This is a genomic window from Pantoea sp. MT58 (assembly GCF_014495885.1).
GTDB classification, from domain to species: Bacteria; Pseudomonadota; Gammaproteobacteria; order Enterobacterales; family Enterobacteriaceae; genus Pantoea; species Pantoea eucalypti.
Window position 1 is genome coordinate 57,672 of sequence record NZ_CP061085.1, and the last position, 57,671, is coordinate 115,342.

The following is a 57,671-nucleotide window of genomic DNA, read 5'->3' on the forward strand; positions in this document are numbered from 1 at the left end:
GGGTAATTGCGGCCACCAACCGGGATCTGGCTGTGGCGATTCGTGAACGGTGGTTCCGGGAAGACCTCTACTACCGTCTCAATGTCGCCAGCGTCACATTGCCGCCGCTGCGCCAGCGCTGCGAAGATATTCCGGTGCTGGCCAGTCATTTTCTGCAACTCTATGCGCGACGTCTGGGACGTCCTCAGTTACGGCTGAGTGAAGATGCTGTCGCCACGCTAATGGACTACAGCTGGCCGGGTAACATCCGTGAGCTGGAGAACACGCTGCACAATGCGGTGCTACTCAGCAGGACCTCGCTGGTCACGCCGCAACAGCTGCGGCTGAACGCCATTGCTGGCAGCGATTTACCCTCCGGAGAGGAGGCGCTCGACCAGTTTTTACGTCAGCAGATGCAGCAGAGTGAGACGCCACTCTATCCACGAGTGATCGCCGCGCTGGTAAAAAATGCGCTGGAACTCACGCAGGGTAATCAGTTACAGGCGGCCGCGCTGCTGGGCATCAGCCGTCATACACTGCGTACCCAGCTGGGGCATCTGGGTGTGATTAAACCCCGCCGTACCTCATTGCGTCAGCGCGAGGCCTCTCCTCATCATCAGCCTCAGCAGGAGCGTGAACTGCGTATCGGTTATCAGAAGTTTGGCAACCTTGGCATTCTGAAAGCGCGTCAGTCGCTGGAGCAGCAGCTGAGCGATCAGGGCGTCAGCGTGCTGTGGAGCGAGTTTCCAGCGGGTCCACAGCTCCTCCATGCGCTGAACAATAAGGAGGTCGATTTCGGGACCACCGGCGAAGTTCCTCCCTTGTTTGCGCAAGCCAGCAACAGCCCGATGGTCTACGTCGCCTGGGAACCTGCCGCTCCGCAGAGCGTGGCGCTGCTGGTACCCACTAATAGCCCGGTTCAGCAGATTGGCGATCTCAGAGGCAAACGCATCGCCGTGAATCGTGGTTCTAATGTCCACTATCTGCTGCTGCAAATCCTGGATGAGGCGGGATTAGCGCTGGATGAGGTGCGCATTGTCTATGCACCCCCCAAATATCCACTGACGCCCAGCGACCTCAACGCGGTAGATGCCTGGATGATGTGGGATCCGCTCCTCAGTGATGCTGAGAACAGCGGACAGTTCAGGGTAATTGCGGATGGCACTGGCCGGGTCAATAATCATCAGTTTTACCTTGCCGAACGCGGATTTGCGGCGCAGTCGGGCGATCTGTTGCAGATCCTGCTCACCGCCCTGGAACAGACGGGCCGCTACATTGATGCACACCATACTGAAGCCGCCGCGTTGCTCTCCAGCGAACTCGGCATTTCTGCGACCTCACTAATGCACGCCTTAGCCCGGCGCAGCCATCAGACTCAGCGAATGAACCTGGCCATCATCCGGGAACAGCAAACCATCGCTGACCGCTTTTATGCGCTGGGGTTATTCAGTCGGGCCATTCGCGTACGCGAGTCAGTCTGGCATCCATAGCGTTTTTTTAGCTAAGCATCGAACATTTCCTCGCTAAGCGCTTCAATCCGCGTTTGTTATGTTGCGCTGACAACAAACAAACTCAGGAATGAGAAATGAAAAAAGTTTTATTCAGCGCAATGATTATTGCCGCCCAGGCGGGTTTTGCATTTAACGCCCGGGCAGCTGCAGAGAAACCCGATACAGTGAATATCGGTTTTCAAAAAGCCAATATCTTCGCGCTGCTGAAGTATCGCGGCACGCTGGATCAGGAATTTAAGAAGCAGGGGATTGCGGTGCACTGGATTGAATTCCCAGCCGGGCCGCAGATGCTGGAGGGCTTAAACATCGGCAGTATCGATCTGGCTGCCACCGGCGATGCGCCACCGACATTTGCCCAGGCCGCACAGGCCGATCTGGTTTATCTGGGACACTCGCCAGCTAACCCTAAAACCGAAGCGATTGTGGTGCCTGCAGACTCCCCGATTAAAAGCGTGGCGGATCTTAAAGGCAAGCGGGTGGCGCTGAATAAAGGCTCTGACGTTAACTATTTGTTGGTCACGGCGCTGGAGAAGGCAGGGCTGAGCTACAAGGACATTACACCCGTCTATCTGCCGCCTGCCGATGCGCGCGCGGCCTTCCAGCGTGGCGCGGTGGATGCCTGGGTCATCTGGGATCCTTACTACGCCGAAGTGGAAACCACCGCTAAAGCCCGGCTGATTAAAAATGCCGAGGGACTGGTGCCGCACTACACCTTCTATCTTGCCAGTCGCAAGTTCGCAGATACTTATCCTCAAATCGCCGCTCAGGTGGTGGATGAGCTGGACACGCTGAGCTCGTGGGCCAATCAGCATCATGAAGAGGCGGCTAAAATCATGTCCTCCTCAACCGGTCTGCCCCAGCCGATCTGGCAGCAGGCGCTGGCAAGGATGCCGTTTGGTGCAGAGCGGATGACGCCTGAAGTCTTTACGCAGCAGCAGGCACTGGCGGATACCTTTACCCGGATTGGTCTGTTGCCGGTGAAGGTGGATATCCGCAGCGCGACCTGGTCGCAGGATAAGAAGTAAGTAAGGGCCGGGCGTAGTTTGGGTTGAGCGAATTGAAGTCGGTGATTATGTCTGCTTGCCCTTTATATGCCGGCGGCGGATTCTGCGGAAATTACGAGAAAGGATTAACCGGTTAGGGTCTGACGGCAAATCCGGGTTCGGCTGGTGCCGCCTATGGCTTTGCGGCGATGAGCGAATGAGTGGGGGACTGGCGGAGTGACATCGCGTTCCCTTTGCTGATTTTACCTGTCTGGTATTGCCGCCGGATGCATCAGAAAAGGAGGAAGACGACGTTATGCTTACAGACAAACATAGCCACGAGGATAACGCCATCACGTTGAATAGCCTTGTCGCATCAACTAAAACCACGGGCGGTATTGGTACGGCAGGCGTTTGTTGTTCCTCAGAAACCCGGAAGAGCAATCGATCCGGCTAAAGAAGGTAAAGTGCATTTCGATTAAGAATCGCCCAGCCGGGCATCCTGTTTAACATAATTAGTATTATGCGCATAACTAATTTCCTGAATCGCATCAGGTTTTCTAGTTTGATTTCTAACTATCGCAGCACCCGATATTGAGCAATCCTCATCAGTATTCTACCTTCAGAGAGCGTCTTTAACGCCTCACCTGTCACATCCATTAAACCAACCGGAGGCACGATGACCGACAGTCACAACCCCGCACCCTACAGCGGCACCCTGTTTTTTGATGTCAATGAGACCCTGCTGGATACCACTGAGCTGAACCGGGTTGTCGCGCAGCGACTCGGTGACCGACCGGAGCGTGCTGAAGCCTGGTTTACCTCGCTATTACATCATTCACTCGTGGAGTCGGTGACCGGCAGCTGGCATAACTTTGGTGATATCGCCGAAGCAGTGCTGCAGATGACCGCCACACGCTATGGTATTACTCTGCCTGCAGACGCAACACCGCTGGCTGACATTATCGCAGCCATGCCAGCCCATCCTGATGTCGCCGCAGGACTGAGTGCTCTGCAGCAACAGGGATTTACACTGGTCGCGCTGACCAACTCTTCTGCGGCACTGGCCGAAAAGCAGCTCAGTTCTGCCGGACTGGCTCGGCTGTTCACGCGCATTCTCAGCGTGGAACAGGTTCAGGTTTATAAGCCCGATCTGAAAGTGTATCAGTGGGCAATGCAGGAAATGGATCAGCCTGCATCACAGTGCATGATGGTGGCCGCTCATGGCTGGGATGTGGGTGGAGCAAAACGCGCAGGAATGAAAACCGCATTTGTTACCCGCAAAGGACAGGCACTTTACCCGCTGGCACCTGCACCGGATTTGATTGTCAGCGATATAGGTGCGCTGGCCACAAAACTTAAACCGCTCTGCTAAATGCAGTGCTCAGCGACCTCACATGACACCTGAATACTTAGTCTGTGTGGGTCTCAAACGCTGACCTGACCGCTTCCACAATCCGTTGTGCAGTAGTTGTATCGTCCAGCAGCGGGAACGTTTTTTTGAGCTTGCCAGAAATCTGCCAGCCATTTTCTTTCAGCGAACGGATAATACGACTGGCGTCCTGATCAGGCATCTCAACGACCTCCTTCAGCTGCTGTTGAGCGCGCTGAAATATCACCAATACGCGCGCTTCATCAGCCATTTCAGTCCGGACCGTGTGCTCGATGACTCTGCAGGTATAGAGCACATGCTCGGTTAAGTCGGGATAACGCCAGGCGAAACGGGCATCCTCATACTCGGTGAAAGTGAAATTACTCCGCGTGCCATCTTCATAGGTTTTCAACTCGCCAAACCGATAGCAGCCTGCATAGCGCCGCATTAGCCGTTTAGAAAATACGTCCAGCGTGCGATCGTAACCGACCCGAAAATCCATCGAACTGGTAATGGTGGCTGAAACAGGCAGGATCACGCCATCCGGTATCGCTCCATCACGAATCAGTGTGTCATTGATTAAAAAACGGTGGATGCGGCCATTGCCGTCGCGCATCGGATGGATATAGACAAAGCCAAACGCGATAACCCCCGCACGAGCCAGTGGTGCGGCACCCCGCGTAGCCTGCTCAAAGGCTTTAAGCCCATTCATAAAGCGCGGAACGTCATCATAGTGTGGTGCAATATAGTGGACGATATCTTCACGCATGGTCGACTGTCCGACAAACACGGGCGAACGTCGCAGCCCCAATCCCAGCGCATCCTGCCCGAGAATGCCCTGCTGTATGGTATGCAGGCTGGCATCGCTGAGTGGATCCTCAAGCTGGCCGCAATACTGCGCGATAACGTGGGCAAATCGTTGAATACGATCGCCCTGGTCCGCCTCTTTCTCAATCAGGAAACTGGCACGTGACTCTTTAAATGTCAGCCAGCTGGCGGTGCGCATCAGAATATCCGCGCCAAAGGTGTTATCCAGATCATGCAAAGCATCGTTGAGATCGAACGTGAGCGCCTGCTCAATGGCTGCGGTTCTGCGTACCAGTGGGCAGAAATCAGCGGATCCTGGCAGATTATTATTGATGCGCCAGCGCCTGTTACGGTTCACGGTCGTTCGGGTCAGATACGCTTTGGATGAAATCGCCTCAACATAGCCTCCGTTGGTGACGTCCGGTACCTGTAAGGTATTACCAGTCAGCCATTCATAGAGAAAGCCGGCCCGTCGCGCATACTGTCCGAACGGTTCCTGCCGACACCACGCTTCCAAAGGTTGTGGTCCGATGGTCGTAAACAGGCGTGCGAAAAACTCCAGATGGATCTCTTCGTACTTGAGACCAAAGGCAAAGTGACCCGCAAAATCATCTTCCGGCTGATAGCCTGGTGGATAATGATTTTCTACCTGTCCCTGGCCCTCATGATGTGAGCGTACGGTTCCGATAGCTGACTTTACGCGTAAGGGCTGCGCCAGTTTGATAGCATAACGTTCGCACAGTGCGCTAAAGCCAACCAGCATGTCGAATCCTTTATCCGTCGCCCGAAAACGATAACAAAATGGATCTTTATCATGAAAACGCTAAACAATCCATCATGACGGCATTAACTACCGCCCGGAAACGTTAATAAAAACAGTGTTCATTGCGGAAATGGTAAAAGACGGAATGTTCAGGGCTTAACAACAATGCACAGTAGCCCGATTACAATAATCACCACACCGGCTAAGCTGCGCCAGCTAAATGCTTCGTGAAATACCGGTAAGCAAACCGCCACCAGCCAGACCAGCACGTAACTCAGGCTGAGCAGTGGATAGACCCGATTAAGCGGAAAATAGTGCAGCGCCCGAATCCAGCAGAGCATGGAAACAGCATAAGCTCCCAACCCGGCCAGCAGCAGCAAGGCAGGCAGTATGGCAACTGTTGGCAGCGACGTCAGGCTACTGACATCGGGCAGGCGCGGCATCGCCCAGCGCATCATCAGCTGTGCCGCTGAGACCAGCAGCACGCTGCACGTAACCCATCCATATCCTTTCATAGCTGGCTCGCCATTAGCGCGACGCCCGTCACCACCAGCAGCGTGCCTGCAATCTGACGAAGCGTTAGCCGTTCGCGCCACAAAATGCGTCCGGCCAGCGCAACGAAGATGAAATTAAGGCTCAGCATGGGATACGCCTGGCTGACGGGCACCCGCTGCAGCACCAGCAGCCAGAGGAGCATCGCGATACCCAACAGCAGCACGCTTACGCCAATCCAGCTTAAGCGGATGCGGCCTGATACCGCGTGGGTCGCCTGTTTCTGACACAGCTGCGCGCTGCAGCTGAGCAGACTCACCAGCACAATCAGCAGCAGCATTTACTTCATCTGACCGTAATAAAGGCAGACAAGCCTGCCCTGGCGATAGACCGCATCCGGAACCGGCACATCCTCGCCGATATCACTGTGTGGGGAATCAACCAGTAACAGCAGGGACACGCTTCCCATACGGCGATGATCGGCAAGCCAGCCGCCAAAATCCGCCTGAGAGACAAAGCGGGATTGCGCATCCGGGTAGCTCAGCCCATATTGCAGCTCACCTTTATTATCATAGAAGCCGATATCACTGCGTTGCAGGTGCCAGGCTGCGGCAGATGCCACGCCCGGATTGTCCGCCAGAATAAAATGACTGGATGCCAGACGCTCGCTGATCACAGAGACAAAGTGTTGCGGCTGTTTGGCATCACGGATTTTATCCGGGATAGCTGAGCCAATAAACAGAGCGACCCCCAGCGGGCAAAGCGCGGCCACCAGCCAGCGGCGTTGTGAAAATCGGCAGCTGTATGCGCCCGCCAGTCCCCAGATGAGAAACGCCAGCGCTCCCAGTCCCAGCTTCAGCATCTCATGAGTGGCAAACAGGGGGTGATGCGTTACGCTCCAGGGCGCGAGTACCAATAGCACGGTTGCCAGCGTGAGGATGCCGAAAATCAGGTTGATCCAGCCATTAACGGTTAATGCGCGCCCTGCCCGCTGCGCCGCGTTCAGCCCATAATGGGCCATCAACAGCGACAGCGGCACAAAACAGGGCAGGATATAGGTTGGCAGTTTGCCTTTTGCCAGACTGAAAAACAGCAGCGGCATCACCGTCCAGCTCAGCAGATACAGTGCGCCGGGATTCTGCTGACGCTCGCGCCAGCCGGTCATCAGTGCACCCGGTAACAGCGCCAGCCACGGTAGTGTTCCCAGCAGCAGAACCGGCAGGTAGTACCAGAAAGGGGCTTTGTGCTGTGCATTCTCTTCTGCAAAGCGCTGAATATGCTCAACCCAGAAGAAGTAGTGCCAGAAATCAGGGGCCTGATGATAGATCGCCAGCGCCCAGGGTGCGCTGATTGCTGCGGCAGAGAGAATCGCCAGCGGCCCGAAGCAAAGCAGCTCAGGTATTCTCTTTCGCCAGATCACCCATGGCAGAATCGCCAGCACCGGTAGCGCCAGCGCCAGAAATCCTTTGGTCATGAATCCCATGCCGCAGGCGAGACCCAGCAGCAGATAGCCGCCCGCGCGCCCGGCGCGTCCGCTGGCCTCCGTCGCCAGCCAGAAGCTGCACATTGCGGCCGCCAGCCAGAGCATCAGCATCGGATCGAGCACGGCATAAGTGCCAACACCATAAACCAGCAGTGAACTCAGGAAAATCAGAGAACCCACAGCAGCGGTGCGGACCGAACCAAACATCCGCCTGCCGAGCCAGAAGATCAACGCGGCGGTTATCGCTGTTGAGAATATTGATCCTGCCCGTACACCAAAATTGTTATGGCCGAACAGCCATTGGCCCAGTGAGTTTATCCAGTAACCCGCAATCGGTTTTTCAAAATAGCGAAGACCGAAGAAGTGTGGCGTCACCCAGTTACCGGTTGCCAGCATCTCCCGGCTGATCTCTGCGTAACGTGTCTCATCCGGTTGCCAGAGGTCGCGGAACATCGGCGGCAGAAGGTAATAGAGAATGAAAAAGCTAAAAAAAATGAGCCACTTCGTGTTCTTATGTATCCGCACTAGTTCGCCTCTTTAGTCAGTTTCTGGCAGCCCAGCCACCCTTCCCGTCCGGGAATTTCACCTCTGACGATCCTTCCCACGGGTAAGGTGGTCAGGTCGTCGGGCAATAGCTCGCTTAACGGACAGAACTGAATGCCATTACGGGTTGCTGCATTCAGCAATTTGTCGAAGTCTGGTAAGCCAATAATCCCCTCCACTTCGGCATGCACGGTATAGACAGCGCCATCATCAGAAGCGAGCATTTTCGCCAGAATGTAATCGTTATAGCCTTCTGCGCTGACCTCACGGCCAACCACTTCATCCCATGTGGGTAACGTCACCGGAATCTGTACAGTGCCGATCTGACCATCTGGCAGTATGGGCCTGAATGGCCCGCTGCCGCGGCAGTCACTGTTGTAGTGAAAGCCAAAATCCTGTTTGGCGGCAACGACCCGACCATCAGCACGCCAGCCTGCAACGGCCGAACAGCTGACAGGATGACCAAGGATCTCACTGAGCGTTTCGGTGCCGCGTGCTATCTGCTCAACCAGTTTATCCTGCGGCCAGACACCCGCCCAGGTCTGCCAGGCAAAGTGGTCCCAGGCATGCAGACCGACTTCATGCTGGCGTGTGGCATCCTGCATAATGTTCCGCAGGCCACGTCCCATCTGCTTTCCCGGCCAGGCCGTTCCGGCGAGCAGAATGTCCCAGCCATATAGTGATGCGGCGCGGGAGCGCAGCATCTTCATGAGAAACGCCGGTTTCACCAGCCGCCAGAGATGGCGGCCCATGTTGTCCGGTCCCACGCTGAAGAAAAAGCTGGCCCGCACTGCGTGACGCTGGAAGAGCTCAAGCAGCGCCGGCACACCCTGCTTCGTGCCGCGCCAGGTATCTACGTCAATCCGCAGACCGATCTTCTTCATCACTTATCAGCCTGTTGCTCAACGGTACGCAGGAAGAAATCGAGCGTGTTGTCGATAGTGACATCCATCGTGACGGTTGGCGTCCAGCCAAGTAGGCGACGCGCATTGCGGATAGCCGGTTTGCGGTGCTCCACATCCTGATAGCCTTTACCGTAGTAACTGCTGCTTTCCACTTCGCGGAAACCGGCAAACGGCGGGAACTGGCTGCGCAGCGGGTGACGCTCGAAGCTGGCCAGCAACTGCTCCGCGAGTTCTTTGATACTGGCTTCATTGTCCGGATTACCGATGTTGATGATCTGACCATCACAATTCTGCTGCTTGTTTTCGATAATGCGGAACAATGCTTCCACACCATCCTGAATATCGGTAAAACAGCGCTTTTGTTTGCCGCCGTCGATCAACTTAATCGGTGAACCTTCAACCAGATTGAGGATAAGTTGCGTGATCGCGCGAGAACTGCCGATGCGTGCTGCGTTGAGGTTATCCAGACGCGGTCCCATCCAGTTGAACGGACGGAACAGGGTAAAACGCAGCCCCTCTTTTTCGCCATAAGCCCAGATCACACGGTCCAGCAGCTGTTTCGATACCGAATAAATCCAGCGCTGTTTGTTGATCGGCCCGACCACCAGATTCGAGCTATCCTCATCGAAGCTGGCATCAGTACACATGCCGTAGACTTCAGAGGTGGATGGGAAAATAATGCGCTTCTGATACTTCACGCAGTCACGGATGATTTTCAGGTTCTCTTCGAAATCGAGCTCAAAGACGCGCAGCGGATTACGGGTGTATTCAATCGGCGTAGCGATCGCCACCAGCGGCAGGATGACATCACATTTTTTGATGTGATACTCAATCCATTCGGAGTGAATAGCGATATCCCCTTCAACAAAATGGAAGCGCGGATGTTCCAGGAAGCGGCTGATGGCGTCTGAACTTATATCCAGGCCATAGACTTCAAAATGCTCATCCTGCAATAAACGCTCGGTGAGATGATTACCAATAAAGCCGTTAACCCCGAGGATGAGCACGCGTGTACGACGTTGCAGCGCCGACTGCGGTTTTGAATAGAGCAGTGCGCCAGGCACCATGCCCAGGCTCTGCGCCAGCTGGCTGCCATTCATGTAAACGCCATGCTCGGACTGTCCGGTGAGAATTTCCAGTGCACCCTCACCACAGGCGATCAGGAATGGCTGCTTAGAAATCACCGTACCTGGCTTCGCCTGATGCGGGTGCGTATGAACCCGGCTCTTCCAGACGATAAATTTAACCGAACCGGCGAAGGCGAAGGCGCCTGGCCACGGATCGGTAACCGCTCTGACCAGATTGTGAATCTTCTCTGCGGGTTGATTCCAGTCGATGCGGCCATCTTCGGCCGTGCGACGGCCAACACAGGTCGCCTGACTCTCATCCTGTGGCGTCTCACTGACCTCACCCGTGCGCAGGCGAGGTAAGACGTCGTTAAGTAACTGCTCTGCAGCCTGGGTCAGTTTACGATGCAGCGTCAGCGCGTTGTCTGCATCCTCAATGGCCACCTTCTGCTGCGCCAGAATATTACCGGCATCCGCACGCTTCACCATGCGATGTAACGTAACGCCGGTTTCCGTCTCACCGTTGACCAGCGCCCAGTTGAGTGGCGCCCGACCGCGGTATTTTGGCAGCAGTGAACCGTGCAGGTTAAAAGCCCCCTTTTCAGCGCATTGCAGGATCTCATCGCTCAGCAGATGGCGATAGTAGAAGGAGAAGATCATTTCTGGCGCCATGGTGCGGATGCGGTCAAGCCAGATTGGGTGATTCGCCTCGTCCGGTGCATAGACCGGAATGCCGTGCTCTGCCGCCAGACGCGCGACTGAGCCGAAAAAGTGATTTTCGGTAGCCACATCGTTGTGCGTAAAAATGGCGGTGATCTCATAGCCTGCGCTAAGCAGTGCATTGATGCCGACACAGCCCAGATCGTGATAGGCGAAAACAACGGTCTTCATGATTGAGTATCCTGTACTGAAGGCTCTTCAGGAGCCTGAACAATGCGTTGAACGAAATAGCGCGGACGCGCCCGAACGTCGTTATAAATTCGCCCGATATACTCCCCGAGCAGTCCCATACCCACAAACTGGGCACCGATAAACATGAACAGCACGGCGAACAGGACGAAAACACCATCTCCCGCCCATGCCGCACCGAAAAAGAGTCGCAATACGATAAGCACCAGCGAGAAAGCGAAGCCGGAGAGTGCAATCAGGCTGCCTACTACGCTGAGCAATCGCAGCGGCGTGGTGGTCAGGCAGGTCACCAGGTCGTACATCAGGTTGATCAGGCGCATAAAGCTGTATTTCGAATCGCCAAAGGCCCGCTCAGCGTGGAGCACCGGCAGTTCAATGGTGTTTCGGGCAAAGGTGTTGGCCAGAATCGGAATGAACGTACTGCGTTCGTGACAATTGAGCATCGCCTCGACGATATGGCGCCGATAGGCACGCAACATACAGCCGTAATCGCCCATCGCTTTGCCGGTGACCCGCTGAATCAGGTGGTTGAGCGTGCGCGAGGCCTTGCGACGGAACCAGGTATCCTGACGCTGCTGGCGGACTGTACCCACCACGTCATAACCCTGACGCGCAGCTTCAACCAGTCGCGGGATCTCTTCCGGAGGGTTCTGCAGATCGGCATCCAGTGTCACAATCAGATCGCCACGGACCTGGCTGAATCCGGCCATAATGGCGGAGTGCTGACCGTAGTTGCGATTGAGCAGTACGCCCGTTATGCGGCTGCCGGGAATGATGGCAGCCTGTTCAATCAGTTCGGCTGAACGGTCACTGCTGCCGTCATCAACCAGCAGAATTTCATACTCAATTTCAATGGCGTCACATGCCGCGCTGGTCCGCTGCAGCAACTCCGGCAGGCTTTCCTGTTCGTTATAGACCGGGATGACCACGGAGAGCATATTGATCGGTTTGATATCGCGCATTTCAGGCTCCGGCAATGTCATGTAAAGCCTGAATCACACGCTCGATATCCTGATCCGTCATTGACGGAAACAGCGGAATCGAACACATCTGCTGGCTATTCAGTTCACTGGCAGGTAAACGTAAATCGGGATAGTGTTCGCGATAATATTTGTGGGTATGCGCCGCACGGAAATGCAATCCGCTGCCTATATCCCGCGACTTCAGTGCCTGCATAAAGGCATCACGCGTCAGACCGCAGCGCTGCTCATCAATGCGAATAATGAACAGGTGCCACGCGTGCTGATGTGGCCAGGCAGGCAGTGACAATGGCGTAAACGGCAGCGTGTGCAGCGCTTCCAGATAGCGCTCAGCTATCTCACGGCGGCGAGCAATAAAACCGGGTAGCTTCTGTAACTGCACCAGCGCAATGGCTGCGCTGATATCAGGCAGATTATATTTAAAGCCCGGCATCATCACTTCTGCCTGTGGCAGACGCCCCTTGGTCTGGCGATCAAAAGCATCAACCGCCAGGCCATGAAACTTGAGGCTGCGAATACGATCGGCGAGAGCAGCGTCATCGGTCACCACCAGGCCGCCTTCCGCACAGGTGATATTCTTGATGGCGTGGAAAGAGAAAATAGCCGTGCCGCGATGCCCGATTGGCTTCTCGTGATAAGTCGTGCCCACCGCGTGAGCCGCATCTTCAATAATGGCGATGCCATGCTGCTCAGCAAGCTGATAGATTGGCGTGAGATCGGCGGGAGCACCAGCGTAATGCACCGGAATAATCGCGCGGGTACGTGAGGTAATCGCCTGAGCTATGAGTTCCGGCGTCACCATCAGGTTGTCAGGATCGACATCAATCATCACCGGCGTGGCGCCCAGCAGCGTGATCAGGTTCAGAGTGGAGACCCAGGTCATGGACGGCGTAATGACCTCATCGCCAGGCCCGATTCCCATCGCCATCAGCGTTACATGCATCCCCGCTGTGGCAGAACTCACCGCAATGGCGTGCTGGTTGCCAGTCAGTTGTACAAAAGCCTGCTCCAGTTCCGCGCATTTAGCGCCTGTTGTTATCCACCCAGAGTCAAATACCGCTTTAACAGCAGCCAGCTCTTCATCACCAAATGAAGGGCGGGAAAATGGCAAAAAATCCATGCTAAAACTCCTGCAGATCAAACTCATTAGCTGTCGCGCGTTGTTAATCAGACACAACGCCGGCAAAAGAATTGAAATAGCGAATTATCAACATCCGGTTATGGCGTTATCGACACCTTATTTTCCCATTCTGGAATTGAGGTTACCGGACTGCTAATACAAACTAACGTATGAAACTTAACTGAACATTAAATGAATAGTGTTCATTGCAATAAAATGAATGAAGAGTGAGTAAAGGTTTTACGAAAAAGTTCACATTTAAGTTAATAATAATGACTCAGCTCTCAATTTTTGATTTATTGATGTTTTGTTTAAGATCGCAAGGGCTGCCACTTCTCAGATTATAAACCCACCCACCAGAGAAGCAATATCTGAGATTCAATACAACTAACTGATTTTACTGAAAATAAATCCAGACACACCAGACAACTCCTGATCAAATCAGTATCCTGTTAATTTCACCGAAAACATCCGCCGATAAAAGCGTCTTAATGTATTCTTAATATTGTACGTTATTAATGTTCAGCCCTAACAATAATTATTACACTTTGGTGAAACTAAGGTGACAGTCAGTTAATATTTGTCAGATTACCTGTGCATGAAGGGTGAAAACAGTGCTAAAAAAATCGAATAAGATCGTGGTTTGAGGCGTTAACGTCTGGTCTGCCTAAAAAAGAGAAAATTGTGATGATGCGTGTCGCCTGTTTATGCACCCTGTTCGCCCTGCTCAGTCCGGTACTTTACGCCGCGCCAGTAACCTATACCATAACACCTGATAAAACATCGATTGGCCTCTCATGGCGTGCCTTTGGTCACGATTTTTCGCAAGCCAGACTACAGGGTGTGTCTGGCACGGTGACACTTAATCCGGATGAAGACCATGACGATCGTATCGAAGTGAATATTCCAGTGGGCACACTGGTGGCATCGAACAGTCTGTTGACCTGGCAATTGAAAAGCGATCTCTTTTTTGATGCGGAGCGTTACCCGCAGATTCACTTTGTGAGCAGTCGTGTTGCCTCACTAGGTGAGGGTAACTACCGTATTTTTGGCGTGCTAACGGTTAAAAATGTCAGCCGGTCAGTGGTGATGCAGGCCTCACTGGACAGTGGTAAAACAATTGATCCGGCGTCACGCTCTCTGGCGCTGCATGCCTCCACCGCGATATCCCGCTCTGCCTTTGGAATGGATCGATTGGTTGGAGTGGTTGATGATCGGGTAAACATTGCGCTGATTATTGCCGCACAGGCCAGATAATCGCTGTTGAAGCAAGCGCTCAGGGACAGACTTTTTTAACTGAGCGTGGTCACCAATGTTTCAGCGATGGCAGCCAACTGAGCAGAGGGATTACGCCCTATCAACACATACTGATAGCCACCGCGCTTCCACCAGGCCAGCTGCATGCCGTGGCGCTGTTCCTGAGTAATCGGGTTCGAATCCTGTGGTGCAGGCGAGATACAGAGCGCCATCGGACCATAATCAGCATGCAGCCAGGCGATCTGTGCAATCGACGTTCGTTCGTAACGCAGGATCCGCACCATTTTCAGTTCAGCGCCTGGCAGGCGAAGTTGCTGCGGGTGCAGCTCCAGTCCTAAATCCAGCCGTGTACGGTCGAGACCTCTCTGCAGCATTGCGGCGTCATTGGGGGTATCGGCCAGCGTTTCAGCACTGTAAAGCGACATATAGCGCGCCTCCAGATCGCGGATATTCTGACTTTCATCCTTCCCATCATCTGAGGGTCTTGCCAGAAAACCAATGCCGCTGCCCACCAGTAAAAAGCTGACCGATGCGGCAATAAGCGCGCGACGACTATACCCGGTGGCCACCTCGGGTGCCGGAATGGTCGCCAGGCGCTGGGCCATTCTGGCCTGTGGTGCCTGTTCGAGTAGCGGCGAAAAAGCCTGTTCAAAATCGAGACTGGTGTGCTGAAAATGCGCAACCCGCTCGACCAGTTCAGCATCCTCATCCATCGCCTGTTCAAACTGCGCAGCTTCTCGCGGCGTCATCTCACCATCCAGCCAGGCGACAATCGCCTCATCGCGCCACGGCGGCGTAAAAGTTTCCCTGTTCATCTCCGTTTCTCCTTCGGTGAGGGCGTGGTCGCCGGTTGTCTGGCTAGCGTGGCGCGTGCGGCGGCCAGACGGCTCATAATGGTGCCAACCGGGACAGCCAGCGTCTCTGCTGCCTCCTGATAGGTGAGTCCTTCCACGTAAACCAGAAACAGCGCATTTCGCTGTGCCTCGGGTAAGGCGTTAACGTGTTGCATAATGCGCTGGAAATGGCGATTGTCGTCGCTGGTGGCGTGATTATCCGCGGCCAGCAGCGCATCGGGATCCACAAATCCCTGCCCCTGCCGCACTTTTCGTGCGCGTAAATCGCTAACCCAGATGGAATGGAGGATGGAAAACAGCCATCGATCAATACGCGTGCCCGGCATGAACTGCGCGCTGCGTTCCAGCGCGCGCACGCAGGTTGACTGTACCAGCTCTTCTGCCATGTCACGGTTGTGTGACAACACATAGCCATAACGCCAGAGCCGCGTCAGATGTTCCGCAAGGTGCTGACGGATGTCACTGTGAGTGATTTTTCGCTCCTCCCTGCCGCATCAAACCTCAGGATGGCCATTGATCGCGGCTTGCAGATCGCGGTACTCCTCGCAATCTGTACCACAAATCCCGGCAATGGTTTTTAACTGTTCGCGAGCCAAATCGGGACGCCCTTTAATCATCCAGGCTTCGCCCAGATATTCACGCACTTTAGCGTAACGAGGATCAAGCGCAATGGCGCGCTGATAATAGCCAATACCCTCGTCGGTACGCCCCAGCTTGCGGGTGGCATAACCACGGTAGTTCCAGGCTTCGCGCGTATCCTGATTTTTCAGTGTATCCAGCAGGTTCAGCGCCGCCTGATATTCGCCCTTTTTTGCCAGATGATAGGCATAGCGCGTTTTATCATCGTCACTCAACTTGCTGGTTTTTTCGGGCACACAGCTTTTCGTATGACTGTCATAGACCTGACCTTTTGGACAGTCGGGCGTTTTTTTATCACTGTCATTATCACCCATCGCCATACTCAGCGGAGAGTGCAGCATCAGCAATAGAGCCGGAACAGCAAGCAGAGAAATACCAGAACGCGTTGTCATAATTTATCCTTATCGGGTCTGTGAGGCAGGCAATAAAGTCCGCCGGATGCAGTCCGCTATCGCGGCGCTGTACGGTAAACACCTCAGCGCCGGTTTCTATTCGATAAAAATAAAATTATTTTTTATCAGCCTGCCATGCCTGATCAAATCAGCAGTTTTTCCACCTGGCAAAAGCGCCCTTCTGCCAGCGAAATTACGGCGGCTTCCGCAATTGCCTGTGCTTTCAGACCATCCTCAAGGTTCGGCAGATCGTCAATCTGCTCACCATTCAGCGAGCGGATAAACGCATCCAGATGGGCATAGTAAGTGGGCTGCACCCGGCTAAACCAGTCGGGTAGCAGCCCCGGCTGCAGAATCTGCGCACTCTGATAGCAGCTGACTCCCCGCTGTGGCTGAGAAGCCGATTCGAGCATCCCGAGCGGTCCCATCACACTGATACGTTCATCGTAGCCATAACCAGTGCGGCGAGCATTGTCCAGCTGTGCCAGCGCCCCGCCGTGCAGCCGCAATAGCAACGTGCTGGTATCCACATCGTCAAATTCGCTGATCGCGGGTAACGCCAGCGCTGCCCCCATAGCAGCAACCTCCGTGACCTCATCTTCAGTCAGCCAGCGCAGCAGGTCAAAAAAGTGGATAGCCTGATCGCGCATCTGGCCACCGGAAGCTTTCAGATAACTCAGCGGCGGCATGGCCGAAGAGCGGCAGACCATTTGTATCAGTTCTGCCGGCCCAATCCGCCCCAGGCGGAGTTGCTGTTTAAGCTGCTGATGACTGACATCGAAACGGCGATTAAACCCCACAGTGACTGGTACGTTGTAAGGGAGGACATTAGCCACAGCTGAGCGTGCACGCTCAAGAGAGAGATCGATCGGTTTTTCACAGTAGATTGCTTTACCGGCACGGGCGGCGGTTTCCAGCAAATCGGCATGAGTCGGCGTTGCGCTGGCGATTAACACCATATCGATCTCTGCATCATTGATCGCCTCACTCACGGATGCTGCACGGGTCGAAAAGCGCGTCGCGAACGCGTCAGCGCGTGCAGGTTCTGCATCAGCCACCCAAACCAGTTCAACCTCAGGATGCGCCTGAAGATTCGTGGCATGAACTTCGCCAATAAAGCCACATCCCAACAGGGCAACACGTTGCTTTTTATTCATTTTGAACTCCGTCATAGTCCAGCAGAAAGCTGAACCAGCAGGATAACGCGGCGTCTTAAACTCATCGCATGGTGTTTTGAGGTGTTTACCTCAAAGGAGCAGACATGTCGCTGAAAGACGTTGCCCTAAGGGCAGGGGTTGGGCTGGCAACCGTGGTTCGGGTGCTCAATGAATGTTTCAGAAAGATTGGCACCCCTGTTAAACAGACCTCAAAACTGACATTTTTATAAAAATTAAAATATAAATCTATTTAGGATTCATTTGGCATTTTAATAGTTTACCCCGCTCAAGAGTTGTTATCATCACAGCGAATATGGAACGCAGTCATGCCGAAACAAAAGCCGAAGCAACATAGTTGCTCTGAAACCGACAACGGGGCACCCTGCAGAACGTTTTAGCATTCAGATACTGATGGCAGGATAGTCCTGCATTTTTCCTGCACCCATTACGGTGCCTGACTAATCAATGAGAGTTTGCTTTGGAACACTATTTATCCCCGGTGCGCACCACCAAAGAGAGAGTGCTGCACGCGGTTGTTTTCGAAGTTGCTGCCAATGTGCTGGTATTCATTATCCTGATGATTTGGGCCTCAGCTGCCCCCGCACAATCGGCACTGTTGACGATCGTCTCATCAACGCTGGCAATGGGATGGAACTACCTGTTCAATCTGATGTTTGACAGCATCCAGCTCCGAACAGGATTTAAAAAAGACTGGCGAATGAGATGCCTCCATGCCGTTTTTTTTGAGGCTGGACTGTTAGTGGTGCTGATACCTTTTGCAGCATGGTGGCTGAATATTACGCTACTCGCAGCGCTGAAACTGGAATGCGGGCTGGTGCTGTTTTTTCTGGTCTATGCTTACCTGTTTAATTTGATTTGGGATTACGCTAGTGCTGCTCGTAAAAAGAACAGTTAAATTAATTTCAGATAGCACAATGAATAAATCCTTTTATCTGAACAAATTAAACAAACTTTCTTCTTTCGAAATTTTTAGCATCCCGAAATTTAGATATGCAGAAATAAATTATAAACATAACTTTAATTTTTTAAGATTTTTTAATTGCACACCCGGCAAAACAACTCATAAAAGAAATTATTTTCAGCGACTGCACTTAATAAAAAAATTCAGCCTCATTTCCTGTGACAGGAATGAGGCCAGAAACGTTAATCAGTCCAGTTGTAAAGGGAAATTAGTGAAGAACGGATCGAACATTGATGAATTTTCATGATAAAACCAGGCAAAACTATTTATAATACAATACAGTTAAGCATCATCATGCTGACTATTGAATAATCCAGGAACTATTTAGAATGATCACGATGAAATAACGCCCACTGCTTAATCTTTTCTCCTGATGGCAAAACGCAATAGAGCGCACTGCCGCTGGATGATGCCTCTTGCACCAGCTTTCCACCGCGCTGAAGACACCACTCGCTGGCGGGATTACGCATTATCAGGCGCTGTGGTTCAGCATTGTGAGACGTGCAGCCACTCATTTGCACGGTAGCCAGCATCAGAGAACAGATTGCTATTTTATTGGCGACTTCCATTTAACTCTCTCAACATTAATTTCAGGAAAAATCTTAATTAACAGGCTAATTCTCACATACTTTTGATTATTCTAAAAATGAAGTTGTTTAGGTATTTTCAGCATTCTGAAACGTGTATTAATTTTTATAACGATAGCATCTTCTCATTAAACTCTTTCATAACGATGTCATAAGTTTGTCACTCCTCTCAACCGACAAAAAAAGAACAACCGAACCACATCAAAAAGAGACATTGTCGATTAAGGCTCTGGGGTATCAATAATTCCTTTATAAAGCTCAAACACAGAAAGATCATTGATAAATGCGTTAAATTGCCTGTCACCGTTGAGTGAAAACTTTTTCATTACATTATACTTATGTGTGTAAACAGTTTTAACTGAAAGATTAAGATGCTTAGCTATTTGCCCGACATTATACCCTTTTTTTAAAAAACTCAGCACCTGCAACTGGACTATCGTCACACGTGCAAAAACACAGCCTGCGCAATATGACGGTAGAAAACCTTGTCTGTTTCCCTGATGACCGACCCAGAAGCGAATGATTTTCTCGTGAATATCCCGAATGGAATCATTGCGCGAAATAATAATAATAGAGTGATAGCATACAGGAAGTTGCTCAAGGGTGATGTCTTCTACATCGTCAGTGAACACTATTATAATGCTACCGGGCTTCCGAGCACGGTAGGCCGGCTGACACATATAAAGACGCCACTGAGCAGCATTAATGAGTATAAAATCGGCCAGGCCCAGACTTTGTGAACTGTCAGTTCGTAAAAACTCCACAGATGAATCAGATAGTAATGCCTCCTCAATTATTTTTGAGATGCCCAACCGAAAGAAGTAGTTTTCATTTGTACAAACAACTTTAAAATCCATTTTTTCCTTAAGCATCTCAAAAGTTAAAATAATCAGGTAAACTTGCCATTAACCAGGGTGAGTTCACCTTTCTCTTTCAATTCTTTCAGCACTCTGCAAATTGAGCTTTTTGAAAGATGTGAACTACTTTGAATCAGACAAAGTGCTGAAAATCGCTTTTTCAGGTGCGGTGGTAGCTTTTCCCAATGCCGGATTAAGGAAACCACTTCATCATAGGAATTATTTTTAGATAACTGTATATAGTTCATCAGGTCAGAATATTGGCCAGATAAAATAGACATAGCGTCATTGAAAAGGTCTTTCTCGAAGATCAGTTGCCAGAATAGATCGTAATCAATAAAACTGACTTTTCCATAATCAATCCTTTCCAGATAAACGGGAGGTTCATCGAGTGCTGGCGTAACGCCGACAACAAAGGGAGCCGATAAGACATTCAACACCTTATGATCGCCCTTTAACTTGAGTAAGAAATCACCATCAAGAATGAACATAATTCGGCGTAGATTATCTTTAGTAAGATGATAGCGACGCTTCCCACGCGAAATCTCATCTGGATTTGCAGCCTGGGTATATCCGGCTAATGCATCAATGACCCGCTCATGATTTTCGGTTACTCTAAACATAATAATTAACTCAATCTGACTAACACAAGGTTAGTGATTAGTAGAAAAATCAGTAAATATCATTACACCACTTAAATGCTTGTAAATTAGCAGACAAAAGCACACGTCAGAATTTTAACGAAGTAAATGATAGCGTTGTCGTTTTCTCAGGAAATCATAATCACCTGAGCATACAGGTTATCGATTCGTCATATCAGGCATACAAAAAAGCCTTACAGTGTTGAGATATAGCCAAAGTTGAGAATAAAAATATTCAGCCATCATTGTGAAGTCCTGTATTGATAAAATAACAAAACATCCGTCAGGCTTAATTAGGACACACCGCTCCCAAAATGGACATTTAAATCCACAACAATCTAATAATTAGGTTTTTATTCTATTTTAATGCATCAATATAGGTTAAAGCTCCAAAAGGAGATTTTGCACCCAGCACCCTATCTTACCTGCAGGTGTACATAGTGTAAGTTCTGCACTCTCTATTTTGGTAAGATCCGCTTTTGTCCTCGCATTCAAATCTTGATGGCAGAATGCATACCATCCGTATTATCAATACTCTGGCAAACGGGATTTTAAAAACCAAAAAAAACGCTCATCTGAACGCCTATATTTATTACCAACCGGGGATTTACGTTGCGCCTGAAAAATGGCATCAGAAAAATACCCGTAAGAGCATTCTATCTTACGGGTATAATTCCCACTAAAAACTGACGGGTTTAATACCGCTGGCAGGTAAATAAACTTGAAAGGGGACCACTTATAAGATAAGTATTCCGATTTAGCCGGGTGAAGTCCAGCTGCAAATAATTGGGGTCGAGTGTAATCTCAGCCAGCAAAATATTAAAGACATCGTCTGGTGTTGAATCATTCGTAGAAGTGATCATCTTTGTGATTTTATAACGGTATGTATCACTGTCTATTTTCCGGCCCTGACTTAACGCAATACGCCGATTAAGTCCTGTAATCTTATCATCAACTGTAACCTGACCATTTAATAACAGATATCCTGTATCAGAATCGATAAAACGCAGATCCTGTGTTACAGCAAACTCAATTCTACTCGCATCATGACGGCTTAGCTCGTAGCGACTGAATGCTGAGCAGCGGAAAGGCAGATCGTTAGCCCGGGATTTGAAAAAGTTAAATCCTGTAAAAATCACCAGTAAAAGTGCAGCCAGGGATATTGTCAGCGTGGCATTTCGTTTCAAGACGTTCTCCAGTCCAGATAATAGAAGTTGTCACAGGAAACGATATGACCACGACTGTTAAGATTGCATGCAGAGAGCATCGTTCTGCCATAATTAGTCGTCGTTAATGAGGTTTTTTTATCAAAATAGATACGGCGTCCTGGTATACAGGATTGATTATTTTCTTTCAGGATTTCTGTAATTTCTTTATTAAGTGATTTTTTTTCAAAAACATTGAGCCCTTGCAATATCACAGCTTCGCAGCCGCCTTCCAGTTTGATGGTACTCATAGAGTAACTCTTTTCATCAAAGCCAGACCCGGCGTAATACCAGAGAGAACTGCCCAGTAACACCAATATAATAATGAAAAAAATCATCTTACTGAAGTTGAGGAGCGGTTTTTTGACATTGACATCCTGATTAACAGACTCAGTTAATAGAGTGTGGCTTTTCTCCACTGAACCAGAATCTTCAGCGTTCACCTCATCCGTTTGGGCATCTGTCACATCCGTAGCCTGTGGGCTTTCACGTTCAATGCTGATGTCAGTGTTGAGTCTGATGCCAATTTTCGGAATGGTGATAATTAAATTTTCACAGCCATAAGCGGCGAGCGCTCTGCGCAGCATACTTAGATACTGATTCAGATTACTGTTTGAGCCGCGCAGGCCATATTTATCCCAGACTTCAGTCAGCAGGATTTCGCGTGCCAGGACTTCTCCCTGAGAATTCAGTAGCTGCTCAAAAAGACGACCAGAAGAAATACTCAGACTCAGCGTTTCCTGGGTAGGCATGTGCGTGAGGGTACAGTCGTCAGAATTGTAGGTGATCTGGCCATCAATAATGTAAATCATTAAAAAACCACTGAATTTTCCTTCATTCCCGACAGTATAATTCAGCTCAATTAAAGAAGCACTCAAGAAACCTGAATCTGACATTTCACTAAGATGATGTTTAGCTGGCACTACTATGGCGTATCCAGAGGAGATTCGATTGTTTGATCCTTCTCACCGATAAGGTACTGAGTCACATAAACAGTGCCCGACTCTCTCCATCTTATCCGGACTGTAGATTTTCACCGCAGCTCAGCCTAACATGTGACCATTAATAACAGTGGTCACTGAGTTTTCATCCACCTTTACTCTGTCAGGTTTTAACAATGATCCAGTCTGTAACAGAAAATGCGACACGTGGTCCGGCCGGGCACAACGTTCGTGACCAGATTGTTGATGCTGCCATGCAACACTTTGCACATTATGGCTATGAAAAAACGACGGTTTCTGATCTCGCAAGAGCTATTGGTTTTTCGAAAGCGTATATCTATAAATTTTTTGAATCTAAACAGGCGATTGGAGAAGTAATATGTGCCAATCGGCTGGCGATGATTATGCAGCGTGTCGAAGAAGCGATGGTTGATACACCTGGGGCATCAGAACAACTGCGACGGCTGTTTCGCACGCTTTCTGCCACCGGCACTGAATTGTTTTTTCATGAACGCAAACTCTACGATATTGCCGCTGTGGCATCTCGCGATCGCTGGCCATCAGCCTCAGCTCATGAAGAGCGACTGCTTAACCTGATTCTGCAAATACTGCGCCTGGGGCGCGAAACGGGTGAGTTTGAGCGTAAAACACCGGCTGATGAAGCAGCAGAAGCGATCTATCGGGTTCTTAAACCTTATGCCAGTCCGGTATTGCTCCAGTACAGTCTTGACGACGCTGAGGAAGCCTCTGCGCAGCTGGCAGCGCTGGTATTACGCAGCCTGGCGCCCTGAGCATTCCGCATAATGTGACTATTGACTTAATTAGTCACCAGATCAAATATAGCGACTTGTTTTGTCATCGCTCTGGATTCTGATGCTACTTCGCTTATCTCAGCCTGTGATGTTCCATCTCTGCGCGCGTCCATCGCACTATCCTGTGCTGGGCCTCGCTATTTGCGCTTCAGGCGCGTTTCACCTCTCCGCGTCAGCATGTCAATCGCTGCCCGGACAGCTTACGGGAGCAACCTCATGAGTCACTCATCCTCATCACAACGCATCGTCATTACCGGCGCGGGCGTCGTTTCGCCATTAGGTTGTGGCGTTAACAACGTCTGGCAGCGATTAACGGCGGGTGAGTCCGGTATCCGCACGCTGCCCGACACACTCACTGCCGGCACCGGGATTTCAGTAGGTGGCCTTGTGCCAGGCATTGATGAAGATCCGCTGGCGGGATATGACCCGGAGTCATTCATTGCGCCGAAAGAGCGTAAGAAAATGTCGCGATTTATTGAATTTGCGCTGCTTGCGGCAGAAGAAGCGCTGGCTCAGGCGGGCTGGCATCCTGAAGATGAGGCCGCGCGTGAACGCACCGCGACCATTATTGCCTCCGGCGTCGGCGGTTTTGGCGCAATTGCTGACGCCGTGCGCACCACGGATGGGCGCGGTCCGCGCAGACTTTCGCCCTTCACTGCCCCCTCGTTTCTGGCCAATATGGCCGCGGGTCATGTCTCTATTAAATACGGTTTTACCGGCCCGCTGGGCGCACCGGTTACAGCCTGTGCCGCAGGCGTGCAGGCTATTGGTGATGCAGCAAGGTTAATCAGAAGCGGCGAAGCGGACATTGCGATTTGTGGCGGGACCGAAGCGGCGCTGGATCGCGTAACGCTGGGCTGTTTCGCGGCAGCGCGTGCCCTATGCACGGGCTATGAGGAGCATCCGCATCTCGCATCACGTCCGTTTGATCGCGACAGAAACGGCTTTGTGATGGCCGAAGGTGCTGGTTTGCTGGTGATCGAGTCGCTTGCCCATGCCCAGGCTCGGGGTGCGACGCCACTGGCGGAAATTATCGGTTATGGCACCAGCGCCGATGCTTACCATCTTACCGCAGGTCCGGAAGATGGCAGTGGCGCTGCGCGGGCAATGAGAACCGCTCTGCGCCAGGCGTGTATCAGCGCGGATGACGTTCATCACATCAATGCTCATGCAACCTCAACACAGGTTGGCGATCACGGCGAGCTGGCCGCTATTCGAGCTGTATTTGGCGATAATTCCCAGGTCGCGATCTCTTCAACCAAATCTGCCACCGGCCATCTGCTGGGTGCAGCGGGCGGCGTTGAGGCGATATTCACCCTGATGGCGCTGCGTCAGCAGCTTATCCCGCCGACACTGAACCTTCATCATCCCGATGACGCAGCAGGCAATCTTGACCTGGTGGCGCTCACTGCACGCCCGGCGGAGTTGACCTATGCCATGTCGAACGGTTTCGGCTTTGGCGGCGTCAACGCCAGCCTCCTGCTTCGTAAGTGGCATTGACGTCATCGTGAAGACTCAACCTGCGCCACCAGACATCCTGGTCGCGCAGGGTTTAAATCTCCAGAAGGTCACGCTTTGCTGGATAATTCCAGAGGCTCCCCGTCAGCAATAGCGTCATAAACCTGTATCCTTCCTGACTTCCCGACCCTCTCCTTTTCTTTCAACAATGGCACCGGCGACGTCAATCAGGAGGCCGTTGTCTTCTGTAACCAGGTCATTGATGAACTGCTGGCACAGGGTATGACTCCCTTTATTACGCTGTTTCACTTCAATATGCCGATGGCGATGCCGGAACAGGAAGGCAGGAAAAATCATCAGGTCGTTGCAGCATTTTCACCCACCTGCGGCTGAATGATGATAATCCTCGCTGCGCCTCACACCAACTCATAGCCGCTGCAGTGCCCTATCCCTGTACCGGCGCATCGAACAGACTCAACGCCACAACAATCACTGCATAAACCAGCAGATACAACAGAATCAGCGCAGCAAGCAAACGACGGTGGCTGCGCATCCCGTTTTTCTTCATGGTGCCATTCAGAAGGTATAACTCAATGCCAGGGTTGCCGATGCGCCATTGTGCCGCGCGACAATCGGGCTATCTGAGGCATGTTTATCCAGCCATGTGTAATCACCGATGACACTGGCAGCCCAGGCGGGCGTGAACTGATGGCTCCAGGTCAGGCTGGCGTCGGTGCCATAAAATCCACCCGCAGCGTCATAACGTTCATAACCGCTACGCGCGCTTTGCTCGCGGTTAACACCGTACCAGGTGTTCATGTAACGTCCGTCGCCAAACAGACCTGCCACCTGCAGTGCCACCGTATCATCGCTGGTCTGCCAGGGAATCAACGTTACGGATGTCCGATACTGCACGCCCTGACTGTCACTTAGTGGCAGCGTCGCTTTGCCCTCCAGCACAAACCATGGTGTGACTGACCATCCCACCGCAAGCGCGGTGTTCACCGTGGCATCGATCTTTCCCATGCCCCTGAGCCGGTCATCACCGTCACGCCATGAGGAATTGCGGTCAGATCGGCCTAACCCATAGCCCAGGGTATGTTCCAGATACAACCCATTATCTGCCTGTAGATCGTAGCCAATCCCTTTTTGCGAATCGAGAAAGAAAGCCCCGTCGCGCGCCTGAATAATCGGCGTCAGCTGCCAGTGCTGCTTATCTGCGCCGCTGTAACGCGGTGCATTGATGCCTGCAATGCCCACCGTCACACTGGACGAAGGCGTGGCACTGTCATCCGCTCTTGCGGCAGCCGCGCTTAATGCCAGTGAAAAACAGACCATGTGAAGCGTTATTTTTCCGGTTATCATCTCGTTTCCTCATTATCACATCAGGTGCGGAGCTGAGGGATTCAGGGCCGCGTCACTGGCCGGAGTATGCGGGGCGAGTGTCAATGAACGACCAGGGATTTATGAAGAAACAGTCAAGGTGATCTGAAATGCAGCTAAAACGTATCCTGATTATTGAAGATGATGCTGACGCGGCCGGCGTCCTTGAGGCCTATCTGAAACGTGAAAATTATGAGGTTATGATTGTCGGTGACGGACCTGGCGGGCTGGATGCCGCCAGACGCTGGCAGCCCGATCTGATCCTGCTGGATATCATGTTGCCTGGCATGAACGGCACCGAAGTGCTGGCCGCACTGCGACGTCGCGACGATACGCCGGTGATCATGGTGACGGCGATGAGCGATGCGCCGGACCGCATCGGTGCACTCCGCTATGGCGCTGATGACTATGTGGTCAAGCCCTATCATCCAGGCGAAGTCGTGGCGCGCGTGCAGGCGGTGTTGCGCCGCAGTCAGAATAGCGCGCCGGTCACCGAAATCCTGCGCTGGGCCGGTCTGGTCGTTGATCCGATCGCCCTCACAGCCGTAATTGAATGCGACAGTGGCACATCGCGCCGTCTCGATCTGACACCCACTGAATTTTCCCTGCTGGTCACCCTGATGCGCGCACCAACGCGTCCGTTTACCCGTCTGTTTCTGCTGGAGCACTGTCTGCCGGAAAGCGATGCGCTGGAGCGGGTGGTGGATACACACGTCTACAACCTGCGCCGTAAACTGGAAGCTGCAGGCATCTCTGACGTGTTACCTGCGGTGCGTAGCGTGGGTTACCGGTTCAGACAGCCATGAATAAAAACATCTACAACTCTCTGTGGCGCTGGATCTGCGTCAGGGTCATGTTTCTGGCGATTGGCAGTGTCATTCTGATCGCCTTCTGTATGTGGTTGCGCTTCGCGGTGCAGGCGTACTGGGTCTATTACCGTATGCCACCCGCACTGCTGGAGGAGTTTTCACAGCTACGGCGCCATCCTGCCAGCGACCCGGCACGCTTTCACCAGATCGTGGATCAATGGTGGGGGCTCACTTTTTCTGATCCGTCGCTGGCCTCGTCGGACTGGTTTACTGTGATTGCGCTGGTGGTCGTCACCATCCCGTTTATGGTGTTTATGGCACTGCGTTTCGCGCGCCCACTCTCCACGCAGTTCAGTCAGCTGGCGACCGCGGCGCGCGCGGTATCAAAAGGGGAATTTGGCCGAACAGCCGCAGTGGTAAAAGAAGCTCCGCAGGAGCTGGTGCGCTTTACCGAAGATTTTAATCAGATGACGCAGCAACTGGCGCGTTACGAGCGCGAGCTGCGCACCTCGCATGTGGCGATGGCACATGAACTTCGCTCACCCCTGACGGCGGCGATGGGCCGGTTGCAGGGTATTCTGGATGGCGTCTTTCCAGCGGAGCCGCAGCAACTGGCAATGATCATGAAGCAACTGACGCAGCTCAGCCGACTGATCGATGAACTGCATTTGTTGTCACTGGCGGATGCCGGTCAGCTGGTCCTGAACCGGGAACGGTTTAATCTCAGTGAGTTACTGCGCGAGCGTACGGGCTGGCTGCTGCCGCAGGCAGAACAGGCAGGTGTGACCATCAGCGTCATCGCACCAGAGGCTCTGATGCTCGATGCCGATGCATTCCGCCTGGGCCAGGTGGTGACGATCCTTTGTGAGAATGCGCTGCGCTACGCGGCGGACGGGGGTGCGTTGCTGATCTCCGCCAGCCAGAACGATCGGGCGGTTACCCTGACTTTTCGTGATTATGGTCAGGGTGTAGAGCCGGACTTTCTGCCGCAGCTGTTTGATCGCTTTACCCGGGCTGACTCCTCTCGTGCTCGCCACTCTGGCGGCAGCGGGCTGGGATTGTCGATCGCCAAAGCTATCATCGAGGCGCACGGCGGATCACTTCGCGCCACGTTACCCGCTGACGGCGGCCTGTTAATCGGGATAACGCTGCCGGGGAGATAAATTGTTCTGGCTTGACCATTTCTTGATGGTTCATGCAACGTTTCTGGACACAAGCCGGGTTCAATGAGCACAACTCATTAAAGGAACCCGGCTATGACTGATTTAATCCCGGATGCTGCCCGCCAGGTGTGGCGTCACCTTTTTAGTGTTCAGATCTTTGCACCAGCCATGTTTGTGCTGCTTGGCGTGCTCATCATGACTGGCTGCCGGGACAATAATTCTGCCCCGCCCGCTGCCCCGCCGCGACCAGTTAAAACGGTGATTGTTCCGCCGCTCGGAAGTGATGCTTCACTGGTGCTGACCGGAGAAATCCGCGCCCATGAAGAGGTCGCGCTTGCTTTCAGGCTGGATGGCCGGGTCGTGAGTCGTGCGGCTGAACTGGGCGATCGCGTCAGCGCCGGACAACCGCTTGCAGCGCTGGAAAATGATCAGTCACGTAATCAGCTCAGTAGCGCACAGGCCGATCTCGACAGCGCTCGCGCCGCCGAACGGGTCGCCGCACTTAATCTTCATCGAATGCGGCTGTTGATGCCCGGTGGCGCCATCGCCCGCAGCCAGCTTGACAGCGCCCAGGCAGACTGGCAAAGCGCGCAGTCACGCCGTCTCAGCAGCGAAGCAGCGCTAAAAAATGCCCAGGACACTCTCAGCTGGACTCAACTCACTGCACCCACCGCAGGCCGGATCACCGCCATCACGGTTCAGCCTGGCCAGGTGGTCAGCGCTGGACAAAATGTGATGACGCTGGCAGCGGGAGATGCACGCGATGCGGTGTTTGACCTGACCACACCAGCGCTTTTGCGTCCTGACGGCCAAATACCACTAAAGGTGACGCTGCTCGCCGATCCCACCGTGCAGGCCAGCGGCACGGTGCGTGACATCAGCCCACAAGCCGATCCGCAGACCCGCACGTGGCGACTGCGCATCTCGTTGATAAATCCACCTGAGGCGATGGCACCCGGTGCCACGGTCACCGTCAGCCTGCCCGATGCACAACCGCCAGTGATCGCCCTGCCCGCCAGCGCTCTGACCCGTTTCTCAGACAAACCCGCGCTGCTGGTTGTTGATGCAGCGTCACGCTTGCAGCTTCGTCCGGTAGTCCTTGCCCGCTTTAACGCGCAGCAAATCTTTGTAACTGCCGGGATCCAGCCGGGCGAGCGCGTTGTGACGGCCGGCGTTAATACCCTGCAGCCCGGCGAAAAGGTCTCGCTGATGCAGGAGGCGCCATGAAAAAACCGGCTGGCTTTAACCTCTCTGGCTGGGCGCTGGCGCATCAGCAACTGGTCATCTTTTTCATGCTGCTGGTGATGGCGGCAGGTGTACTGAGCTATGAACGTCTCTCCCGCAATGAAGATCCGGCGTTTACCATCAAAACTGCCGTCATCTCGGCCCAATGGCCGGGCGCGGACGTGGACAATATGGTGCAACTGGTCACTGACGTACTGGAACAGAAGGTACAGGAGATCCCGTCGCTGGACGCCGTTGAGAGCGAAACCCGCGCCGGGCAAACGGTGATATATGTCAACCTGCGTGATGACACACCACCCTCTCAGGTGGCTGGCACCTGGTATCAGTTACGTAAAAAGATGAAAGACGTTGCCGCTTCACTGCCTCAGGGCGTGCAGGGTCCGGCAGTGAACGATGAGTTTGATGACACCTTCGGCACAATTTATGGGTTTACGGCTGATGGTTTTACCGCCAGAGAGTTGCGCGATCGGGTCGATAACCTGCGGCGAAGTCTGACGAGTCTGCCCGACATCGGAAAAACCACCCTGCTGGGTGTGCAGGAGCAGCAGGTGGTTATCGCCTTTTCCCCGCGCAAGCTAAACGGCATGGGACTCGATTTACAGCAGGTCAGCGACGCCATCAAAGCGCAGAACGACGTGGTACCCGCGGGCAGCCTGCGAACCGACCGCGAGAACATTGCGCTGCGGGTCAGTGGCACCCTGACCTCGGTCGAAAATCTGCGGGCAATTACCCTGCATATCGGAGAGCGTTTCATCCCGCTGACTGAACTGGCTACCATCACTCTTCAACCTGCCGATCCCCCGGCACCCACGTTTCGGGTTAACGGCGTTCCGGCTATCGGGCTGGCGATTTCCATGGCCCCAGGCGGCAACATGCTCGATTTCGGCAAGCAGCTTAACCAGCGCATGCAGACACTGGCCAGTCAGTTACCGCACGGCATCACCCTGACCCGCGTGGCTGACCAGTCATCCGTGGTGAAAAATGCGGTCAGCGGCTTTGTCCGGATACTGGGCGAAGCGGTCGTCATCGTGTTAGCCGTCTCTTTCGTCTCGCTGGGACTGCGTGCTGGTCTGGTGGTGGCAGCGGCCATTCCGCTGGTGCTGGCCATGACCTTTACCGGCATGTTGCTGGCGGGCATCGGCCTGCAACGAATTTCACTGGGTGCGCTGATCATTGCGCTGGGGCTGCTGGTGGATGACGCGATGATCACTGTCGAAGCGATGGTGGCGCGGCTGGAAGCAGGCGACAGTAAGTGGCAGGCCGCGACGTATGCGTTCAAAACCACCGCATTCCCAATGCTGACCGGCACGCTGGTGATGATTGCGGGTTTTATTCCGGTCGGGTTCGCTGCCTCCAGTGCCGGAGAGTACTGCTATTCGCTGTTTGTGGTGATTGCGCTTGCATTGCTTTGCTCGTGGGTGGTCGCAGTAATCTTTTCTCCACTCACCGGCTGCTGGCTGCTGTCTGCAAAGCACATAACAGCCCACCCGTCGCCGGGCGTGCTTGCACGCACTTATCACCGACTTCTGGACGTGATTCTGCGTAACCGACTGGTGACAATGGGCGTGGCAATGGCAGTGCTGTTAGTCAGCCTTTATGCCACCACCTTTATGCAGGGTGAGTTTTTCCCGGCGTCAGACCGCCCCGAATTGCTGGTCAGCCTGACGCTGCCCGCCAATGCCGCGCAGGCCGAAACCCTGCGTCGTACCGTACAACTTGAAAAAATGCTCCAGAATGACCGGGATGTGGCGAACTTCACCAGCTACGTTGGCTCAGGTGCAATCCGCTTCTATCTACCGATGGATGTGCTGCTGGATAATGAAAACATCGCGCAGCTGGTGGTGGTGGCAAAAGATCTCACCGTGCGCGATCGGCTGCGCAGCCGGCTGGAACGAAAACTGGCAGCAGATTTTAACGATATCAGTACTCGCGTCTCACCGCTTGAGCTGGGGCCGCCGGTTGGCTGGCCACTGAAATATCGCATCACCGGTCCGGACAATGCACAGGTTCGGCAGGTCGCCGATCGGCTGGCGGCACAGCTTGCTCGCTCACCGCTGACCCGGGGTGTCAATCTCACCGCCGGAGAGCCAGAACGCGTTATCAGGCTGGCAGTAAACCAGACAGCGGCCCGCGCGGCTGGACTCTCATCAGACACGATAGCCACCGCGCTGAATACGCTGATGTCCGGCAGCGTGGTGACCACGCTGCGCGATCGCAACCGCCTGATCGATGTGGTGCTGCGCGGCGATGACAAGGCGCGCCAGGACACTGACTTGCTGGCAGGATTGATGATTACCAATGCCAGCGGACAAAAAATTCCGCTGCGGCAGGTCGCGACGCTGAACTGGGGGGTGGACGACCCGGTGATCTGGCGCCGTCAGCGGCTGGCTTACATCACCGTACAGACCGATATCGCACCCGGTCAGCGGGCTGAACAGGTTTCGCAACAGCTCGCGCCAGGTGTCGCCGCTCTGCGTGCTTCACTGCCTGCCGGATATGGTATTGAAGAAGGTGGCGTGGCGGCAGAATCAGACAAAGGCAACGGTTCTGTGTTTGCTCTGTTGCCGGTGACGATCTGCGCCATGCTGATCCTGCTGATGATTCAGCTGCAACGTTTCTCAGGCATGCTGCTGGCGCTAAGCATGGCACCGTTTGGTTTGCCAGGCATCATATCCGCAATGCTGCCTGCGGGTACTCCGCTGGGGTTTGTGGCGCTGCTGGGGATTATTGCACTGGCGGGAATCATCATCCGCAACGCCGTGATTATGATCAGTGAAGTGGATACGAACAGCCGCGCCGGACTTGCCGCTGGTGAAGCTATCCGGCAGGCCGCCCATCACCGGGCGCGTCCAATCGTGCTGACCGCGTGTGCCGCAATCCTGGGCATGATCCCTATTTCTCATCAGGTTTTCTGGGGGCCGATGGCACTGGCGATTATTGGTGGGCTGGTGAGCGGTACGCTGGTGACACTTACGGTATTGCCCGCTGCGTTAAGTCTGATGATGGAACGCCGTTCACGTTAAATCCGTTCAAAAAAAGTCCGGCGATTCTGTACCAGGAACAGCAGAATCGCCGGACGTCCTCAGTTCATCACCTCGACCAGAATCAGTGGGCACTTTCTGACTTTGCAGGCCTGACTGTAGGCCAGCGAGCAGACCGAACAAAGGTCACGCACGTCAGACTGGTACTCATACTCCATGAAATAGCGGAACTGGCCGCCTGCCGAATCTGTTCTCCAGAATCGCTGCGGCTCCAGAATTTCATCCAGTTGCCTGAATGTCAGGGCTGACGGGTTATGAAACCCGACTCTTACGCGATATATAGTCATGCACCGATTATTGGCATCCCGGCTTCGTGCCGCCAGTTGGTTATTGTTTTCATTACAATAGCTGGCGCTTATCAACCCATCTCTTAGTGTGGCGCAGGCAGTTCTGCCAGCATTGCCAGCAGATGCAGCACCGCTTTTGACGGATGAAGCCGACGCCAGGCAAAGGCCACGTCGGTAAACAGCGTGTTGTTTTCGATATCGCAGAAGCTCACGTCAGGGTTATCGACGCAGCGCATCGACTCCGGCACCAGCGCAATCCCGCAGCCGGCCGCGACCATACCCAACGACGTGGTGATTTGCGGCGCCTGCTGGAAGGTGTGGCGCGAAAAGCCCGCCCGCAGACAGGCAGTGACAATCAGCTCATACAGGCTCGGCGAGACGTCACGCGGGAAAATGATCAGGGTTTCATCCGCCAGCGCGGAGAGCGGCACAGTGGGTGTACCGCTTAAGGGATGAGAACGCGGCAGCGCAATCAGCATTTTTTCGGTGGAAATGACACGCAGATTAAACGCTTTGCTGCTTTCGCACGGCAGCCGGATAAAGGCCGCATCCAGTAATCCCTCCTGTAAATCCTGCATCAGCAACGCCATATTCTCTTCACGCGTCAGCAACGCCATCGCGGGATAACGTTCCTTAAACTTATGGATCAGCGTGAAGATGCGCGAATTAAAGGCCACCGAACTGGCAAATCCCAGCGACAACTGACCGCTGATCCCGCGCGCAATGCCACGCGCGTTTTCCAGCGCCTGATCGGCCAGCTGCACAATCTGTCGGGCATCCGCCAGAAACGCTTCTCCCGCTTCAGTGAGTTCAACCCCGCGCGTCAGCCGCTTCAACAATGGCGTGCCGATCTCCTGCTCCAGCCGCAATATCTGCTGACTCAGTGGCGGCTGCGATATCCCCAGCAATTCAGCGGCTCGGGTAAAGTGAAGCGTCTCGGCTACGGCAACAAAATAACGCAGATGGCGAAGTTCCATATCAAAAACGTCTCAAAGTTAACAGGTTTCGCTATTGGACCCACCGACTGAATCGGTTCACCATTAGGTTAACACGGCTTAACGGTTAATCGACGAGGCATCAAATGAGCAATTGTGTAACTGATTGTTCCTGCGAGGATCAACTAAAACATACTGTCTTAACGCTTTCCCAGGATGCGCCAGAAAGTGTTATCTATCAGACCTCTTTAATGAGTGCGCTGCTGAGCGGCGTCTATGACGGTAATGTCCGCATTGCCGACCTGCTGCGCAAAGGGGATTTCGGCCTGGGCACCTTCAACCGGCTGGATGGCGAGATGATCGCGTTTGACAGCAAAGTCTATCAGTTGCACGCCGACGGCAGCGCGCATCCAGCCGATCCGGCGCAGAAAACTCCGTTTGCGGTCATGACCTTTTTCAAGCCGCAGCACCTGTTTGAGTTTGACCGGCCGATGTCACGCGAGGACATCCATCGGGTGATCGACAGCGAAATCACCTCCGATAACCAGTTCTGTGCGCTACGCATCAGCGGCCGTTTCAGCCGCGTCGATACCCGCACCGTGCCGTGCCAGTGCCGCCCGTATCGATCCATGCCGGAAGTGCTGGACGATCAGCCTACCTTTTCCTTTAGCCAGCGTGCGGGGGAACTGATTGGATTCCGCACGCCGCAATATATGCAGGGCATTAACGTTGCGGGCTATCACGAACATTTTATTACCGACGACCGCGAAGGCGGCGGCCACATTCTCGATTACGCGCTGGAACAGGGCACCCTGACCTTTGGTGCCATCAGCAAGCTGGTCGTGGATCTGCCGCAGGACAGTGACTTTCTCAATGCCGACCTGAACCCCGCCAATCTTGACGCCGCGATCCGAGCGGTAGAAAGCTAATCAGAGGAATGACGATGAAAACTTCAACCGATACCACGCTCTGGACCTGTGGCGCTGACCTGGTGGTCGCGCAACTTGAGGCACAGGGTGTCCAGCATGTCTTTGGCATCCCTGGCGCAAAGATCGATAAGGTTTTTGACTCGCTGCTGGACTCATCCATTCAGACCATACCGGTTCGCCACGAAGCTAACGCCGCGTTTATGGCCGCCGCAGTTGGCCGTCTCACCGGCAACGCGGGTGTGGCGCTGGTTACCTCAGGGCCGGGCTGCTCTAACCTGATCACCGGTATGGCTACCGCCACCAGCGAAGGTGATCCGGTGGTCGCTATCGGCGGCCAGGTGAAACGTTCCGACAGTGCAAAGCAGGTTCATCAGAGCATGGACACCGTTTCGATGTTTCGCCCGATCACCAAATATGCGGTTGAAGTGACCGATCCCTCTGCGCTTTCTGAATGCCTGTCAAATGCGTTTCGCCATGCGGAACATGGCCGCGGCGGCGGTGCCTTTATCAGCCTGCCACAGGATATTGTCGATCAGCCGGTGACCGGCAAAGCGCTGAGCAGTAAAGGCCGTCCGGTGTTAGGTGCCGCGCCAGACGCGATGATTGAGGCAGTCAGCAGGGCGATTGCCGGGGCTAAAAATCCGGTTATCCTGCTGGGATTGATGGCGAGCCAGACGGAGAACAGCGAAGCCATCGACGAGCTGCTGACCCGTAGTCATATTCCGGTCACCAGCACCTATCAGGCAGCAGGGGCCGTCAGACAGGATCACTTCTCACGTTTTGCCGGGCGTGTCGGGCTGTTTAATAACCAGGCAGGCGACCGGCTGCTGCAACAGGCTGACCTGATCATGACCATCGGCTACAGCCCGGTAGAATATGAACCGGCGATGTGGAACAGCGGCAATGCCACGTTGATTCATATCGACGTGATACCCGCAGAGACCGACAACCGCTATCTGCCCGATGCGGAGCTGGTGGGGGATATCGCGGCCACTGTGCGTAAACTGGCTGCGCGTATTACTGCGCCACGGCAACTGACTGCAGAAACTGCCTCTATTCTTGACGATCGCCAGCAGCAACGAAAATTACTGGCAATGCAGGGTGCCAGCCTCAATCAGTTTGCCCTGCATCCGCTGCGCATCGTGCGCGCCATGCAGGACATTATTAACAGCGATGTCAGCCTCACCGTTGATATGGGTAGCTTCCACATCTGGATCGCCCGCTATCTCTACAGCTTCCGCGCCCGCCAGATCATGATCTCCAATGGTCAGCAGACCATGGGCGTGGCCCTGCCGTGGGCGATTGGCGCCTGGCTGGTCGATCCGCAACGCAAAGTGGTGTCGGTTTCAGGTGATGGCGGCTTCCTGCAGTCCAGCATGGAGCTGGAAACCGCCGTCCGGTTAAAAGCAAATATTCTGCACATCGTCTGGGTTGATAACGCCTACAACATGGTGGCGATGCAGGAAGAGAAGAAATATCACCGCGTCTCTGGTGTTCATTTTGGCCCGATTGATTTTAAAGCCTACGCAGAAGCATTTGGGGCTGCGGGCTTTGCGGTGACCAGTGCAGCAGAACTGGAGCCTACGCTGCGAAAAGCGATGGATGTTCAGGGACCTGCAGTTGTGGCTGTGCCTGTTGATTACGCTGACAACCCGTTACTGATGGGCCAGCTGCATCTGAGTCAGCTTCTTTAAGTTCATGTAAAAAGGAAATCATGATGAAAAACAGAGTGGCATTTGTGACTGGCGCAGGCCAGGGCATTGGTGAAGCGATCGCCCTGCGTCTGGCGAAAGATGGACTGGCGGTCGCGGTGGCCGATTTCAATCAGGAGACCGCCCGCCAGGTCGCAGACAAGATCAACCAGTTGGGCGGAAAAGCGATAGCCCTGAAGGTCGATGTCTCGCAGCGCGATCAGGTGTTGGCCGCAGTCGAAGAGGCTCGTCTCGCACTGGGTGGTTTTGACGTCATCGTTAACAACGCAGGTATTGCGCCCTCCACGCCAATTGCGGAGATTACCGAAGCGGTGGTCGACAAGGTCTACAACGTCAATGTCAAAGGGGTGATCTGGGGTATGCAGGCCGCGATTAAAGCGTTTGCTGCAGAAGGTCACGGTGGCAAAATCATCAACGCCTGCTCCCAGGCGGGTCACGTTGGTAATCCGGAGCTGGCGGTTTACAGCTCAAGCAAGTTCGCCGTGCGCGGCCTGACACAGACCGCCGCGCGTGATCTGGCGCCTGCCGGGATCACGGTAAATGCCTTTTGCCCGGGTATTGTCAGAACGCCAATGTGGCAAGAGATCGACAGACAGATTTCCGAAGCAGCTGGAAAGCCCGCCGGTTACGGCACGGAGGAATTTGCGAAACGTATTACGCTGGGACGTCTTTCTGAACCGGAAGATGTTGCCGCCTGCGTCGCCTACCTCGCCAGTCCCGACTCCGATTACATGACTGGCCAGTCACTTTTGATTGATGGCGGCATGGTGTTTAACTGATCTGCCCTCGCCTGCTTCGTTCCGGCGCAGCAGGCTCTGCTTCTGCACCCATTAAAACATTAGTTTCTTTTATCTCAAAAACGGTTAGCCATCAGCCTGTTGACCGTTTAATCGCGCCAGACCTGCGTTTTTGTCGCCTGAGAGATTAAAGCTGCTTATTATCCTGCCGATAAAACAGAGACTCCTCTCCCTGTTTAAAGCGACCATGTTAACGATCAACCATAACGAGCCCGCCGCCATCACGAACAAAATGCGGTACAGCACTGACTCTGTTCTGGGACGAACGGTTGAAAGGTTATCATCAGGGATGCGGATTAACAGTGCGAAAGACGATGCGGCAGGTCAGGCGATTGCCAACCGCATGACGGCCAATATCAACGCCGATGCGGTGGTAGCGCGCGGCCTCAATGACGCTATCAGCTATTCCCAGACCGCCAGCGGCGGCCTGGGTAGCATTGTCGATCTGCTGATCCAGGCCCGCACGCTTTCGGTTCAGGCAGCCAACGGCACGCTATCGGATGCGGACAGGCAGAGCGTCAACGGTGCATATCAGCAGATTCTGGCAGGCATCAATGACATCGCGGATCACACCGAGATTTTCGGGCGTTATCCGCTGGCGACCAATAATCCCGATCTGCCTCCTGCGAAACTGGGTAACGTTGACCCTATCAACACGAAGTTCCCGGTTCCAGGCAAGAATTACTCTTTTACCTCCGGCGTGATCCCGCTGGCCTATATTCCGGCAGGCTCGACAGCGATAAGCATCACCATCGACTCGCTGGGTATGGATGACGATCTCCAGCTCTTTACCCGCGACGGTAAGCATCTGGTCGGTACACCGCTGGATGGCAGTGCGCCCGATTACACCTGGGCCAGCAAAGGCATCACCAATGCGGCTACCGCAGATACCCGCCTGCTGACCAGCAAAAACGGTTTTGGCAGCGGTGCGGCATATGACAGTTCGCAACTGCTCGAGGGCGGTACAAGCTGGGCGCTGGCGGGCAGCAACAGCAGCACTTATAACGGCATGAACATCACGTATAGCGGTGATGGCGATCGTTATGAAGATGTCGCCAGCGGCGATTTCAATAACGGGACCATCACCAGTAACCGGCTTGAGCGCATCACGCTGGATACTGTAAACGAAGATTTGATTGTGGTGGTGGTGGGCAATGGCTCTTTCACGGGTAATCTGACCTGGGGAAAACTGCCCGAACCTAAAGGCGTGCCTGAAACGCCGCCACATGAGAGTCGTCCTCTGGAAGTGGTCACCAGCGCAGATTATGGTCAGCCAGTGCAATCGGATACCATCCCGGCTACACCGTCAGATACCAAAACCCTGGGGCTGAACAACACAACACTGCTGAACAGTCAGGACATCTCCAGCACCATGAAAGCGCTGGAGCGCGCGCTGGCGAAGATCAGCGGCTATCAGTCGACTTATGGCGCGAAGATTAACCGTTACGAATCAAACCGTAATGTGCTGGCGCAGCAGGGCGTGGATACCTCAGCAGCTCGCAGCCGCATACAGGATGCGGACTATGCAGAAGAAGCCAGTCAGCTGGCTCGTAACCAGATTATTCAGCAGGGCCAGACTGCCGTCAGTAAAATGGCGAACAAAACACCTGAAATGATTATTCAGCTGTTAGGCAGCTAATACTTTTAACCGGCAGGGCGTCCTGCCTCAGCCGTTTTCCCTGTTTCTTCTCCATTAACATCGCCTGATTCGGCCCTCTGCTGGCCCGAAATCCCCGGTTACCCCTCGTCACGCTTTGATCCCAGTCACACAAACTCGTTTAAGATTCGTTTAAGAATGGTCGTCATCACCTTTTTTTGTTAAATAAATGCTAAATGCTGATAACAATTTAATATCACCATCCTGCGCAGGATTAACTAAAACAACAGGTTAATCGTTACCAGACTAAGTAATTACCTGAATTTTCCTGCGGTCATAAGCACTTTTCATTACTTTTACGCCATTGCGAGGGCTGTTATTTTGCTGACAATACTGGGTTTTACCATGGTTGTTTGCTTCATGTATCTGATCATGACCAAACGCATGTCAGCCTTGATTGCGCTGATTCTGATACCAACCATATTTGCGCTGATTGGCGGTTTTTACGCGGGCCTGGGTGACATGATGCTGGACGGCGTCAAGAAGCTGGCTCCTACCGGCGTCATGCTGACTTTCTCCATTCTCTATTTTGGTCTGATGATTGATGCCGGACTGTTTGATCCGCTGGTGCGCTTTATTCTCCGGATGGTGCGCGGCGATCCCCTGAAAGTGCTGGTCGGCACGGCGGTGCTGACCCTGCTGGTTTCACTGGATGGTGACAGCTCCACGACGTATATGATCGCTATCGCCGCGTTCCTGCCGCTCTATCACCGGCTGGGTATGAATGTGCTGATGATGACCTGTCTGGTCAACCTCGCCAGCGGTATCATGAACCTCTCGCCATGGGGTGGCCCGACAGCCCGTGCCGCAGCGGCACTGCGCATTGATGCCCTCGACATCTTTATTCCGATGCTTCCGGCCATGTTGCTGGCCTGCGTTAGCCTTGTGGCCATGGCAGTGCTGTTTGGTCTTCGTGAACGTAAGCGTTTAGGCGTGATGACCATGAAAGATGACCATCTCGACAATATTGAACTGGGTCTGGGGGATGCCGAAGAGTGCGCCGCCAATCGCCGGCCAAAAATGTTCTGGCCTAACTTCATCCTGACCACTGTGCTACTGGTGCTGCTGGTGGTTGGGTTAATGCCGATTCAGATCCTGTTTATGCTGGCATTTGCGATAGCGGTGATGCTCAACTATCCCACGCTGGAAGAGCAGAAAGCGCGCATCAGCTCCCATGCCGGTAACGTTCTGGCGGTAACCGCGCTGATTTTTGCCGCCGGTATTTTCACCGGTATCCTTTCCGGCACCGGTATGGTTGATGCAATGGCGAAAAGTTTGCTGGCGGTCATCCCGCACAGCTTTGGCCCTTACCTGGCAGTATTTACCGCGCTTGTCAGCCTGCCGTTCACCTTCTTTATGTCGAATGATGCGTTTTACTTTGGCATTCTGCCCGTTATTGCTCAGACAGCGGCCAGCTATGGCATTACCGCTGAAGAGATTGCTCGCGCTTCCATTGTCGGCCAGCCATTCCACCTGCTGAGCCCGCTGGTACCGTCAGTCTACCTGCTGGTGGGTCTGGCGAAGGTCGACATCGGTGACCATCAGCGCTTTGCAATCAAGTGGGGAATTCTGGTGAGTCTGGTATTGATGGCTGGCGGTCTGCTGACCGGTGCTTTCCCGTTGTTCCACCGTTAATCCTCTGCTTTCGGGTGGATAGCCGGCAATGTTCCCGGTTATTCGCTTCCCGAACTACAACAGTCATTGTACAATGACTTGTATTGTTCATTACGGAGGTTTTATGAGAGCAATCAGTTACAGCGAAGCCAGACAGAATCTTTCTGCCACGATGGTTCAGACAGTTGAAGATAAGGCACCGGTGTTAATCACTCGCCAGAACGGCGAATCCTGCGTGCTGATGTCGCTTGATGAATATAACTCACTGGAAGAGACGGCCTATCTGCTGCGTTCGCCTAAGAATGCTCGCAGATTGATGGATGCTATCGAAAGCCTGCAAAGCGGTAAAGGGACTGACAGGGATATTATTGAGTGAAACTGACCTGGTCCGCAGAAGCCTGGGAAGATTATCTGTACTGGCAGGATACTGATAAAAAAACCGTCAAAAAGATTAACGAACTCCTTAAAGATGCCAGCAGGACGCCTTTTGAAGGCAAGGGAAAACCCGAGCCCCTGAAGCATAATCTTGCGGGATTCTGGTCCCGCAGGATTACGGCGGAACATCGACTGGTCTACGCCGTCACTGAGGAGGCATTATTAATCGCCTCATGCCGTTATCACTACTGACCAGAAGTCGCCTTCCTGACATTGACGATCAACCGAGTGATTCGGTACAGGAAGCATCACACGGTTCCTGCACCCAGACACGGCCCCCATCCCGCAACAGATCGCTATGCCACCCGATTAATCCGGATCGCCTGCCCTCTTTTTCAGCTGCGCCGAAAGCCAGGGAGCTGTCAGACTTTCTGCAGAGAGACTCACCTCTTCCGGTAAGCCGGATGAAACAATCTTTCCTCCCCTGAGCCCCGAGCCGGGCCCCAGATCAATCACCCAGTCCGCTTCAGCCACAATGCGCATAGTATGTTCCGCCATAATCACCGTGTGGCCGCGCTTTACCAGTTCATCGAGCACAATCAGCAGCTTATCCATATCAGACGGGTGCAAACCAGTTGAGGGTTCATCAAGCAGATAGAGTGTAGGCGTACGCTGTAAACGCTGCAGTTCCCAGGCGAGTTTGATGCGCTGGCACTCGCCGCCAGACAACTCAGTGGCGGGTTGACCCAGCGTCAGATATCCCAGTCCCAGTGACGTCAAAGCTTTTAACGAACGCTGAATACCGTCATACGCGTGAAAGAGCGCAGTGGCGTCGTCCACGGTCAGAGCAAGCACATCCGCAATCGTCAGGTTGTTCCACTTCACTTCCAGCGTGTCGGGATTATAACGGCCTCCCGCACAGACTGAGCAGGTTGCGGTGGCGCTGGGCATAAACAGCAGCTCAATTGAAATCTGCCCCTGCCCTTCACATGCAGGACAGCGTCCGGCGGGTAAATTGAATGAGAAACGGCTGGCGCTGAAGCCTTTGGCTTTCGCTGCAGGGGTTTCTGCAAACAACCTGCGGATAATGTCGAAAAATCCGGTGTAAGTGGCCAGATTTGATCGAGGCGTTCTGCCAATAGGACGCTGATCGATTCTCACCAGTCGGCCGATGGCGTCACTTCCGCTCACCACCTGTCCTCTGACGTCTGCCACCAGATCCTCTTCCTCGCCCTCGTCGCTGTCAGCGATTTTATCAAAACGTCCGAGCATTTCCGGGAGCACGCGATTCAACAGTGTTGATTTACCGGAACCAGAAACCCCGGTGACAGCTGTCATTCTTGCCAGCGGAATAGCGATATCCATTGCGGAAATATTGTTGCAATGGACCTGCTCAAACCTGAGCCAGCTCTCTGCAGGCCGGCGCTGGCGCAGTCCGGTATAGCTCCGCGAGAAGAGATAGTCAGACGTGGGTGAAGCGATGTTTTTAAGTCCTGCGGGTTCGCCGTTATAAACGATCTCACCGCCATGCGTTCCCGGACCCGGGCCAACCTCAATGAGCCAGTCAGCCTCGGCGATGAGGTCCATATTATGTTCGACAACCACCAGCGAATTACCGGCGCGCACCAGGTTTTTCAGGGAAGTGAGCAGCGCTTTAACATCATCGGGATGCAGGCCGGCAGAAGGCTCATCCAGTACGTAAAGCACGCCAAACAATCGTGATATCAACTGGGTTGCCAGACGCACGCGCTGCAACTCGCCGGATGAGAGCTGGGTGGTCCGGCGGCCCGGTGCCAGATGGCCCAGCCCCAGCGTGTCCAGTTGCTGAAGCCGCATACTGATATCAGACGTCATCCGGATAACCGCCTCCCGCAGGGCAGCCTCTACAGGCAGGTTGGATGAGGTGCCATCAGCATAAGGCTTCAGCAGTTCTGCGAGCGCCGAGACAGAAAGCTCACTCAGGCTGGCAATGTCATAACCCGCAAAGGTGACGGATAAGGCATCCCGATTCAGTCTTTTACCGTGGCACGCTGAACAGGGCGTGACCGTGACATAACGGGCAAGCCGTTTCTTCGTCGTCTCACTGCCACCCGAATAACTCTGTAGTACGATTTTTGCGGCACTGGTGTAGGTCCCGGTATAAGCGGGCTCTTCACCCGCAGCCAACGCTTCTTCACGTTGTTCAGCATTCAGACCGATAAAAATCGGCACCGAAGGCTGTTCGTCCGTCAGCAATATCCACTGCTGGTCACGGGATGAAAGCGTATGCCAGGGCGCATCGACATCGTAACCGAGTGTCTCAAGGATGCTTCGCAGATTTTTGTTATGCCAGCCTCGGGGCCATGACGCGATGGCGCCCTGGCGGATACTCAGTGAGTCATCCTGCACCATTGAGTCGGTTTTGACGGTGTGTACGCTTCCCAGTCCCTGGCAATGCGGACAGGCTCCTTCTGGATTGTTAGGCGAGAAATAATCGGCGGTCATAAAAGGTACACCGTCGGGTCGTGCACCTGCCCGGGAAAACAGCAGACGCAGCGTAACGGAAATTCGGGTGAGGCTGCCCACCGTTGAGCGCTCCTGAGCACCCGCCCGGCTCTGTTGCAGAGCCACCGCAGGCGGAAGTCCATCAATATTATCTACATCCGGTGCCGCGGCCTGATCGATCAGTCTGCGGGCATGGGGCGAAACCGACTCAATAAACCGGCGCTGGGCTTCTGCGTAAAGCGTATCAAAGGCAAGTGACGATTTACCGGAACCTGACACGCCGGTAAACACCACCATGGCGTTGCGGGGAAACCGAAACGAGACATCTTTAAGATTATGCGTTCTTGCACCCTGTACCGAAACATAAGGGTCGATATGCTCATCAGCGCGGTTACGTTCAGCGTTGCGTTGGTCTGTCATGATTTCCCTGTTTAAAAATGCATGGCAGCCTGACATTCGCCTGCCATTAATGATTGAAACATTTCAGATGCTCATCGGGTCTTCAGGCTATCCGGCCCGTTTGAGAATTGAAGCAACAGCAAGGGTAGTCACGGATTTCTATCTTCACAACGCAACAGGTCGTTGAATGACTCCTGATAAATTCTGCTCCGCACTCCTGAATCAGTACATCCCGACCATTTACTACCTGAACCTAATAGTCTGAACCAGAGGCGAAATAGTGCATGACTTTGGTAAATAGAAGTAAAGAGAAGTAAACATAATTTTGCTGATCAGGTGCTGATGCAGGTCTTTAATGGAACCGTGATTTAAAAAACAATCGTTATTTAAATATGAACCCCATACATCTTGTTAGCATTTCCCTCGATAATTTAACGGCAGACTTTAGCTGAGCACCACTGGTTTATTTTACCTATTCAGAACTCATTATTTCCCGCAAACCAAAATAATCATTCAATCAAATGCCAAAAATTAAAGAGATTAATATATTCAATTAGTTAAAAGGTAATCATCTGATTTTCCATTGGTGATAACTATGGATGATTTGATTTAAAATCACTTTACCTATCAATCGCGTTAGCCGACCTCCGTTGACTATCACTCCCCGAAATATAAAGATGTTTCACATCGGGCAAGACGGATATCAATATTAAATTAAGAAAAGTTTATCTCGTCAGTATTATTCAGCATTAAGGATTCATTGAATGCGGACAGACCTTATCATTTCTGAAAATGTCTGCGATGAATATCCTGATGAAATCGATCTTATCTGGATGTATGGGAAAGTTAATCAGCGCATCCGATCAAATGATAATGGAAATGAAAATGGTTACTTTTACAGATCTGAGCGCCTGATGACCGATGTTGAAGGTGCATTCCTTGATGATACAGGAATATTAAATTACATAACAGCGCTTAATTATCGCTGAAAAATTCACCGACAGCGGTGGCGCTTACTATATTACTGGCTACTTCAGTAACGCTTATTGCCAATGACCAAACTTAAATTCTGCAAAAAATTTGAGCACCAGTTCATGCTGATTAAAATTATCGCTTACACCTATGAGCCTCAGCAGCAAAATAGCCAGAAATTGAATAAAAACGCACTTATCAAAATCAGAATGAAATTTTAATTATATACCAGGTAATAGATAGCGTCATTATCAGATTTTTTAATTTTCATTAAACAGAGACTATATCTCTGAGCTTATCTAAACTCAAAATGTGAGGTGTTCACTATGCGTAAAAACATTCTTTTATTATCAACGTTTTTAGTTTTATTTAACGTATCAGCCGGTGCGATGGCTTCATGAATGCTCAGCCACCGGACTGAGCATTCATGAAGCGGAAAAATCCCTCGCGAAAAAAGCGGAAGCAAAAGGGGTTAACTATAAAATAATCGGCGCACACTATGGTAATTATGTGTATCTGATTGCCAAAACGGAGCCGTAATTTTCAGTAATGGTTAATAGCTAAAACGACTTACCGGCTGTGAAGTATATAAAAGTGATATTTCAGTGCCTGTTTCTTAACACACTTCATAAAAGGATAGATTATGAAAAAAAGTATGTTGCTTTTACTGACTGCTTTCTCAGTCAATGCTTTTGCACAGACTACGCAGGATTGTGTAAAAACGGATCAACAAGAGATTGCAGGATTATTTGACCGCTGGAACAACTCTCTGCAGACCGGCGATGCCCACAAAGTAGCTGAAAACTATCTGAGCGATGCGGTTCTTCTGCCCACCCTCTCAAACAAAGTAAGAAAGAGTGATGCGGAGCGTGTGGATTATTTTGAGCATTTTCTGGAGAAAAAACCTGTCGGTAAAATTGAGAGCCGGACCATTCGCACCGGTTGCAACAAGGCAACCGACAGCGGGGTCTATACCTTTACCTTTGCAGATAAGTCTTCAGTAAAAGCGCGCTACACCTTTACCTATGTCTGGGATGGGAAAGCGTGGAAAATCTCGTCGCATCACTCCTCCGCAATGCCGGAAGGCTGAATCTTTGCTGATGCTCAGGCCGGCCTGAGAGATAACTAAAGCGGTAATGGCTTCTTATTACAGCCAGTCAGGCTGGATGTTCAGTGACCCTGCCCGGTGCCCTTTCTCATTCAGGTAAAGGCACCGGGCAAGTGACGCAGGGAATGTCTTAGTGACTGACGAGGATAAAAGGTGATGCTCAGCGCACTGGTCAGCCTTTTGCGAAACGAAAGTGCGCTTTACTAATCAATCAGTTTGCCTTTGTCCAGTTGAACCGCGCCCGTTTCCCGGAGCTTCTTCAATACCCGTGATGCCGTGCTTTTGGATAAAAAAGTGCTATTGGTCAGAAAGTAAAGCACTGAAAATCGCTTTTTTATATGACACGGAAACGCACTCCACCGGCTGATTGCATTAGTGACCTGCACTTCCGAATTGGCATAATGTGACTGAAGGCAGTTCAGCAGATCGGTGTGATAGCCTGACATGATTTTCATAACGTCCGGAAACAGCCCTTTATGGTTTACGAGGCTCCAGAACTGGTTATATTCAATGCTGTAGATTTTTCCGTAGTCGACTTTCTCAATGAATATCGGCGGTGCTTCCAGTGCCGGCATGGCGCCGATGACAAACGGCCCCGTAATGATATTGATGATTTTATTTCCATTTTTTGAACGGATAATAAAATCCCCTTCCTTAATCAGGTATACCTTTCTCTCCTGACCAGTGAAAAAATCGAAGAACTGCTTCCCCCGTGAAAGTCGATCGAATCTTGCCGGTTTAATGTAAGGCTCCATATTATGGATGATATTAAGATGACTTTCCGCAACATGCCTGGACATAAAAAACTTCCTTTTGATTGCTCCTTAACGAATGAAGATAGTATTTAAAAATAATTCAGCTTATGTATAAGCTGGAAATAAAAATAGTCTCAAATGCATACGCTTGTATATATGACTGATTTGTTTTTAGTCACGCCCTGACTTCGTAAACTTCACAAGATTTTAACTTGCTGGCTCGTATGCTACTTATGTGAATAACAATACAGCACTAATCTATTTTTCATATCCACAACCTTTAAAAGAAAAAATTGTGTCGTGATTATCATGTAGAAAAAAACCTTTAATCCAGGCTTAGGGGATGGCAGTTAATAACAAGATCAAACTGCAATATGAATCACTGTATTCGTGTCTTGAGAGGGTGCGTCTTTTAAAGAGGAATTCTTAAAACCATGACATCACCTATCTTTTACGCTTCAGCTGCGGCAAACCGGGCTGGCAATGCCCGACCCGATAAACCGCTGTAATCGTATTTACTCAAAATGTTGCATCCACCATCATGGCATTACGGTTTTTTGAATTTGTCTTCAACCTTCTCTTTCGCTTCCGCGATTTTATCCCAAGTTTTTTCTGTAAAGCTGTCTTTATGAGCTGGCCCACTTCCTGGTGTTACCAGACGGGTCTTGTAGCCATGGTCAGCGCGAGCCTGACCCGTGCTCTCAACCAGCGGATCGGTCGCAGTGTGATTGCCGGTCACCGGGTCTGCACTTAACGGATCTCTGCTGGCATGGTCAATATCTACTTCCTGACGGCGTACAGAATCATTAATGGTTTCGACACGATCGCTGGCCTCTTTACGCAGCACCACTTCTTCAATAATTTCCGCAGTCTTATTAATGACAGGCTGCTCATGCGACTCTTCCACTTCAACCGTTTTTTCAGACCAATCGACATTGCCCGGTGAGCCTGTTCCGCTGACCGGACGACGGAAGATTTCGGCATGTTGCTCACGCAGCGAAATATTTTCTGATACGGGTTCCGTGACAGTGTAGCGACGAACGCGGGTTGAGCCTTCACTGACCAGACGTTTGCCTACTTCCAGACGTTCTTCTGCCAGCCGCAGCACGTCTTCGTTACTTTCATCACCGGTTAATGGAGTACGACCCGCGACACGATGAGCCGGTTCAGTATGAAGTAGTTCGACTGCTGCGCTATCCTGAAACGTTCCGCTAGCGGGTGCAGTCAGGCCATCATTTGTTACGTCGTCGTCAGGTAACGCAGCACGACGTTCTGTCAGTTCTTCATGCGCATCAAGGATACCTAACGCTCGCGGTAGCTCATCTTCATCCGCCCGAAGCGACAGCACTACACCGCCAGTACGCATCGCGTCTTCATAGACTTCGGCCTGATCTTCTTCCAGCGTATTGCCAAACAGGCGCTGCCAGAAACCAGGGTGACGGGCTTCGTGTCCTTCAGTACGCAAGCGATCGCCGGAAATGATGTCAATGTCATCATCCAGGAAACCGGCCTTAATAAGGTTACGCTTTGCACCCTCAGCCAGTGAGAGACTGCTGAACATTGTGACGATTGTTTCACGTGCCATGTTGTGTTCCTCGATGATGGATTTGGACGGCTCTGAGTGGGATGTTCGGGTCAGATAAGCGTGCTGTTTACGCAGGGTGACGATCTCTTCTGTCTCTTCCATGCTGACAACCTTGCGGATATGCCACTCCTCTTTCAGCACCAGATGACGAACAATCTCGATTTCCTCTTCGACGATTGGAATGATCAGCACACCATTCTCTTCACGGATCTCCGGCATCGCCGTCAGCCGCTCCGACTTAGTAATGCGGTCAATCTCCGCTGTCTGATGCCGGAGCATCAGCGCAATTTTTTGCTGATGCTCGGTGACCTGTCGGGTAACTCTGACATGGCCATCAGTGACCCGCTGTCTGGAAATCTCAATGACTTCTTCCGCCAGTCTTATTACCTGGTCGTTACCCTCTGACCCTGGTTCTTCAGGAGGTTGATTGTTCATGGTTAACCTGCCTGTAATACAGAGCGATCATTTGTACTTTTCCTGACCTTGAGCATAAGTGACTGCTTTCCGGCTGATTAAAGCCTGGCACAAAGAACTACAAAAGATAGAAAAATACAGAAAAATGCAGGCAATTTAAGTAAAAGTGTCGCTAAAAGACGCTAAGCGATGCGGCAGATCAAATCACTAATCGCAGCGGGAAACAGTCAAATCTGTTTTGCTGCTTCCCGGGGAGAATAAAGAGATAGGATCAGGGATTAACCGGGTATGACGTAAATCAGCTACCTCACATCACGGGTTGAGCCATTCACTTTCCTGCAAGCTTCCATGAGGAGAGTAATGAAACAGGGCACGCTGATTATCATTTCGCTGAAGCTGATAAGCGTCCAGTACGCTGACCCGCACGATCACCACGCCAAAGCGAGACGCTCCCGACTCCACGGCTGTCGCTTCGCGTCTCTCATCAGCGGCTACCCGTACTTCACCCGGTGGTCCACCGGTGTAAGTCTGCTGCGTATGCTGCGGTAACTCACGCCACGCTGACCGGGCAACATCACTCCCTGCCGCATAGCACTCAACCCGACCCACCATCCGCAACTGCAGGCGCCGCTGATGACAATATCCCAGCACGCTAACCTGCGGGTTAGCCGCCATCTCCTGCCACTTCGGGCTGCGGACATCGGTATGAAATGTCAGCATCCGGTGGCTGTCATCACACTGGCGCAGCACCACGATGCGCGCCTGTGGTTGCTGCGCACTATCTACGGTACAGAGCGTCAGATAACGAAACCCGCTCTGTGGATCGGCTGCGCCAGCCACCAGTTCCGCCCAGGCGGTTGCTTCAAACGTTTTCAGATCCATTGGATATTATTCTCATCAGTGTCGGCTTTCAGCCATCTGGCTAAAAGCGTAGCAACGAAGTGGGCAGATGAACGTTCATCGCAGCGATATCGGCAAATGCGCCCAGCGAAGACAGGCGGTCAACACTCAGGATTGTGCAGAGAATGAACTAAATTCAGAATGACGAGAACGCGTGAAGAGCAGCAAAAAGTGAATGCCATCGGTCAGCGATGCTGTGCTATTTTGCACCATTGATTGCAGATTCGACATGCAGGGAGTTGTATCATGTCTGGTGAATTCACGTCAGAAATGCCACCGCAAATCACGTCGCCACGCCTGACCTATCGCCCGCTGCGCGAGGAAGACTGGCCATTCTATCTGGCGGTCAGTCAGGATCGAACGGTAATGAAGTACATTAGCGATCCGCGCAGCGCAGACGCGATCAGAAGTCTCTCTTTTGATGTCCGCCTGCCCGCCTGGTATCCGGGCTGTAATCACTGGCTGTGTCTGGTAATTGAGGAAAAAACAACCGGTTCAATGGCTGGCTTCTGCGGGTTCATCGATCGCGGAGAAGGCATTGCCGAGTTTGGATTTATTCTTGCGGCCAACGCGCAGGGCAAAGGCTATGGCAGCGAGTCACTGCATGCCACTATCGCCTTTTGCTTTGAGCAACTGGACTATCGCAAGCTGACCGCCACGGTGACCGCAGGCAATGAGGCCTCATGCCGGACTTTGCTTTCTGCGGGCTTTGTTCAGGAAGGGACAATACGGCAGAATTTCTTTCTCGACGGCAAGTGGCAGGATGACTGGCTATTTGGCCTGCTGAAACAGGAATACCGGCCAGCAGGCTGACCTGACACGGTAACGGACTGGCGTCGCTCATCCTGCACTTTGCCTGTCACGGGCGCATCAACTAATGGGGCATGACGTCGTGTCCGCTGGCGACAACTGGCGGATAGTGTTCTTCACCGCACAGCATCGTCTCAAAGTCCGCTGGCGTCATTGGCCGGCAAAGGCCATTGCCCTGCATAATGTCGCATCCGGCAGTAGTCACAAAAGCGACCTGCTCTTTGTCTTCCACGCCTTCTGCCGCCACACGAATCCCCAGGCTTTTGCCGAGCGCGGTAATCGATCGGAACATCATCCGCACCCGCATGCTTGAACTCAGCTCGTGCGTCAGCGACTTATCAATTTTAAAGCCTGCTACAAAGCTATAACGAAGCAGGTTAATCGCCCCTAGCGTACGTCCGTAATGATCGATAATGAATGAAGCGCCTGTCCGGCGTACCGCCTCAACCTGAACAGGCAAATCCTGCACCAGTACAGCAAGCAATGGCTCATCCACCTCCAGCTCAACAAAACCGGCATCACCGCCCGCACTCTCGCGTATCACCGCCTCCAGGCTATTACCGGCTAACTGACGCGGAAAAAGGTTGATACTGACACGAAGCTGAGGCGCGCGAACCTGCCACTGCCGGACCTGTGCCAGCGCACTGCGAATGATCCACTCTCCCAGTGTCACGGAAAGCGGACTCTTTACCAGCATGCCGATAAATTCGGCGGGCAACAGCAGCCCGCGAGTCGGATGCTGCCAGCGTACCAGTGTCTCGCAGCCAACAAGCTTTCCGCTTTCAACGTCGTAGCGGGGCTGGTAATAAAGCGTAAACTGCTGCTGCCGCACCGCCGTTTCCAGCTCGCGCTCAAAGCGGCGGCGTTGCTGTTCCGCTTCGCGAAACGCGGGCATAAATAGCATACTGCAGCCTTTCCCAGATGCTTTGGCGCGATAAAGTGCAAGGTCAGCCGCGGACATGACAGATGAGGGATCACGCCCATGCTCCGGATAAGAGGCGATGCCGGTGCTGGCACCCACGACTACCGGCGAGTCGTGATAGCGGAACGGCGTCTGTACGGCTGCAATCAGCCTTTCCGCCGTGATTGCCGCTTCTGCGCTGCCGCCAGCTAGCAGGATCACAAATTCGTCACCGCCCAGCCGGGCAGCCGTCACCGCACTGGCGCAGACCGCACGAATCTGTTCCGCCACATGGCACAGCAACGCATCCCCGGCAGCATGCCCCAGCGTATCGTTAACTTCTTTGAAACCATCAAGATCGGTCATCAGTAATGTATAAGGCACGGCTGCTTTAGTCAGTTGCCCGACCTGGTCCATAAACGCGCTACGGCTGGCGAGACGCGTTAGCATATCTATTGAGGCCAGCTCACAAAGCCGCGCTTCACTCTCATAGCGAGCCGTCACATCACGGATAATCATGCCTACCAGCCGATCGCCTTCTTCACGCCAGCCAGAAAAAGAGACCTCTGCCGGGAATTCACGACCGTCGCGCGTCACACCCCATATCTGCAACGAACGAGGATGCGAAATAGCGGCTTCGTCAGAGGTAATCCTGGCCAGTTCGTTTCGGTAGTCAGTCTGGCAGCGGGCCGGAATCAACTCGCTGACGTACTGACCACGCATCTCCTCTGCGCTGTAACCGAACAGCGCTGTAGCAGCCGGATTCCAGAAGGTAATGCCGCGACGCAGGTCTGTACAGACAATGGCGTCGGGAGAGGTGGAAGAGATCGCCTGAAGCCGCTGCTGACTGGTATAGCGCAATAATTCCAGACGATGCATTTCCATGCGATCCATGACCAGCGCGGCAATGTCAGCCAGATGCTTTCGATCCTCTGCAGTCAGCGGCTCACGAGGATGAGTGTCGGTCAGGCAGACCGTACCAATGTGGTGACCATCCGGAGTCGAGAGCGGAATCCCCGCATAAAAGCGGATAAAGGGGTAACCGTGAACCAGCGGACTGTCGCGAAAGCGCGGATCTTTCAACGTATCGGGCACGCAGAGAATCTCGCCCTGCGCCAGGGTATGATGGCAGAAAGCAACGTTTCGCGATGTACCTGAGATATTTAAACCGTAGCGGGAGGCAAAAAACTGCCGCTTCTCGTCGATAAGCGACACAAAAGCGACCGGCACCCGGAACAGCCTGGCAGCAAGCGTGGTCAGACGATCCAGCGCATCGGTCGGCGGTGAATCCATCAGGTTGTACTGCTTAAGTGCGTTGAGGCGAGCCGCCTCGGCATCATGATAAACTGGACGTTTCAGCGTAACTCTCCTCTGATGTTATCTGCTGCAGTCGGCACGACACAGCGTAAAGAGGACTCGTTCAATCAGACAGGACACGCAGAATTTGCTATCGACCCGTTGCCAGAAGAAAGGCCCACCAGTGAACTCTGCAACAAAAGATCGCCGCGATGAGCCCGATGAAGCTGGCACCGCAGATAAAGGGACGCCAGTTAATACGTTATGCCTGGCAGAGGAATTGCAGTGGATCAGCAGCTTATGGCGGACCACGCCAGGAAACTCTGGCCAGGGCTTATCAGACGAGCGCTAAAAGCGCTTCGCTTGACTCACTATATCGGCCTGGAATAGCTTTACTTAAGTGTTAATACAGGCTGAAAACCTGACTTTACCAGCTTTGACAGGTGCTCATAATGCAGATGTCCTTCGGCCAGCAACATCAGCACTTCATACTTTTCCTGGCAAACCTGCGCCGGCTTTGTGATGCTTTCATGCCCTGCCAGATGCGCTGACTAACGTCAAAATTGTTCTGTTACCCTTTCCTGAGAAAAAATCAGCAGCCTCGCGCAGTTCATACCCATTACGCTGTACGGACACAGGCGGTCTTAAACGCTGATTTCCCGGATGAGTGACTCCCTGTTCAGTGCCCCGGTGACGAAACCACTGGGGATGAAAGGGTGGCAGCGGAAATATGAATTTGAGTTAAGTTTAGAGTGCCAGGCAATCCGCAGCTGTCAGAAAGCGTCAGACATGCATAAAACTGAATAAATTAACTGAAGTTTTATCTTATTTTCCTGCCGCATAAAGATTACGCGACTGAGAATAACAATCGCCATTACTAAGGGTGATGTTGACCAGGTGATGATTAACGTCGATCACGCGCTCCGTAAAGTGAGGCATTCATTTAATTATTAAATAAAAATCATCGTGAATTTTTATTTCGACACCTAAAGCCATTGTTTACCGGTCTGATTGTTATCTGGCCGGGCGATACCTGATCGGCACTCGCCCAGCCAGCTTTTCAACGGCCGTAACATACTAATTAACCGTGGCAACAGCTTGATTCGGCAAAGTGAAACGCGTAATCACACTGCCCAGCGTCTGGGTCTGTCCACTGAGACTGCCTGCCGTCACGGAAACCTGCTGAACCAGTGTCGCATTCTGCTGAGTAACGCGGTCAAGTTCAGCAACGGCCACGGTGACCTGGGCAATACCTTTGCTCTGCTCATCCGATGCCAGCGCAATCTGTCCAATCAGTTCATTGACCCCATCGACGCCACGCAGCACGGCTCCCATGGTGGTTCCCGCACTCTCGGCTGCCCGGCGGCCATCCTCAACGCGCGTCACGGTATCGGCAATCAGTTCTTCAATCTCTTTTGAGGCAGCTGCGCTTCGCTGTGCCAGTGAACGAACTTCACTAGCGACCACCGCAAAACCCCGGCCCTGCTCGCCCGCACGGGCGGCCTCTACGGCGGCATTGAGCGCCAGAATGTTGGTCTGAAACGCAATGCCATTAATGGTTGTAGTGAACTGCCGGATTTTTTCAGACCCCTGCGCGATGCTGGTGATGGCTGCCGATACTAACTGAACCAGTTCCACGCCCTGATGAGTGGTATTCGTGGTCGTGGCAGCCAGTTCACGTGCTTCACGCGCATTTTGTGCATTATGACGCACGGTGACCGTGATCTCCTCCATGCTGGCTGCGGTCTGCTCCAGTGCAGCGGCCTGTGTCGATGTCCGATCGGAAAGGTCGGCGTTACCCGCGGCAATGTCACCCGCTTCACGATGAAGAATGGCGGCGTTGTCGCGGATAGCACTGACCGTCTGCAACAGACTGTATTGCATCTCTTTGATCAGCGGCACCAGTTGCCCGACACAGTTACGCCCCAGATCGTCCGGCTCACGCGTAAGATCACCGCCAGCAATGATGTTTAAATGAGCGCGAATTTTACCGACAGGACGTACCAGATGAACAACCAGATAACGGTCACAAAACAACAGCAAGGCCAGAACAGCCACCAGCGCTGCCAGTAATACGCTCTCCAGCCGATGTCGATCAGTTTTCAGTGGGGCCTGATTCCGGGCTAACTGTTGCGTGATTTTATCCAGCTGGGCGCGGGCAACAGATGCGAATTCAGAAGGTGTGGCTGTGAGTGCATTACGGAAGTTATCCCAGCCAGCATCGGCTGGGGTTAAAGCGACGAGAGCACTCTTCTCGGCTGCCGTACCGCTTTGCATAATAATAGCGCTGTTCGTCAGAAAACGTAGTTGTTGCGTCAGTTCCTCAGAACGATCAGTTTGTCGATAGATGTCGCGCACGAAATGGCTGCTGAAGCCGCCAGCTAATGCCACCACGCCCAGTGAGACGATCATCATCCACAGTACCACGCGGCGAATAGTGAAATGCCTGAGTGAATTCATGAGTTTTCCCCGATGTTGTCATTGGTGTAGATAAAGAAAGTAAAAGTAAATTATGCCATTTGATTTATCGCGTTATTATATAGCGCGCTATGTTTATAGTGGGTATACTGGCAGGATATTTAAGAAATTAATAGTTTTTGACGACGAAATAATAGAATCAGCAATACGAAAATATTTCGTTAAAGAAAAAATATTTGCTTACCTGGCCAGTGATGGCGTGCGGTGCGATAAAAAATAAATCATTAAACTTCTTCTTTTTTTACAGAAATAGCCTATATTCATGTCGTCAAACCCTTTAGTTTTTCTGTTTAATTCCACTCCGTAACCAGCCGATGCAGAGGAATCCATGCTTATGAGCCTAAGCGGCGGCGATGAATGCCGTACGCAGACCCTGCACGCGTTACGCAGTAACGATGAAAGCCGTGACGATGTGCTGCGACAATTCGTTCGGCTGTCGAGCCAGGCACTCGGTATTCCCGGCAGCTTTATCTCGGTGCTGGATGATGAGATGCAGTATGTTAAAGCAGCGCATAATTTCACCCTTACACAATCCTCCAGACAGGACTCACTCTGCAGACACGTAGTGGATAATGACAGTATTGTCGTGGTGCCCGATACGCTGCTTGATGTCCGCTTTGCTGAACATCCACTGATTACCGGTGCGCCTTTTATTCGTTTCTATGCAGGTGTGCCACTGAAAAGCAGCACCGGTCTGATACTGGGCACGATGTGTGTGACCGATACCGCACCTCACCCCTTTAGTCGCGATCAGGCGGCGATGCTTAAAATGCTGGCAGCACTGGTGATCTCTTTTCTTGATGCCTGGTACTCGGCTGGCTTTTCCGACCCCGTCACAGGATTGCCCAACCGTCAGCGTTTGATTCGTGATCTGCAATTTCTGGCTGCTTCTGGAGACACCACCCCACGGCGGCTGGTACTGATTGACTGTATCGATATGCCACGCGCTTATGAACTTGCGCGTTCAATGGGAATGGGACCAGTTGAAAGCCTGCTGAAGGATGTGGCCACGCTATTGCCGCTGCGCCTGCGTCCTGCACCTTGTGAAATGCTCTATACCATAGCAACCGGGCGCTTTGCCCTGCTGACTCGTCAGGAGAGCAGGCTCACAGCTAACTGGGTGGCAACGAAGCTGGCTGGGATCAGTGCCGATATCGGTGATGGGCTATCGGTTGCATTAATGACCCACACCGGGGAAGCGAGTTTCAAAACCGGAGAGTTGCCCGCTAAGGAGATCCTGCGGCGCGCACTCAGTGCGCTGCACGAAGCCATTACCCGAGACATTGCTTCGATGCCTTTTAGTGAGGCCACCGATACGCGCCACACGCAGGATTTCACCCTGATGCATGATCTGGCTACGGCAATACGCCAGGACAAAGGATTATGGCTCGCTTATCAGCCTAAAATCTGTCTGCACAGCGGCAAACCGATTGGACTGGAAGCCCTGATCCGCTGGCAGCATCCGCAGCGCGGCGAACTGTCGCCTGCACAGTTTTTACCTTTTGCCGGGCAAACCGAGCTGCTCAGCGAGTTAACGACGTGGGTCACAGAGCACGTGATCGCCCGGCTATCCCGGCTTCGTAACAGCTATATACAGTTGCCGATCACAATTAATGTCAGCAGTAGCGATTTTTCCCGTGTAGGATTTGCAGACGAGCTGGAAGAACGGATGATCAGCGCAAAGCTGCCGGTTTCGCTGCTGGGCGTTGAGTGTCTGGAAACAGAACGGATTCTGGAAAGCCCGGCCGCAATACAGGGTCTGGAGATGCTTAAACTTCGTGGATTTGATATTTCACTGGATGACTTTGGCACCGGCTACAGCAACATCAGCTATCTCCGACGCATGCCTCTGGACGTAATCAAACTTGACCGTTCACTGATCAGCGAAATTGCGTCTGATACCGCATCGCGTGTCATCGCTCGCAGTATTATTGCCATGCTTAAGGATCTCGATTACAGGGTGCTGGCTGAAGGTGTGGAGAATGCGGAAACTGTTACGGCGCTGACCGAATTTGGTTGTGATCAGGCTCAGGGATTTTTCTACTCCAGACCACTGCCGGAAGCGGCACTGGATGAGTGGCTGGGCTGGCGATTACGCAGTCAGTGCTAAGCCTGACTCACCCGCCCCACCCTCTTATTTTTCCGACCCAAATGCGCTGAAGCCGCCTGGCCCGGCAATCCTGACAGTGTTACGCCCGGCGGCTTTTGCCTCGTAGAGCGCTTCATCAGCACGCCGTAGCACAGCCTCGCGATTGCCAGCCAGTTCAGCGCCTGAAGCCACGCCTGCTGATATTGTCACTGTTCCGGCAAACGGGAAGGTGGTGATGCTGACGACCTCACGAATTCGTTCTGCGGTGCGGGCCGCATCCTCCAGCGTAGTGTGGGGCAGCAGCAGGATAAACTCCTCTCCGCCAAACCGGCTAACGATATCGCCGATCCGACTGAGCTGACGCAGCAACGCCGCCAGATTCACCAGCACCGCATCACCTGCGTCATGCCCATACCAGTCGTTTATCTTCTTAAAATGGTCGATATCAATGGCGATGACACTCTGTTCATGCTCACTGTCTGACCGCGCTGCCAGTACAGAGAATCCACGCCGGTTACAAAGACTGGTCAGGGGATCGGTCATCACTTCATCGTTCAGCGCGGCCAGATGACCCGCCACGGCGTGACGATGAGCCTGTACCGCTTCTTTAAGTCGATCAGCCTCGTAATACCAGGTTTTAACCGTGGCGAGTGATTCGGCCTGCGCTTCGCTGCCGCCATCACGCACTCTGTCCGCCAGTTTTTCCAGTGGAGAAGCAATGCGACCTGCCATAAACGCAATAACGCCCGCGGTCACGATGATAATGCCCAGAACAAACCAGACTGCGCTCTCCGCCGTGCGCATCAGAATATGCCTGACCGTTTCAGACGTGCCGGT

General features: G+C 52.8%; 51 protein-coding genes and 2 pseudogenes (2 of these 53 cut by a window edge). 25 read left to right on the forward strand and 28 right to left on the reverse strand.

Annotated features, from left to right (window positions below):
- The 4 genes and pseudogenes from IAI47_RS21575 to IAI47_RS21585 all read left to right on the forward strand — a co-directional run.
- Window positions 1-1,469, forward strand: the 3' portion of a protein-coding gene (locus tag IAI47_RS21575) for a sigma-54-dependent Fis family transcriptional regulator (RefSeq protein WP_008926824.1). 421 nt of this gene lie to the left of the window's left edge; only the last 1,469 of its 1,890 coding nucleotides appear in the window; its start codon lies beyond the left edge, outside the window; its stop codon occupies window positions 1,467-1,469.
- A gap of 95 nt (window positions 1,470-1,564) precedes the next feature.
- Window positions 1,565-2,515, forward strand: coding sequence for a sulfonate ABC transporter substrate-binding protein (locus IAI47_RS21580; protein ID WP_008926823.1), 951 nt, complete (start codon window positions 1,565-1,567; stop codon window positions 2,513-2,515).
- Between the two features lie 22 nt (window positions 2,516-2,537).
- A pseudogene (locus IAI47_RS22130) lies at window positions 2,538-2,952 on the forward strand (aldehyde dehydrogenase); the annotation flags it as partial.
- A 200-nt stretch (window positions 2,953-3,152) separates the two neighbouring features.
- Complete coding sequence (locus IAI47_RS21585) at window positions 3,153-3,848, forward strand: haloacid dehalogenase type II (protein WP_008926822.1); 696 nt, start codon at window positions 3,153-3,155, stop codon at window positions 3,846-3,848.
- A gap of 37 nt (window positions 3,849-3,885) precedes the next feature.
- Here IAI47_RS21585 and IAI47_RS21590 read toward each other — a convergent pair whose 3' ends face one another.
- From IAI47_RS21590 to arnB, 8 genes are all read right to left on the reverse strand, one after another.
- On the reverse strand, window positions 3,886-5,415 hold the full coding sequence (locus IAI47_RS21590; RefSeq protein WP_008926821.1) for a Fic family protein: 1,530 nt from the start codon (window positions 5,413-5,415) through the stop codon (window positions 3,886-3,888).
- Window positions 5,416-5,564: 149 nt separating this feature from the next.
- The gene (arnF, locus tag IAI47_RS21595) at window positions 5,565-5,930 is read right to left on the reverse strand and encodes a 4-amino-4-deoxy-L-arabinose-phosphoundecaprenol flippase subunit ArnF (RefSeq protein WP_008926820.1); all 366 of its coding nucleotides are present in this window, start codon (window positions 5,928-5,930) and stop codon (window positions 5,565-5,567) included.
- Window positions 5,927-6,247, reverse strand: a complete 321-nt coding sequence (gene arnE / locus IAI47_RS21600) for a 4-amino-4-deoxy-L-arabinose-phosphoundecaprenol flippase subunit ArnE (protein ID WP_003850557.1) — start codon at window positions 6,245-6,247, stop codon at window positions 5,927-5,929. Before arnE ends, arnF begins: the two co-directional genes overlap by 4 nt.
- Window positions 6,248-7,915: a lipid IV(A) 4-amino-4-deoxy-L-arabinosyltransferase gene (gene arnT, locus IAI47_RS21605; protein ID WP_003850558.1), complete on the reverse strand. Its 1,668-nt coding sequence runs from the start codon at window positions 7,913-7,915 to the stop codon at window positions 6,248-6,250. It lies immediately after the preceding gene.
- Complete coding sequence (gene arnD / locus IAI47_RS21610; protein WP_003850559.1) at window positions 7,915-8,817, reverse strand: 4-deoxy-4-formamido-L-arabinose-phosphoundecaprenol deformylase; 903 nt, start codon at window positions 8,815-8,817, stop codon at window positions 7,915-7,917. Before arnD ends, arnT begins: the two co-directional genes overlap by 1 nt.
- The gene (arnA, locus tag IAI47_RS21615; RefSeq protein WP_003850560.1) at window positions 8,817-10,796 is read right to left on the reverse strand and encodes a bifunctional UDP-4-amino-4-deoxy-L-arabinose formyltransferase/UDP-glucuronic acid oxidase ArnA; all 1,980 of its coding nucleotides are present in this window, start codon (window positions 10,794-10,796) and stop codon (window positions 8,817-8,819) included. The genes arnD and arnA overlap by 1 nt, the downstream gene beginning before the upstream one ends.
- On the reverse strand, window positions 10,793-11,776 hold the full coding sequence (gene arnC, locus IAI47_RS21620; RefSeq protein ID WP_003850561.1) for an undecaprenyl-phosphate 4-deoxy-4-formamido-L-arabinose transferase: 984 nt from the start codon (window positions 11,774-11,776) through the stop codon (window positions 10,793-10,795). The genes arnA and arnC overlap by 4 nt, the downstream gene beginning before the upstream one ends.
- Window position 11,777: 1 nt before the next feature.
- Window positions 11,778-12,914 (reverse strand): UDP-4-amino-4-deoxy-L-arabinose aminotransferase, encoded by a 1,137-nt coding sequence (arnB, locus tag IAI47_RS21625; RefSeq protein ID WP_003850562.1) that lies wholly within the window; start codon window positions 12,912-12,914, stop codon window positions 11,778-11,780.
- A 687-nt stretch (window positions 12,915-13,601) separates the two neighbouring features.
- Between arnB and IAI47_RS21630 the strand changes: the two genes are divergently transcribed.
- Entirely contained in the window at window positions 13,602-14,171 is a 570-nt protein-coding gene (locus IAI47_RS21630; RefSeq protein ID WP_003850563.1) for a YceI family protein, read from the forward strand.
- Between the two features lie 35 nt (window positions 14,172-14,206).
- On the opposite strand, the gene IAI47_RS21635 is transcribed toward IAI47_RS21630, so the two are convergent.
- The 4 genes from IAI47_RS21635 to IAI47_RS21650 all read right to left on the reverse strand — a co-directional run bounded on the left by IAI47_RS21635 (window position 14,207) and on the right by IAI47_RS21650 (window position 17,213).
- Window positions 14,207-14,986, reverse strand: a complete 780-nt coding sequence (locus IAI47_RS21635) for an anti-sigma factor (protein WP_003850564.1) — start codon at window positions 14,984-14,986, stop codon at window positions 14,207-14,209.
- Complete coding sequence (locus tag IAI47_RS21640; protein WP_003850565.1) at window positions 14,983-15,432, reverse strand: sigma-70 family RNA polymerase sigma factor; 450 nt, start codon at window positions 15,430-15,432, stop codon at window positions 14,983-14,985. The genes IAI47_RS21635 and IAI47_RS21640 overlap by 4 nt, the downstream gene beginning before the upstream one ends.
- A gap of 87 nt (window positions 15,433-15,519) precedes the next feature.
- Window positions 15,520-16,056, reverse strand: coding sequence for a tetratricopeptide repeat protein (locus tag IAI47_RS21645; protein WP_003850566.1), 537 nt, complete (start codon window positions 16,054-16,056; stop codon window positions 15,520-15,522).
- Between the two features lie 143 nt (window positions 16,057-16,199).
- Window positions 16,200-17,213 (reverse strand): Gfo/Idh/MocA family oxidoreductase, encoded by a 1,014-nt coding sequence (locus tag IAI47_RS21650; RefSeq protein WP_008926818.1) that lies wholly within the window; start codon window positions 17,211-17,213, stop codon window positions 16,200-16,202.
- Between the two features lie 104 nt (window positions 17,214-17,317).
- Here IAI47_RS21650 and IAI47_RS21655 point away from each other — a divergent pair, with 104 nt between their 5' ends.
- Together IAI47_RS21655 and IAI47_RS21660 are read left to right on the forward strand one after the other, a co-directional pair.
- Window positions 17,318-17,443: a LacI family DNA-binding transcriptional regulator gene (locus IAI47_RS21655; RefSeq protein ID WP_003850568.1), complete on the forward strand. Its 126-nt coding sequence runs from the start codon at window positions 17,318-17,320 to the stop codon at window positions 17,441-17,443.
- Between the two features lie 248 nt (window positions 17,444-17,691).
- Entirely contained in the window at window positions 17,692-18,129 is a 438-nt protein-coding gene (locus IAI47_RS21660) for a PACE efflux transporter (protein WP_008926817.1), read from the forward strand.
- 386 nt (window positions 18,130-18,515) lie between these two features.
- Here IAI47_RS21660 and IAI47_RS21665 read toward each other — a convergent pair whose 3' ends face one another.
- The 5 genes from IAI47_RS21665 to IAI47_RS21685 form a co-directional block, all read right to left on the reverse strand.
- Window positions 18,516-18,764, reverse strand: coding sequence for a DUF333 domain-containing protein (locus IAI47_RS21665; protein WP_008926816.1), 249 nt, complete (start codon window positions 18,762-18,764; stop codon window positions 18,516-18,518).
- Window positions 18,765-19,003: 239 nt separating this feature from the next.
- Window positions 19,004-19,639 carry a LuxR family transcriptional regulator gene (locus tag IAI47_RS21670; RefSeq protein ID WP_008926815.1) on the reverse strand — a complete coding sequence of 212 codons (636 nt, stop codon included), beginning with the start codon at window positions 19,637-19,639 and terminating at the stop codon, window positions 19,004-19,006.
- A gap of 32 nt (window positions 19,640-19,671) precedes the next feature.
- A complete protein-coding gene (locus IAI47_RS21675) occupies window positions 19,672-20,262 on the reverse strand; it encodes a helix-turn-helix domain-containing protein (protein ID WP_008926814.1) in 591 nt (196 codons plus the stop codon).
- Window positions 20,263-20,975: 713 nt separating this feature from the next.
- Window positions 20,976-21,467, reverse strand: a complete 492-nt coding sequence (locus IAI47_RS21680) for a FidL-like protein (RefSeq protein WP_008926813.1) — start codon at window positions 21,465-21,467, stop codon at window positions 20,976-20,978.
- The gene (locus tag IAI47_RS21685) at window positions 21,464-22,408 is read right to left on the reverse strand and encodes a winged helix-turn-helix domain-containing protein (protein WP_008926812.1); all 945 of its coding nucleotides are present in this window, start codon (window positions 22,406-22,408) and stop codon (window positions 21,464-21,466) included. The genes IAI47_RS21680 and IAI47_RS21685 overlap by 4 nt, the downstream gene beginning before the upstream one ends.
- 194 nt (window positions 22,409-22,602) lie before the next feature.
- Between IAI47_RS21685 and IAI47_RS21690 the strand changes: the two genes are divergently transcribed.
- The 3 genes and pseudogenes from IAI47_RS21690 to IAI47_RS21700 all read left to right on the forward strand — a co-directional run.
- Window positions 22,603-23,217, forward strand: a complete 615-nt coding sequence (locus IAI47_RS21690; protein WP_003850575.1) for a TetR/AcrR family transcriptional regulator — start codon at window positions 22,603-22,605, stop codon at window positions 23,215-23,217.
- Between the two features lie 237 nt (window positions 23,218-23,454).
- A complete protein-coding gene (fabF, locus tag IAI47_RS21695; RefSeq protein WP_008926810.1) occupies window positions 23,455-24,738 on the forward strand; it encodes a beta-ketoacyl-ACP synthase II in 1,284 nt (427 codons plus the stop codon).
- 165 nt (window positions 24,739-24,903) lie between these two features.
- Window positions 24,904-25,071: pseudogene (locus tag IAI47_RS21700) on the forward strand (family 1 glycosylhydrolase); the annotation flags it as partial.
- A gap of 70 nt (window positions 25,072-25,141) precedes the next feature.
- Here the strand turns inward: IAI47_RS21700 and IAI47_RS22135 are convergent.
- Together IAI47_RS22135 and IAI47_RS21705 are read right to left on the reverse strand one after the other, a co-directional pair.
- Complete coding sequence (locus tag IAI47_RS22135; RefSeq protein WP_255348852.1) at window positions 25,142-25,264, reverse strand: hypothetical protein; 123 nt, start codon at window positions 25,262-25,264, stop codon at window positions 25,142-25,144.
- 8 nt (window positions 25,265-25,272) lie between these two features.
- Entirely contained in the window at window positions 25,273-26,061 is a 789-nt protein-coding gene (locus tag IAI47_RS21705; RefSeq protein WP_003850580.1) for a MipA/OmpV family protein, read from the reverse strand.
- 128 nt (window positions 26,062-26,189) lie between these two features.
- Here IAI47_RS21705 and IAI47_RS21710 point away from each other — a divergent pair, with 128 nt between their 5' ends.
- The 4 genes from IAI47_RS21710 to IAI47_RS21725 all read left to right on the forward strand — a co-directional run bounded on the left by IAI47_RS21710 (window position 26,190) and on the right by IAI47_RS21725 (window position 32,319).
- Window positions 26,190-26,885 (forward strand): response regulator, encoded by a 696-nt coding sequence (locus tag IAI47_RS21710; protein ID WP_008926808.1) that lies wholly within the window; start codon window positions 26,190-26,192, stop codon window positions 26,883-26,885.
- Window positions 26,882-28,051, forward strand: coding sequence for a cell wall metabolism sensor histidine kinase WalK (locus tag IAI47_RS21715; protein WP_008926807.1), 1,170 nt, complete (start codon window positions 26,882-26,884; stop codon window positions 28,049-28,051). The genes IAI47_RS21710 and IAI47_RS21715 overlap by 4 nt, the downstream gene beginning before the upstream one ends.
- A gap of 93 nt (window positions 28,052-28,144) precedes the next feature.
- Window positions 28,145-29,278 carry an efflux RND transporter periplasmic adaptor subunit gene (locus tag IAI47_RS21720; RefSeq protein WP_003850584.1) on the forward strand — a complete coding sequence of 378 codons (1,134 nt, stop codon included), beginning with the start codon at window positions 28,145-28,147 and terminating at the stop codon, window positions 29,276-29,278.
- Complete coding sequence (locus IAI47_RS21725) at window positions 29,275-32,319, forward strand: efflux RND transporter permease subunit (protein WP_003850585.1); 3,045 nt, start codon at window positions 29,275-29,277, stop codon at window positions 32,317-32,319. Before IAI47_RS21720 ends, IAI47_RS21725 begins: the two co-directional genes overlap by 4 nt.
- 59 nt (window positions 32,320-32,378) lie before the next feature.
- Here IAI47_RS21725 and IAI47_RS21730 read toward each other — a convergent pair whose 3' ends face one another.
- On the reverse strand, window positions 32,379-32,624 hold the full coding sequence (locus IAI47_RS21730) for a hypothetical protein (RefSeq protein WP_003850587.1): 246 nt from the start codon (window positions 32,622-32,624) through the stop codon (window positions 32,379-32,381).
- An 83-nt stretch (window positions 32,625-32,707) separates the two neighbouring features.
- Window positions 32,708-33,601 (reverse strand): LysR family transcriptional regulator, encoded by an 894-nt coding sequence (locus IAI47_RS21735; RefSeq protein ID WP_008926805.1) that lies wholly within the window; start codon window positions 33,599-33,601, stop codon window positions 32,708-32,710.
- Window positions 33,602-33,705: 104 nt separating this feature from the next.
- On the opposite strand from IAI47_RS21735, the gene budA reads away from it, so the two are divergent.
- The 7 genes from budA to IAI47_RS21770 all read left to right on the forward strand — a co-directional run bounded on the left by budA (window position 33,706) and on the right by IAI47_RS21770 (window position 40,895).
- A complete protein-coding gene (budA, locus tag IAI47_RS21740) occupies window positions 33,706-34,488 on the forward strand; it encodes an acetolactate decarboxylase (protein ID WP_008926804.1) in 783 nt (260 codons plus the stop codon).
- Window positions 34,489-34,502: 14 nt separating this feature from the next.
- On the forward strand, window positions 34,503-36,182 hold the full coding sequence (gene alsS, locus IAI47_RS21745) for an acetolactate synthase AlsS (protein ID WP_003850593.1): 1,680 nt from the start codon (window positions 34,503-34,505) through the stop codon (window positions 36,180-36,182).
- Window positions 36,183-36,205: 23 nt separating this feature from the next.
- A complete protein-coding gene (locus tag IAI47_RS21750; RefSeq protein WP_003850595.1) occupies window positions 36,206-36,979 on the forward strand; it encodes a (S)-acetoin forming diacetyl reductase in 774 nt (257 codons plus the stop codon).
- 205 nt (window positions 36,980-37,184) lie between these two features.
- Window positions 37,185-38,636 carry a flagellin gene (locus IAI47_RS21755; RefSeq protein ID WP_071778552.1) on the forward strand — a complete coding sequence of 484 codons (1,452 nt, stop codon included), beginning with the start codon at window positions 37,185-37,187 and terminating at the stop codon, window positions 38,634-38,636.
- Between the two features lie 339 nt (window positions 38,637-38,975).
- Window positions 38,976-40,289 (forward strand): CitMHS family transporter, encoded by a 1,314-nt coding sequence (locus IAI47_RS21760; protein WP_008926802.1) that lies wholly within the window; start codon window positions 38,976-38,978, stop codon window positions 40,287-40,289.
- Window positions 40,290-40,392: 103 nt separating this feature from the next.
- Complete coding sequence (yefM, locus tag IAI47_RS21765) at window positions 40,393-40,644, forward strand: YoeB-YefM toxin-antitoxin system antitoxin YefM (RefSeq protein ID WP_003850602.1); 252 nt, start codon at window positions 40,393-40,395, stop codon at window positions 40,642-40,644.
- Entirely contained in the window at window positions 40,641-40,895 is a 255-nt protein-coding gene (locus IAI47_RS21770) for a Txe/YoeB family addiction module toxin (RefSeq protein ID WP_003850603.1), read from the forward strand. The genes yefM and IAI47_RS21770 overlap by 4 nt, the downstream gene beginning before the upstream one ends.
- A 117-nt stretch (window positions 40,896-41,012) precedes the next feature.
- Here IAI47_RS21770 and IAI47_RS21775 read toward each other — a convergent pair whose 3' ends face one another.
- Complete coding sequence (locus IAI47_RS21775; protein ID WP_008926801.1) at window positions 41,013-43,547, reverse strand: excinuclease ABC subunit UvrA; 2,535 nt, start codon at window positions 43,545-43,547, stop codon at window positions 41,013-41,015.
- A gap of 743 nt (window positions 43,548-44,290) precedes the next feature.
- On the opposite strand from IAI47_RS21775, the gene IAI47_RS21780 reads away from it, so the two are divergent.
- A complete protein-coding gene (locus tag IAI47_RS21780) occupies window positions 44,291-44,515 on the forward strand; it encodes a hypothetical protein (RefSeq protein ID WP_187961303.1) in 225 nt (74 codons plus the stop codon).
- 626 nt (window positions 44,516-45,141) lie between these two features.
- A complete protein-coding gene (locus tag IAI47_RS21785; RefSeq protein WP_003850608.1) occupies window positions 45,142-45,588 on the forward strand; it encodes an SgcJ/EcaC family oxidoreductase in 447 nt (148 codons plus the stop codon).
- A 221-nt stretch (window positions 45,589-45,809) separates the two neighbouring features.
- Here the strand turns inward: IAI47_RS21785 and IAI47_RS21790 are convergent, their stop codons facing one another.
- The 3 genes from IAI47_RS21790 to IAI47_RS21800 form a co-directional block, all read right to left on the reverse strand.
- The gene (locus tag IAI47_RS21790; RefSeq protein WP_003850609.1) at window positions 45,810-46,406 is read right to left on the reverse strand and encodes a helix-turn-helix domain-containing protein; all 597 of its coding nucleotides are present in this window, start codon (window positions 46,404-46,406) and stop codon (window positions 45,810-45,812) included.
- A 502-nt stretch (window positions 46,407-46,908) separates the two neighbouring features.
- Window positions 46,909-48,381: a DUF2382 domain-containing protein gene (locus IAI47_RS21795; protein WP_008926798.1), complete on the reverse strand. Its 1,473-nt coding sequence runs from the start codon at window positions 48,379-48,381 to the stop codon at window positions 46,909-46,911.
- Between the two features lie 291 nt (window positions 48,382-48,672).
- Window positions 48,673-49,242, reverse strand: coding sequence for a pyridoxamine 5'-phosphate oxidase family protein (locus IAI47_RS21800; protein ID WP_003850614.1), 570 nt, complete (start codon window positions 49,240-49,242; stop codon window positions 48,673-48,675).
- A 264-nt stretch (window positions 49,243-49,506) separates the two neighbouring features.
- On the opposite strand from IAI47_RS21800, the gene IAI47_RS21805 reads away from it, so the two are divergent.
- Entirely contained in the window at window positions 49,507-50,073 is a 567-nt protein-coding gene (locus IAI47_RS21805) for a GNAT family N-acetyltransferase (RefSeq protein WP_003850617.1), read from the forward strand.
- A 61-nt stretch (window positions 50,074-50,134) separates the two neighbouring features.
- Here IAI47_RS21805 and IAI47_RS21810 read toward each other — a convergent pair whose 3' ends face one another.
- Complete coding sequence (locus IAI47_RS21810) at window positions 50,135-52,264, reverse strand: bifunctional diguanylate cyclase/phosphodiesterase (RefSeq protein WP_008926797.1); 2,130 nt, start codon at window positions 52,262-52,264, stop codon at window positions 50,135-50,137.
- 1,080 nt (window positions 52,265-53,344) lie between these two features.
- Window positions 53,345-54,727 carry a methyl-accepting chemotaxis protein gene (locus IAI47_RS21815; RefSeq protein ID WP_008926796.1) on the reverse strand — a complete coding sequence of 461 codons (1,383 nt, stop codon included), beginning with the start codon at window positions 54,725-54,727 and terminating at the stop codon, window positions 53,345-53,347.
- Between the two features lie 346 nt (window positions 54,728-55,073).
- Here IAI47_RS21815 and IAI47_RS21820 point away from each other — a divergent pair, with 346 nt between their 5' ends.
- Window positions 55,074-56,855 (forward strand): GGDEF and EAL domain-containing protein, encoded by a 1,782-nt coding sequence (locus IAI47_RS21820; RefSeq protein ID WP_008926795.1) that lies wholly within the window; start codon window positions 55,074-55,076, stop codon window positions 56,853-56,855.
- Window positions 56,856-56,879: 24 nt separating this feature from the next.
- Here the strand turns inward: IAI47_RS21820 and IAI47_RS21825 are convergent, their stop codons facing one another.
- Window positions 56,880-57,671, reverse strand: the end of a protein-coding gene (locus IAI47_RS21825; protein ID WP_003850628.1) for a diguanylate cyclase. The gene runs 792 nt beyond the window's last position; only the last 792 of its 1,584 coding nucleotides appear in the window; its start codon lies beyond the right edge, outside the window; its stop codon occupies window positions 56,880-56,882.

What these genes read in the sequence shown, in the direction of transcription:
- IAI47_RS21730 (WP_003850587.1), bottom strand. Translation starts at nt 32,624, where the DNA reads ATGACTATATATCGCGTAAGAGTCGGGTTTCATAACCCGTCAGCCCTG.
- arnC (WP_003850561.1), bottom strand. Translation starts at nt 11,776, where the DNA reads ATGCGCGATATCAAACCGATCAATATGCTCTCCGTGGTCATCCCGGTC.
- IAI47_RS21750 (WP_003850595.1), top strand. Translation starts at nt 36,206, where the DNA reads ATGAAAAACAGAGTGGCATTTGTGACTGGCGCAGGCCAGGGCATTGGT.
- IAI47_RS21735 (WP_008926805.1), bottom strand. Translation starts at nt 33,601, where the DNA reads ATGGAACTTCGCCATCTGCGTTATTTTGTTGCCGTAGCCGAGACGCTT.
- IAI47_RS21715 (WP_008926807.1), top strand. Translation starts at nt 26,882, where the DNA reads ATGAATAAAAACATCTACAACTCTCTGTGGCGCTGGATCTGCGTCAGG.
- IAI47_RS21780 (WP_187961303.1), top strand. Translation starts at nt 44,291, where the DNA reads ATGCGGACAGACCTTATCATTTCTGAAAATGTCTGCGATGAATATCCT.
- IAI47_RS21705 (WP_003850580.1), bottom strand. Translation starts at nt 26,061, where the DNA reads ATGATAACCGGAAAAATAACGCTTCACATGGTCTGTTTTTCACTGGCA.
- IAI47_RS21635 (WP_003850564.1), bottom strand. Translation starts at nt 14,986, where the DNA reads ATGAACAGGGAAACTTTTACGCCGCCGTGGCGCGATGAGGCGATTGTC.
- arnD (WP_003850559.1), bottom strand. Translation starts at nt 8,817, where the DNA reads ATGAAGAAGATCGGTCTGCGGATTGACGTAGATACCTGGCGCGGCACG.
- IAI47_RS21710 (WP_008926808.1), top strand. Translation starts at nt 26,190, where the DNA reads ATGCAGCTAAAACGTATCCTGATTATTGAAGATGATGCTGACGCGGCC.
- IAI47_RS21820 (WP_008926795.1), top strand. Translation starts at nt 55,074, where the DNA reads ATGCTTATGAGCCTAAGCGGCGGCGATGAATGCCGTACGCAGACCCTG.
- IAI47_RS21645 (WP_003850566.1), bottom strand. Translation starts at nt 16,056, where the DNA reads ATGACAACGCGTTCTGGTATTTCTCTGCTTGCTGTTCCGGCTCTATTG.
- IAI47_RS22135 (WP_255348852.1), bottom strand. Translation starts at nt 25,264, where the DNA reads ATGAAGAAAAACGGGATGCGCAGCCACCGTCGTTTGCTTGCTGCGCTG.
- IAI47_RS21795 (WP_008926798.1), bottom strand. Translation starts at nt 48,381, where the DNA reads ATGAACAATCAACCTCCTGAAGAACCAGGGTCAGAGGGTAACGACCAG.
- IAI47_RS21775 (WP_008926801.1), bottom strand. Translation starts at nt 43,547, where the DNA reads ATGACAGACCAACGCAACGCTGAACGTAACCGCGCTGATGAGCATATC.
- arnF (WP_008926820.1), bottom strand. Translation starts at nt 5,930, where the DNA reads ATGAAAGGATATGGATGGGTTACGTGCAGCGTGCTGCTGGTCTCAGCG.
- IAI47_RS21590 (WP_008926821.1), bottom strand. Translation starts at nt 5,415, where the DNA reads ATGCTGGTTGGCTTTAGCGCACTGTGCGAACGTTATGCTATCAAACTG.
- IAI47_RS21670 (WP_008926815.1), bottom strand. Translation starts at nt 19,639, where the DNA reads ATGGATTTTAAAGTTGTTTGTACAAATGAAAACTACTTCTTTCGGTTG.
- IAI47_RS21725 (WP_003850585.1), top strand. Translation starts at nt 29,275, where the DNA reads ATGAAAAAACCGGCTGGCTTTAACCTCTCTGGCTGGGCGCTGGCGCAT.
- IAI47_RS21805 (WP_003850617.1), top strand. Translation starts at nt 49,507, where the DNA reads ATGTCTGGTGAATTCACGTCAGAAATGCCACCGCAAATCACGTCGCCA.
- alsS (WP_003850593.1), top strand. Translation starts at nt 34,503, where the DNA reads ATGAAAACTTCAACCGATACCACGCTCTGGACCTGTGGCGCTGACCTG.
- IAI47_RS21580 (WP_008926823.1), top strand. Translation starts at nt 1,565, where the DNA reads ATGAAAAAAGTTTTATTCAGCGCAATGATTATTGCCGCCCAGGCGGGT.
- IAI47_RS21755 (WP_071778552.1), top strand. Translation starts at nt 37,185, where the DNA reads ATGTTAACGATCAACCATAACGAGCCCGCCGCCATCACGAACAAAATG.
- arnA (WP_003850560.1), bottom strand. Translation starts at nt 10,796, where the DNA reads ATGAAGACCGTTGTTTTCGCCTATCACGATCTGGGCTGTGTCGGCATC.
- yefM (WP_003850602.1), top strand. Translation starts at nt 40,393, where the DNA reads ATGAGAGCAATCAGTTACAGCGAAGCCAGACAGAATCTTTCTGCCACG.
- IAI47_RS21785 (WP_003850608.1), top strand. Translation starts at nt 45,142, where the DNA reads ATGAAAAAAAGTATGTTGCTTTTACTGACTGCTTTCTCAGTCAATGCT.
- IAI47_RS21690 (WP_003850575.1), top strand. Translation starts at nt 22,603, where the DNA reads ATGATCCAGTCTGTAACAGAAAATGCGACACGTGGTCCGGCCGGGCAC.
- IAI47_RS21675 (WP_008926814.1), bottom strand. Translation starts at nt 20,262, where the DNA reads ATGTTTAGAGTAACCGAAAATCATGAGCGGGTCATTGATGCATTAGCC.
- IAI47_RS21585 (WP_008926822.1), top strand. Translation starts at nt 3,153, where the DNA reads ATGACCGACAGTCACAACCCCGCACCCTACAGCGGCACCCTGTTTTTT.
- IAI47_RS21800 (WP_003850614.1), bottom strand. Translation starts at nt 49,242, where the DNA reads ATGGATCTGAAAACGTTTGAAGCAACCGCCTGGGCGGAACTGGTGGCT.
- IAI47_RS21665 (WP_008926816.1), bottom strand. Translation starts at nt 18,764, where the DNA reads ATGGAAGTCGCCAATAAAATAGCAATCTGTTCTCTGATGCTGGCTACC.
- arnB (WP_003850562.1), bottom strand. Translation starts at nt 12,914, where the DNA reads ATGGATTTTTTGCCATTTTCCCGCCCTTCATTTGGTGATGAAGAGCTG.
- IAI47_RS21655 (WP_003850568.1), top strand. Translation starts at nt 17,318, where the DNA reads ATGTCGCTGAAAGACGTTGCCCTAAGGGCAGGGGTTGGGCTGGCAACC.
- IAI47_RS21810 (WP_008926797.1), bottom strand. Translation starts at nt 52,264, where the DNA reads ATGGATTCACCGCCGACCGATGCGCTGGATCGTCTGACCACGCTTGCT.
- fabF (WP_008926810.1), top strand. Translation starts at nt 23,455, where the DNA reads ATGAGTCACTCATCCTCATCACAACGCATCGTCATTACCGGCGCGGGC.
- IAI47_RS21790 (WP_003850609.1), bottom strand. Translation starts at nt 46,406, where the DNA reads ATGTCCAGGCATGTTGCGGAAAGTCATCTTAATATCATCCATAATATG.
- IAI47_RS21815 (WP_008926796.1), bottom strand. Translation starts at nt 54,727, where the DNA reads ATGAATTCACTCAGGCATTTCACTATTCGCCGCGTGGTACTGTGGATG.
- IAI47_RS21720 (WP_003850584.1), top strand. Translation starts at nt 28,145, where the DNA reads ATGACTGATTTAATCCCGGATGCTGCCCGCCAGGTGTGGCGTCACCTT.
- IAI47_RS21630 (WP_003850563.1), top strand. Translation starts at nt 13,602, where the DNA reads ATGATGCGTGTCGCCTGTTTATGCACCCTGTTCGCCCTGCTCAGTCCG.
- budA (WP_008926804.1), top strand. Translation starts at nt 33,706, where the DNA reads ATGAGCAATTGTGTAACTGATTGTTCCTGCGAGGATCAACTAAAACAT.
- IAI47_RS21650 (WP_008926818.1), bottom strand. Translation starts at nt 17,213, where the DNA reads ATGAATAAAAAGCAACGTGTTGCCCTGTTGGGATGTGGCTTTATTGGC.
- arnE (WP_003850557.1), bottom strand. Translation starts at nt 6,247, where the DNA reads ATGCTGCTGCTGATTGTGCTGGTGAGTCTGCTCAGCTGCAGCGCGCAG.